Source organism: Brevundimonas sp. Root1423, from assembly GCF_001426805.1.
Genome location: NZ_LMFL01000056.1, coordinates 18,306 through 71,891 on the forward strand (window position 1 = coordinate 18,306; position 53,586 = coordinate 71,891).

A 53,586-nucleotide genomic window follows, 5' to 3' on the forward strand; every position below is an offset into this window, starting at 1 on the left:
CCAACGACCCCGCCACACGTTGTATTGGCGGACGGCCTGATCAGCCGCTCCRCCCGGAGAAGAGACTGTATGAGCGCCCAGACCGAGACGCAGGAAACCGAAGCCCAGAGTGACGGTCCGCTGCTCGACCTCACCGACGCCGGGGTGAAGAAATTCATCAAACAGGCCAAGGCGCGGGGCTATGTGACCATGGAGGACCTGAACAAGGTCCTGCCGTCCGAAGAGGTGACCCCCGACGCGATCGAGGACACGCTGGCGATGCTGTCCGAGATGGGCGTCAACGTCGTGGAGGCCGAGGAAGACGCGGCCGAGACCACCGAGAAGGAGGGCGGCGAGGTCGTCGAGCGCGCCGAGACGAATGTCGCAGAGGCGCCGGCCAAGGCCGCCTATGATCGCACCGACGATCCTGTGCGGATGTATCTGCGCGAGATGGGCTCGGTCGAGCTTCTCAGCCGCGAAGGCGAGATCGCGATCGCGAAGCGGATCGAAGCCGGCCGCGACGCCATGATCTCGGGGCTGTGCGAGAGCGCCCTGACGTTCGAGGCCATCATGGTGTGGCGCGACGAGTTGGCCAACAACCGCATCCTGCTGCGCGAGGTGATCGATCTGGATGCCACGTACGGAGTGCTGAACCCCTCGTCCCTGCCACACAACCAGCCGCCCGCCGGCACGGTGGTCGAGCCCGCCCCCCCCGAGGAAGGCGCTGAGCCGAAGACGGAGGAGGATGAGGAGGACGAGGACTTTGATGATGGCGGCGGGATGTCGATCTCGGCGCTGGAGGCGGAGCTGCGGGACGGGGTGATGGAGGTGCTGGACGCGGTGGCGGGCGACTTCGGGGCGTTCCGCAAGCTGCAGGACAAGCTGGTGGAGAGCCGGCTGAAGGGAGAGACGCTCAGCGCCAAGGACCAGAAGGCCTATGACACGCTGACGGCCGCCATCTCGGGCCGGCTGAAGACGATGAAGCTCAACAACCACCGCATCGAGGCGCTGGTCGAGCAGCTCTACGCCATCAACAAGCGGCTGATGGGCCTCGAGGGCCGGCTGCTGCGCCTGGCCGACAGCTACGGCATCTCGCGCCCGGAATTCCTCAAGTCGTATTTCGGCGCCGAGCTGGACCCGACCTGGGCCGACCGGGTCAAGGAGATGGGCGTCCGCTGGACCAAGTTCAGCGACAACGAACAGGCCCAGATCGCCCAGATCCGCGGCGACGTCGCCGCCGTAGCGACCGAGGCCGGCCTGCCGATCGACGACTACCGCCGCATCGTCCAGACGGTGCAGAAGGGCGAGCGCGAGGCCCGTCAGGCCAAGAAGGAAATGGTCGAGGCCAACCTGCGCCTGGTCATCTCCATCGCCAAGAAATACACCAACCGCGGGCTGCAATTCCTTGATCTCATTCAGGAAGGCAACATCGGCCTGATGAAGGCGGTCGACAAGTTCGAGTACCGCCGCGGCTACAAATTCAGCACCTACGCGACCTGGTGGATCCGTCAGGCCATCACCCGCTCGATCGCCGACCAGGCCCGCACCATCCGCATCCCGGTGCACATGATCGAGACGATCAACAAGATCGTCCGCACCAGCCGCCAGATGCTGCACGAGATCGGCCGCGAACCGACCCCGGAAGAACTGGCCGAAAAACTGGCCATGCCGCTGGAGAAGGTCCGCAAGGTCCTCAAGATCGCCAAGGAGCCCATCTCCCTGGAAACCCCGATCGGCGACGAGGAGGACTCCCACCTGGGCGACTTCATCGAGGACAAGAACGCCATCCTGCCGATCGACGCGGCCATCCAGTCCAACCTGCGCGAGACCACCACCCGCGTGCTGGCGTCGCTGACGCCGCGCGAGGAGCGGGTGCTGCGCATGCGCTTCGGCATCGGCATGAACACCGACCACACCCTGGAAGAGGTCGGCCAGCAGTTCTCGGTCACCCGCGAACGCATCCGCCAGATCGAGGCCAAGGCGCTGCGCAAGCTCAAGCATCCGAGCCGGTCGCGGAAGCTGCGGAGCTTCCTGGACAGCTGATACGAACAAGGGGCGGCTCGAAAGGGCCGCCCTCTTTTCTGGCGCCGGCGAGCGGGTGATGAACCTGCTTTCGCCGGGACCTCGCGGACAGGAATCAGCTAGCGTCCGCGCCATGACCACGCTCCGCCTGCGTCCCCGGGTCTTCGCCACGGTCCTGTTGCTGGCGGTGCTCGCCGGTTGCAGCCCGATGCTGCCCGAGCGGCCCGGCCCGGCGCGCTATCCCGTACCGTCGCGCACCGAGGCGCCGCTGGTGGGGGCGTTGATCGACCAGACGGTCGACGGCGGCACGCGGGCGGCGGTGCTGCGCGAGAGCGCGGATCTGCAGCAATGCATGGCCCAGCTGACGGCCGCGCGCGTGACCTTTCGCCCTGTGCCCGACCGGTCGACGACGCAGACGTGCGGCCTGACCGCCGGCGGTGTTCTGGGCCCCGATCTGGGCACGACGGCGCGGATGTCGCCGGGAGACGTGGAGATGACCTGCCGGACGGCCCTGGCCCTGAGCGTCTGGCGGCGGCAGTCGCTGGAGCCGGCGGCGCGGGAAATCCTGGGATCGGACGTGGTCCAGATCGATCACATGGGCGCCTACGCCTGCCGCAATGTGAACAACGGCGGGGTCAGCGGCCGCATCAGCGCCCATGCCCAGGCGGCGGCGCTGGATTTCGCCGGGGTGCGGCTGCGTGACGGGCGGGGGATCAGCGTGGCGGCCGACTGGGCGGGAGAGGGGCCGGAGGCGCGCTTCCTGCGCCGGATCCGCGACGACGCCTGCCGCATCTTCGGCACCACCCTGAGCCCCGACTACAACGCCGTCCACGCCGACCACCTGCATCTGGAGGCGACGGATACGCGATTCTGCCGGTAGGGCGGGGAGTGGCGGGCGGAGGCGGGCGCGTCAGCGCGCGCAGGTTCATCACCAAGGGCACAAAGGACTCACAAAGGACACGACGGGGCCGGTGCGGACTTCGTGTTCTTCGTGATCCCTTGGTGTCCTTTGTGAAGAACCTCGGCAGGGCGCCGCCAAGGCGCGGTCGGCTGGAATGACGCTTCGCGTCGGCAGGCTTTGGCCGGGTGGGAATTCGACGACGTAAAGAGCGCGACTTCGAAGACGTTCGGCGCGATTTGGAAGATCGCGGATACGCCTGCGTCCGTTTTTGACGCAGGGGCGTGGTCAGCTGCGCCGCATGGACCATTTCCGTCTGAGAAAATATCGCGGCCCCGAGGTGTGGGCGCGGGTGCGCAAGGCCTATGAGGCCGGCGAGAGCGGGCCGTCGGTGGCGTTGCGGTTCGACATCGGCCTGGCCAATCTGAGGAAGAAATGCCGGCTGGAGGGCTGGTCGCGGCGGCATCAGGCCGAGCGGTCCGACCGCGACCTGCCGCCGCCCGCCGCCGGCCCCGTCTCCGGCGCGGACCCGGGCGCGGACACGGGCGCGGTCGATCCGCTCCCCGCCCCCGTCATCCGCCGCCGCGCCCTCGACCGCGCCGCCGCCCTTCTGGCCGACGGCCGGGCGGCCGAGGCCCTGGTCCAGCTCAAGGCGGCGGAGGCCCTGACCCGGCTGGGCGCGGCCGAGGCCTGGGCGACGCCGGAGCCGACGGAAGAGGATTTCGAGGCGGTGCGCTGCAAGATCGGCGTCGTCGTCGAGGCCCGCGCCGTCGAACTGGCCCATCAGATGCTGGCCGAGGGCGTCCGCCCCGGCGTCCGCTGGGGCGGCTTCGCCCTGCGCTGGCGGGCCCAGACCTATGGCACGGAGGCGGCGGAGGCGGACCGGCGGGCCGCGGAGGCGGAGGGCTGGGCGGCGCGGTACTGGGACGAGAGCGGGGCGCTGAAGGAGCGGGGGGAGGGGGAGATGTGAGGGGGAGGGGGCCTTGTCATCCCGGACGCCGCGCAGCGGCGATCCGGGACGGCATGGGCCCGCCGGCCCGGGCCTCCCGGGAAATCGCGGCGCGATTGTCCGGGGGACAGGCGACCGCCGCGCCTGGCCTGCCCGTCTCCCGGACAGCGGCTGCGCCGCTTGCGGGTGGAGGGATTCGGGGAGGGCGAGCGTCCCGGATCGCCGCTGTTGCGGCGTCCGGGAGAAGGGCGGTCAGCCTTCCAGCACCACCTCGAAGCCGGCGAAGATCATGCGCTTGCCGTCGAAGGGGGGCGCGTCGCCGCCCATCATGCGGTCGTCCTGCATCAGCGCCTCCCACGCCTTGTCGCGGGTCGCGCGGTCGGGCCAGGTGATCAGCCGACGGCGACGGTCTCGCCGTCCTGACGGGCCACGGCGCGCTTGAAGTCGGTGACCTTGCCGTCGGGGACGTCCTCGCCCCAGGTCTCGGTGACGCCGAGGGCGCCGGCCTCCCGGAAGAGGGGCGTCATCCTGCGGGAATGCGCCAGATACGCCGCCTTGTCGGCGGTGCGCACGGGGATGACGGTGATGTCGAGGAAGGGCATGGCGGACGCTCCGCTTGAAGGGGGGCGAGGGGCGAGAGACGAGGGGGCAGGGAACACCCGAAGGGGGGCGGCAGGCAACAGGCGACGGCCGTCTCCGGCGTCCTCGTCCCTCGTCCTTCACCGCTCGCCGGCGGCGGAGGCGTGATCAGGCGAGGATGTCGAGCAGGGCGCCGTACATCTCGTCGGCGGTCTTCAGCACGGCGACATTGGCCTTGAAGGCGACGCCGGCGGTCATCCGTTCGACGGTCTCGCCCGCGAGATCGTCCAGCGGGGCGCGGGCGGTGCGGACGGCGCTGGCCTCGAAACGGGCGGCGGCGTCGGCGAGGCCGGCGGCGGCGATGGCGGTGGCCTGCATGGGACGGACTCCGGGGGCGACGGCCGACCCTGGGCCCGGCGGCCTTACCCGATCGCTGACGGGGATGGTGAACGGGGGCGGCTTGACCGTGGGGCGGCGCGGGGAGAGGCTGGCGCCATGAGCAGCCAGCCCGCGCCCGGCGAACGCTATCGGTCGTTCAGCCAGTTCTATCCGTATTATATCCACGAGCACTCCAACCGGACGTGCCGGCGGATCCATGTGGTGGGGACGGCGCTGGTGATCGTGGCGCTGGTGCTGGGGCTGACGGTCAGCGCCTGGTGGTTCGTGGCGGCGCCGCTGGTCGGCTACGGCTTCGCCTGGGTCGGGCATGTCTTCTTCGAGAAGAACCGGCCGGCGACGTTCAAGTACCCGCTGTGGAGCCTGATGGGCGACTGGCGGATGTTCTTCGAGACGGTCAGCGGCCGGCGCAGATTCTGACTACAGCGGCGGCCGGCCGGGGTCCTGGAAGGTGAACAGTATGGCCCCCAGCAGGGCGGCGGCGTCGCGGTCGGGCGAGCCGGCGGGGGGCAGGTAGAAGGTCGGCGCCATGCCGTTCAGGGCCACGCCGCCGATGTCAACGCCGTCGCGGCTGAAGACATAGCCGAGCACGCCGCCGCTGCTCCACGGCAGGCCTTCGACGTAGCGGGTCTCGGCGCGGTAGACCGTCCCGTTCCAGGTCAGCTCGCCCGCCCTCTGCGGCTGTTGCAGCCGGTTCAGCCAGCTGCCGTGGCGGCTGAGGGCCAGGGTGAAGGCGGCGTCCGGCGGGGCGGCGCCGGCGAAGACGCAGTTGTAGGACAGGGGCTCGCGCTCGAAGGTGATCCAGAGGAACTGCGCCCGGGCCTGGCCGCCCTCGCATTCGCCGCGCACCTCTTCGGCGAGCGAGGGGATCGTCAGGCTGAACGAGGTTTTCGCATGGGCGCTGCGCCGGAAGGGCAGGGCCATGCCCGACGACCGGGCGCTGGCCGAGCCGACGTATTCCGCGATGCCGAAGCCGGGGCGGAACAGGCTGGGGCCGCGACGGCCCTGCAGCTGCACCCGCTCGGTGCGGTCCCTGAACGGCGCGCCGGCGTCCTGGGCGGCGGCGGCGGACGCCAGGCACAGGGCGGCGATGGCGACGATGGTCTTCATGGTCCCCTCCAGTGATGCCTGGAGAGACTGCGCCGGCCCGATCAGCTTCGCAATACGCCGGTCGGTGAAACCGTCAGTTCGCCCCGGCGGGGGTCGCGGCCGAGGCCATCATCGCGGCCTGGCTGGGCTGGCGCTCCCACGACGGGGGGCAGCCCTCGAAGCGGCCGGCGTCGACGATGGTCAGGCGGCGCTGGTTGAAGCGCATGGCCGGGGACATCGAGCCGCGGCCGTGGCCGGTGTAGAGGTCGATCTTCTGGCCCTTGATCGCGCCGCCGGTGTCGGAGGCGTACCAGTAGCCGTCGTGGATCGAACCGTCCGACATGCGCATGCCCACCGTCTCGCGGATGAACAGGCGGGTGCGGCGGGGGATGTAGCGGGGGTCGGTGGCGACCGTGCGCATGGCGATCGGACGGCAGCCGAGGCTGTCGTTGCCCGTCGCTCCGCCGCCGCCGGCATGGTAGAGATTGGCGCGGGCGCTCCAGTTGGCGTCGCCCTGCATCAGGTCCTGCTGGTCGGGGGTGAGCTCGCGCTCGACGCCGCTGTCCGTGGAACCTTCCGTGGCCGGGACGGTTGATTCAGCACCCCAGCCCGCGCTCGTCGCAGCCTGGTAGGACACCGGATCGCCTGTCGCCTGAACCTGGGCGGGAAGGGCCATCGCCATCACAATGGCGAACGCAGCGGCTTTGCCGAGCATGTTGCGGACTCACGGAAACGCCGGCCCCATACGCGTCCGGTGGGCGGCTTGTCCTTCCCAAATGTGGCGAAAACCCGACATTCACGCTGCGGTGCGACATCGCGCCCGGTTCTCCGGTGGATAAGTGGAGCTTGTCACGGTCACGTGGAATCTCGTTTGGCCAACCGCGCGAAACCTGTAAGCAGTATTCGCAGATCAACATCACTTTGCTGAGGGCCGATGCTTACTGTCCATGGAGATATTCGGTCCGGCAACTGTTTGAAGGTCAAGTGGTTGCTCGACCGGCTGGGGCTTGATTATCGGTGGATCGAAACCGACGTCATGTCCGGCGTGACGCGCAGCCCGGAATTCCTCGCCCTCAATCCCGCCGGACAGACGCCGACCGTGGTGCTGGAGGATGGCCGGGTCCTGGCCCAGTCCAACGCCATCATCGGCTATTTCGGCGAGGGCACGGCCTTCATCCCGGCCGACGCCTATGATCGCGCCCGGATGTACGAATGGCTGTTCTGGGAGCAGTACAGCCACGAGCCCTATATCGCCGTGGTCCGGTTCCAGCGGCTGCTGGCCGGCAAGCGGCCCGACGAGATCGAGCCCCGGCTGGTCGAGCGCGGCCATGCGGCCCTCGCCCGGATGGAGGCGGCGCTGTCGCAGGCGGACTGGCTGGTCGGAGCGGGCCCGACCCTGGCCGACCTGGCGCTGGTCGCCTATACGCGGGTGGCGCACGAGGGGGATTTCGACCTCTCGGCCTATCCCGCCATCGTCGCATGGATCGCGCGGGTGGAGGACGCCTTCGGGATACGCTAAGGCGGTCCGGTCATTCGTCGGAGCCTGCCATGAAGCGTCTCGCCCTCGCCGCCCTTGTCCTCGTCGCCGCCGGCGGCGTGGCGCTGCAGGCCGACGCCTGGGGCAACACCGGCCACCGGCTGATCGGCGTCGCGGCGGTGCGCGGGCTAACCGACGAGATGCCGGCCTTCCTGCGCACGCCCGGGGCGGCGGCCGAGGTCGGCGAGCTGGCGCGCGAGCCGGATCGGACCAAGGGCGGGGGGCAGCCGCACGACCGCGAGCGCGACACCGCTCACTTCGTCGACATGACCGACGACGGCCGGATCATGAACGCGCAGGGCCTGTCCATCGACGCCTTGCCCCGGCTGAAGTCGGAGTATGACGCGGCGCTTCTGGCGGCGGGGATCGAGGTCGATGACGCCGGCTATCTGCCCTACGCCATCATGGACGGCTATCAGCAGCTGGTGCGCGACTTCGCCACCTGGCGGGTGCTGAACGCCGCCGAGGGGCGCGAGCGCGATCCGGGCAAGCGCGCCTGGTACCGCGAGGACCGGCTGCGCCGCGAGGCCCTGATCCTGCGCGACATGGGCTATCTGGGCCACTATGTCGGCGACGGCTCGCAGCCGCACCACACGACGATCCACTACAATGGCTGGTCGCAGAGCGTGCCCAATCCCGAGGGTTTCACGACCTCGCGCCAGACCCATGGAGCGTTCGAGAACGCCTTCACGGGTCGGGTGGCGCGGCTGGACGCGATCGAGGCGGCCATGGCGGCGCCGGCGCTGGACGGGTTCGACCTGCGCGCGCGGGTGCCGGCCTATCTGAAGACCACGCTGGCCGAGGTGCGGCCCTTCTATGGGCTGGAGAAGGCCGGTGGGTTTGCCGAAAGCGATGCCCGCGGCGCGGCCTTCGTGACGGCGCGGCTTGCGGCGGGGGCGTCGGAGCTGCGCGACCTTTACGTCCTGGCCTGGCGTGACTCGGCCGATGACTCGATCGGCTGGCCGGTGGTCAAGGTGGCCGAGGTCGAGGCCGGGACCGCCGATCCGTGGCTGGCCATGTACGGCGAGGACTGATTGGCCGACGAACCCACACCGCCGGTCGTCATCCTCGACAAGTCCCAGATGGCCGAGAACATCGGCGCGGTGGCGCGGGTGATGGCCAATTTCGGCCTGTCGGAGCTGCGCCTCGTGGCGCCGCGCGACGGCTGGCCGCAGGCGCGGGCCTGGGCCACGGCCTCGGGCGCCGACTGGGTGCTGGAGGGGGTGAAGGTGTTCGACAGCGTGGCCGATGCGGTGGCCGACCTGAACACCGTCTTCGCCGCCACGGCCCGGCCGCGCGAGACGCGCATGGCCGTGCGCACGCCGCGCGAGACCGCCCGCATCCTGTTCGACGACCGCGCCTCGGGCCTGAACATCGGCCTGCTGTTCGGCGGTGAGCGGGCCGGGCTGGAAACCAGCGACATCGCCCTGACCCAGGGCATCGTCACCATTCCGATCGATCCGCGGCACCATTCGCTGAACCTGGCCCAGGCGGTGGCGATCAACGCCTATGAGTGGCGCACCACCGTGCTGGATGCGCCGCCGCCGCGCTTCCGCGAGGGCGATCCGCCGGCGTCGGGGGCGCTGATGCTGGGGATGTACGAGCATCTGGAGCGGGAGCTGGACGACGGCGGCTTCTTCCATCCGCCGGAGAAGCGGCCGTCGATGGTGCAGAACCTGCGGGTGATGCTGGGGCGGTCGGCGTTCTCGGAACAGGAGGTCGCGACCTTCCGGGGGGTGATCACGGCGCTGTCGAAGGGGCGGGGCCGGGTGCTGGCGAAGCTGGCGGCGGAGAAGGCGGCGGGGGAAGGCTAGCCTTTCATCCGCTCATCCCGACTTTCGCCGGGATGAGCGGGTGTGGGATCAGTCCGCCAGCAGACCCTCGACGAAAGCCGGCACAGTTTCGGTGGCCGGACCGTACAGGCCCTCGTCGAACAGGCGGCTGCCCGGCGTGGGTTCGAGATTGATCTCCACGGTGTGGGCGCCCGCGAACCCGGCCTGCCGAACGAAGCCGGCGGCGGGCCAGACCGCGCCGGAGGTGCCGATGGCGACGAACAGGTCGCAGGCGGCGAGCGCCCCGTCGATGCGGTCCATCTCCAGCGGGAATTCGCCAAACCAGACGATGTGCGGGCGAAGGCGGCCTTCGCCGTGGTGCGGCGAGGGCTCGTGGGCCGCGAGATCGCCAGGCCAGTCGCAGACCCGGCCCGTGCGGGTGCAGCGGACCTTGAGCAGTTCGCCGTGCATGTGGACCAGGTCGAAGCCCGGGGCTGGCGGCGTTTCGGCATGGACGCGGTCGTGCAGGTCGTCGACGTTCTGGGTGACCAGCAGGATATCGCCGTCCCAGCGCGCCGCGAGATCGGCCAGGGCGAGGTGGGCGGCGTTGGGCCGGACCTCGGAAAGCTGACGGCGACGACGGTTGTAGAAGTCCTGCACCAGGGCGGGGTCGCGGGCGAAGGCGTCGGGCGTGGCCACGTCCTCGATGCGATGGCCCATCCACAGGCCGTCGTCGGCGCGGAAGGTGGGGACGCCGGACTCGGCGGATATGCCGGCGCCGGTGAGGATGACGAGGTTTCGGATATTGCGCGTCATCGTCCGCGCCCACGCCGCCGTAAGCGTTTACGTTGCGACGTCGCAGTGACGCTTTCGCTTCGGTGATATTCGGGGGACAGGAGGAATTTCCCCCGTTGATCAAACTCCCGATCGCCGATGATCGAGACAGCTCTCAACAGACGCGTGATCCGCCACGCGACGAACGCGGCCCAGCCTGCGCCCAACGGAATGATCTCCACCCGGGCGCTCCCTTCCGCAACGGGTCCGATAAAGTGCGCGCCCGTCATCACGAGGATGATGAAGAAGAGCGGGCCGAAGATGGAGAGCGGTCGCCGTTGAGTGGCGAGGTCGTGGTCCACCCAACGTCGTGTGCGAAGGTAGATGGTCACATTCTTCGCCGCGGGCATGCCGCAACGGTGAGCGATCGAAAACTGGCTGGCAATGGTCAAGGCGGTTTCGGGCCGGCAGCCGGATCGTTAGAACGTGGACGACTCGCGAAAGGACCCGCCCATGAAAACCCGCGCCGCCGTCGCCTTCGAGGCCAAACGTCCGCTCGAGATCGTCGAGGTCGATCTGGAGGGGCCGCGCGCGGGCGAGGTGCTGGTCGAGATCAAGGCGACGGGCATCTGCCACACCGACGCCTATACCCTGGACGGACTGGACAGCGAGGGCGTCTTCCCGTCGATCCTCGGGCATGAGGGGGCGGGGGTGGTGGTCGAGGTGGGGCCGGGGGTGACCTCGGTCGCGGTCGGGGACCATGTCATCCCGCTGTACACGCCCGAGTGCCGGCAATGTAAAAGCTGCCTCAGCCGCAAGACCAATCTGTGCACCGCCATCCGGGCCACCCAGGGCAAGGGCGTCATGCCCGACGGCACCAGCCGGTTCAGCTACAAGGGCCAGGCGATCGCCCACTATATGGGCTGTTCGACCTTCTCGAATTTCACCGTCCTGCCCGAGATCGCCCTCGCCAAGATCCGCAAGGACGCGCCGTTCGCGAGCGCCTGCTACGTCGGCTGCGGCGTGACCACGGGGGTCGGGGCGGTGGTCAATACGGCCAAGGTCGAGCCGGGGGCCAACTGCGTGGTGTTCGGCCTGGGCGGCATCGGGCTGAACGTCATCCAGGGGCTGAAGATGGTCGGGGCCGACATGATCGTCGGCGTCGACATCAACCCCGCCAAGGAAGAGTGGGGCCGCCGGTTCGGGATGACGCATTTCGTCAATCCCAAGGATGTGCCGGATGTCGTCGCGCATCTGGTCGAGCTGACCGGGGGCGGGGCCGACTACACCTTCGACTGCACCGGCAACACCACAGTGATGCGTCAGGCGCTGGAGGCCTGTCACCGCGGCTGGGGCGAGAGCATCGTCATCGGCGTGGCCGAGTCCGGCAAGGAGATCGCCACGCGGCCGTTCCAGCTGGTGACCGGCCGGGTCTGGCGCGGCTCGGCCTTCGGCGGCGCGCGGGGCCGGACCGATACGCCGAAGATCGTCGACTGGTACATGGACGGGAAGATCGAGATCGACCCGATGATTACCCATACGCTGCCGCTGGAGCGGATCAACGAGGCCTTCGACCTGATGCATGCGGGCGAGAGCATCCGCAGCGTGGTGGTGTTCTAGAGGGGCCGTTAGCTTGTCATCCCGGAAGCCGCGCGGCGGCTATCCGGGACGCTCTGCTGAACCGGACCGGGCGCCGAGATCGCGCGGCGGCATGGGCCTGACCCTGCTCCCGGCTCACCCTGCGGGCTTTCCGGGAGAGACGGGTGAGGATCGACGTCGTCCCGGATAGCCGCCGCGCGGCTTCCGGGATGACAAGGCAATCGGATTGAGGTTAGTCTCTAAAAGAAACGTACAAGCTGGAGGGAAGCCATGTTCACCCACATCACCGTCGGCGCGAACGACGTCGAGGCGTCGCGGAAATTCTATGACGCGGCGCTGGGGGCGCTGGGCCTGGATCCGGCCAGCGGGCCGGACCCCAAGGGACGGTACTGGTGGCGGACCCGCATGGGCGCCTTCGCGGTCGGCACGCCGATCGCCGGCGAGCCGGCCTGCCACGCCAACGGCGGCACCATCGGTTTCGCGGCGAAGACGCCGGAGATGGTCCAGGCCTTCCATGACGCCGGCGTCGCCGCCGGCGGCACGGCCATCGAGGACCCGCCGGGCGAGCGCAACGGCCCGTTCGGCACGTTGAACCTGGCCTATCTGCGCGACCCGTCGGGCAACAAGGTGTGCGCCCTGCACCGGCCCGGATAGCCGCTGCGCGGCTTCCGGGATGACACGGAGGGCGTTAGAGGGTCGGGCATGGAAACCCTGAAGACCCACATCGTCCACGGCGGCGTGCTGCGCTATCTGCGCCACGACAGCGCGGCCACCGGCACGCCCATGACGCTGTCGGTGTTCACGCCGCCGGGGGAGGGGCCGTTTCCGGTGCTGATCTGGCTGTCGGGCCTGACCTGCACCGAGGACAATTTCACCACCAAGGCGGGGGCCTATGCGGCGGCGGCGGCGCACGGGGTGATCATCGTGGCGCCGGACACCTCGCCGCGCGGGGAGGGCGTCGCCGACGACCCGGCCTATGACCTCGGGCAGGGGGCGGGCTTCTATGTCGATGCTACCCGGGCGCCGTGGGCGCCGCATTTCCGCATGGAAAGCTATGTCGTCGAGGAGCTGATCGGCCTGGTCGATGCGGAATTCCCGACCACGAAGGCGCGGTCGATCAGCGGCCATTCGATGGGCGGGCACGGGGCGCTGACCCTGGCGCTGCGTCATCCGCATCTGTTCCGCTCGGTCTCGGCGTTCGCCCCGATCGCCTCGCCGACGCGGTGTCCGTGGGGCGAGAAGGCCTTCACCGCCTATCTGGGCCCGGACCGGGCCGTGTGGGAGGCGCACGATGCGGCGCGGCTGATCGAGAGCGGCGTGGGCGAGGGCTGTTACGACGACATCCTGATCGACCAGGGCGACGCCGATCCCTTCCTGGCGGAGCAGTTGAAGCCGGAGCTGCTGGTCGCGGCGGGCGCGGCGGCGGGCCAGACGATCAGCCTGCGGATGCAGCCCGGCTATGACCACTCCTATTTCTTCATGGCCAGTTTCATCGCCGACCATGTGGCGTTTCACGCGGCGCGGCTGAAGGGCTAGACTGGCTCCCAGACCGGAGGATTTCCGATGAGACGTTTCGCCCTGGCGCTCGGCCTGATGGTCCTGGCCGCCGCCGCGCCCGCGCTGGCGCAGCAGCAGATGACCGATCCCGACTTCCGCCCGACGGTCGCCCGTCCTGCCTTCGCGGCGGATGGGCCGGTCGTGACGATCGACGGGGCGCATGACAATTTCCACACCGTCGACGGTCGCTACGCGCCCTTCGTCGCGCTGCTTCGGGCCGATGGCTATCAGGTGCGCGGGGGAACCGCGCCGTTCGATGCGGGCGGGCTGGACGGGACCGACGTGCTGGTGATCGCCAACGCGGGCCTGACGGACGGGGGTTCGGCCTTCACGGCCAGCGAGATCGAGGCCGTCGAGGCCTGGGTGCGGGGCGGCGGGCGACTGCTGCTGATCGCCGACCATGCGCCCTTCGGCGTGGCCGCGGCGGATTTGGCGGCGCGGTTCGGCGTCGGCATGGGCAAGGGCTGGACCTTCGAGCCGGCGGACAACGACGACGGCGTGACCAGCCGGCTGACCTATGCCGGCGAGCGGCTGGGCGACCACGCCATCATGCGCGGGCGCGACGCCGACGAGGCCATCGCCTCGATCACGGCCTTCACCGGCCAGTCGCTGATCGCGCCGGAAGGCGCTTCGGCGCTGATGCGCCTCGGACCGCAGGCGTGGGAGGCCGCGACGCCGCAGGACGCGACCGCCGTGGCGGAGGCCATCCGGAGCGGCGCCTCGGACAATCCGGCGGTGCATTCGGCGGCGGGCCGGGCGCAGGGGATCGCCTTCACCTACGGCGAGGGCCGCGTCGTGGTTCTGGGCGAGGCGGGCATGCTTTCGGCCCAAGTGGTGCGCTGGCCCGACGGGCGACCCGATACGCGCTTCGGCATGAACGTGGCGCCGGGCAATGCGCAGTTCGGGCTCAACATAATGCACTGGCTGACGGGCCTGCTGCCCTGAGACTGTGTTAGGAGCGCGCATGACCGACACGCCCGCCCCCGACTACGCCCCGATGTTCGCCGCCCTGTGCGTCGAGGTCGGCTTCTGCCTGCATCCCAAGGGCGAGGCGAAGGTGCAGGCGGCGCTGGCGAACGGGCTGGACGCGGCGGTGCGGGCCGTGTTCGACGCCGAGGGCGTGGACTTCGCCTCATCCACCGGCGATCTGCGCCGCGCGGTGCGGGACTGCCTGAAGGCGAATCTGCCTGCTTGAGCTGAGGCGGCGCCTCCTCCACCGCTTCGCGGTCCCCCTCCCCGTTGGAGAGGAGACGGAACGAAATGGTGCGGCCCGGCTTGGGTTCGGCGAGCGGGCGCCTAGATACGGGCTCCCCCCGAACCTGTCGCAAGGAGCCTCTCCATGGCCTTCACGCTTCCGCCCCTCCCCTATGCCCATGACGCGCTGGAGCCGGCCATCGACAAGGAGACGATGACCTTCCACCACGACAAGCACCACCAGGCCTATGTCGACAATCTGAACAAGGCGGTGGACGCCGACGCGAGCCTGCAGGGCAAGACGCTCGAGGAACTCTTCGCCTCGATCTCCAGGGCGCCCAAGGCTGTGCGCAACAATGGCGGCGGGCACTGGAACCACAGCCTGTTCTGGGAGCTGCTGGCCCCCGCGGACAAGACCGGCGCACCCTCGGCCGAACTGGCCGCCGCCATCGACCGCGACCTGGGCGGGATGGAGACGTTCAAGGAGGCCTTCAACGCCGCCGGCGCCGGACAGTTCGGCTCGGGCTGGGCCTGGCTGATCGTCCAGGACGGCAAGCTGAAGGTCACCTCGACCCCCAACCAGGACAATCCGCTGATGGACGTGGCCGACGAAAAGGGCGCGGTGGTCCTGGCCGCCGACGTCTGGGAACACGCCTATTATCTGAAATACCAGAACCGCCGGGCCGACTATCTGAAGGCCTTCTGGACGGTGGTGAACTGGAACAAGGCCAACGCACTGTTCGCGGCCGCGCGCTGATCGCCGGAATCCGCCGCGCCGCTCTGGCGCGGCGGATGGGGCGTCCCAATCTCAAGCGCCGCCGTACCCCCAACCGGAGAGCCGACCGATGAACGTGCATGCCCGCCTGGCCGCCGCCGCCCTGATCCTGGCCTCGATCGCCGCCTGTTCTGCCGAGGCGGACAAGGCCGCCGCTCCAGCCGCCGCCCCTGCCACGGCGACCCGCTCCGACGTTTACGCCTTCCGTATCGGCGCGCTGGAAGCCACGGCCTTGAAGGACGGCGAGATCGCCCTGCCGAACGCGGCCAATGAAAGCCCGTGGGCGGACACGGCGGGGGCGCGGACGGCGCTGATGGCGGCTGGCCAGGCCGGGGACGTCATTCACCTGTCGGTGCAGCCGCTGCTGGTGCGGGACGGCGACAGCGTCGTGCTGATCGACACCGGCGCGGGCGGGCGGATGGGAACGCAGAACAAGCTGATGGCCTCGTTGCGGGCCGCCGGGGTCGATCCGGCCCAGGTCACGGACATCCTGATCTCGCACGCCCACGGCGATCACGTTGGCGGGCTGGCGGGCGCGGACGGGCGGCTGGCCTTCCCCAATGCGGTCATCCGCATCAGCGAACCCGAGTGGGAATACATGAAGGCCGGCGCCGCCAAGGCCGGCGAGGCGGCCCTGCTCGCGGCGGTGACGCCCAAGGTCCAGCCGTTCGCGCCAGGGGCGCAGGTCACGCCCTCGATCAAGGCCGTGCCTCTGGCCGGCCATACGCCGGGGCATTCGGGCTATGAGATCGTCTCGGCAACGGACCGGCTGCTGTATCTGGGCGACGCCCTGCACAGCTCGATCATCTCGGTGCAGCGGCCGGAGTGGGTCAACGGCTGGGATACGGACAGCGCGGCAGGCGTCGCCACGCGTCAGGGCCTGTTGTCACGCGGGGCGACCGGAGCGCTGCGGATCTACGGCGGCCACTTCCCCTTCCCGGGCGTGGGGCGGTTCCAGCGCCGGGACGACGGCTTCGTCTGGGTTCCGGAAACGGCCGCCCAGCCTTGACTCAGGAGGGAGTGGCCGTCATAAGCCCGCCCTCACGCATCCGGCCCGCCGGACGCGCGAACCACTACGGACGATGCGTGGACCGCCGTTGAGATCGTCCCTCCAGTTGGGGAGGGACCGGGCCGCATCATGAGAGAGTGACACATGTCCAAGCGCCATAGCGCCAAGTACAAACTCGACCGGGTCATGGGTGAAAACCTGTGGGGTCGCGCCAAGTCCCCCGTCAACAAACGCTCGTACGGNGGCCAGCACGGCCAGCGCCGCAAGTCGAAGGTCTCTGACTTCGGCCTGCAGCTGAAGGCCAAGCAGAAGCTGAAGGGCTACTACGGCAACATCACCGAAAAGCAGTTCGCCGCGACCTACGAGGAAGCCTCGCGCCGCAAGGGCAACAGCTCGGAGAACCTGATCGGCCTGCTGGAGTCCCGTCTGGACGCCCTGGTCTATCGCGCCAAATTCACGCCGACCGTCTGGTCCGCGCGTCAGTTCGTCAGCCACGGCCACGTCACCGTCAACGGCAAGAAGGTCGACATCGCGTCGTACCGTCTGAAGGTCGGCGACGTCGTCGAGGTCAAGGAAAAGTCCCGCAACATGGCGCTGGTGCTCGAAGCCCAGCAGTCGTCGGAACGCGACATCCCCGACTATATCGAGATCGGCGACCGCGGCTTCTCGGTCCGCTTCGTCCGCGTGCCGGAACTGGCCGACGTGCCGTTCCCGGTGAAGATGGAGCCGAACCTGGTCGTGGAATNGACCGCGGCTTCTCGGTCCGCTTCGTCCGCGTGCCGGAACTGGCCGACGTGCCGTTCCCGGTGAAGATGGAGCCGAACCTGGTCGTGGAATACTACTCCTCGTAAGGACGGTTTTCCGCCTCGGCGGGATCCAGAAAAAAGAAGGGCCCCGGAGCGATCCGGGGCCCTTTTTCGTGGTCGATCGGCGAGACGGCCCTTTATTCGGCTGCTTTTTCAGCCGGGACAGGAACGGGTTGCGCGGGCGCCGCTGCGGCGGGCGCTGCGCTTTCCGCCGCCGGATCGGTAGCAGGGGTTTTGGGGCAGTCCACCTCGACGAAGGCCTCGTGGACCCGGCAAGCGTTGACGCTGAGGCCGGGCTCACCGGTCGGGCAACCGTCTCCGGGACACGGGCGAGCCTGCGGGCCGCATTGGAACGTATAGTGGGTCCGCTTGAGCTTGCAGGTCGTGGGTCTCAACGCAACCTCGTCCATGAGGCCGCATCGCCGGTCACCCGGACAGATCACGAACGACCATCCGTCGTCTGGCAATGGCACCAGGTTGTTTTCGGAGTTCTGGCCAGCCTCCTTGCAACTGGCCAGAGCCAACAAGCCAAGGCTCAGGACCGCAATTCTCGACGACACGTTAAGGTAGCCCATCCTCGTTCCTCCAAGAAATCCAGAAACTCCCGTCGGCTCGTGGCGCCCTGCTCGTCAAAGGCGCACAGAATCGTCTTACGCCCGTCAGAGTGAAAGTCCAGTGTTACGCGAAATGACAACTCCGGCGCGCGTCGCAGCTGCTGAAGCGCATCTGTGAAACTCGAGTAGCGATCGCAGGTCGCTGTCTGCCCACGACAGTTGGCGAACGAAAAACCCAGCCAGACCGAATGCGATGACCCGCCGGGCACGCTCAGAAGCTCGGGTCGACGCTCGATCACCATCAGACCCAACCGCCCCGGTCTTGGCGGCGCCAGGCCAGTGGCGGGGACGCAGCGCGCGTCGATCGGGCAGTCGGCCGTGCGGTCGACCTCGACCGGCAGGGCCACCGGGTCCAGCGAGCCGTCATAGGGAAACCGCGCCGCAGCGGCCTCCGTGCCCCCGATGCTTGCATAGGCGTCAACCGCCACATCGCCATAGTCGGCGCGGGCCGTGTTGATCATGCCGGTTTCGACGGCGAGCATCAGGACGTCGGTGGAGGGGGTAGGGGCGTCCCGATAGAGAAGGACGGTCTGCGGCGGCAACAGAACGATCTCGGCGCCCCGAAGCGACTGGAAGGTCCCCAGCAGGAAGATGCTCAGGGAAAGAAGGAAGGCGGCGACCGCGGCGCCGGCTTCGGTGATGCGCCATCTCGCGGTCTTGAGCTCATCCTTGCGGGCTGGCGTTGTCGGCGGCTCGCCGGATTTCGCGTTCCGTCCGGGACGTCGGGTCGGCTGCCTGTCCGCCATCGTCATCGCCGTTTCGTCTGCGCCATCGGGCCGACCAGAGGTAGAGTACCGACTTGTAACAGGGTGGCAAATTTGGCGGAAAACGGTGAATCAACCGCCGCTCCGGTTGAACAAGGCGGCTCAGGCAGGCGGCGGGTTCACATGCGACCCGAACAGGCGCATTTTCCTCGCGTTCAGGGTTCGGCGAGGAGGCTGGCATGAAACGGGTCGCTCTTGTGGCCGCCGTTCTGGTGTTGGTCCCACTGTTGTCGGCCTGCGCCCTGGCTGATCGCTTCGGGGCGTCGGCGCCTGCGCAGGGCGCGGACCTGCCGGGTCATGTCGAACCCGTCCACGCCGCCGTCATCGCCCGGAACCAGGCCGCCTTCTGGGTCAGCTCGAACGGCTGCACGGCCAAGGCCGACATTCAGCCGGTCGTCCGCCAGTCCAGCGACGGACCCATCATCACCCTGCGCCGGATCAAGGAAGACCGGTGCCGCGAGATTCGCCCCGAGGGGGTCGAGATGCGCTGGTCGTTCGAGGAACTGGGGCTGGCCGACGGCTCGCGCCTGTCGGTCGAGAACCCCTACCAGCTGCCGCCGGGCTAGGAGCGGCGCTCAAACGTCGGAAGCATGGTCGGCGGAATGCGGTGCGGCCGCAGGGTCGTCGCGTCGACCAGCACCCATTCGGACACGCCCTGGGCGCACAGTCGGCCCTCTCCGTCCTCGATGTGGACATAACGGTTGAAGCGCGGCCCGTGAGGATCGCCGACCCAGGTCCGGGCCACGACGCCCTGCGCCCCGGGCGGCAGGGGGCGGAAATAGTCGATCTCGTGCCGCACCGCGACCCAGGACCAGCGGGCCCGGGTCTCGCCGTCGAAGCGGGCGTTCCAGTGGGCCGTGCCGGCGTCCTGCAGCCAGCCGACGTAGACCACATTGTTCACATGGCCATTGTCGTCGATGTGTTCGGGCAGGACCGTCAGCGGGACGACGAAGATTTCGCGGTCGTCGCGCGGCTCCAGGACCGCGCGGGCCATCAGGTCCCGGAGTCGTCGGCGCCGTCGCCCAGCGGCACGCCCTTGTCGGCCAGCAGGGTCTGCAGTTCACCGGCGTTGAACATCTCGCGCACGATGTCCGACCCGCCCACGAATTCGCCCTTCACATAGAGCTGGGGGATGGTCGGCCAGTCGCTGAAGGCCTTGATGCCGTCGCGCAGGGCCTCGTCCTGCAGCACATCGACGCCGACGAAGCTGGCTCCGACGTGGTCGAGGATCTGGACCGCCAGCGACGAGAAGCCGCAACGCGGCGCGTCCGGCGTGCCCTTCATGAACAGGACCACGTCATGCTGTTTGACCGTCTCGCCGATGAAGGCCTGGACGGGGTCGGCGCCGGCGGCGGAAGTCACGGCTTGATCGGTCACGGGATACTGGCCTTTCAGTGAAGGCCGTCAGGTATGGACCGCGGAGCGGGGGGTCAAGGGGCCTGCGGCCTCAGGCCGCCTTGGCGCTCGCGACCCGCGCCATCTCGATCTGGGCGGCCAGACCCGGCGGCATGTCGCGGTCGGGCACCTGCGACAGGGTGTTCAGCCGCTCGATGTCGCTGGCCTCGATCATGATGCTGGAGACCGAGGGGTCGGTCAGGGCGTAGGCCAGGCAGATGGCCTCGGCGGTCCAGTTGTTGGTGCGGTGCAGGAAGGCGAAGGTGCCGGCGTGGGCCAGCGGACCCTCCTTGACCTTGGGACCGCCGCCGAAGCCGAACAGGCCCTTCTTCTTTTCGACGTGGGCGCTCGCGGCCTTCTTGGCCGTGTTCAGGCTGTCGGGGAAATAGCCGTAGACGAAGATGGCCATGTCCTGCTCGCGGGCGGCGCGCAGGCGCGACCGGATCTGCCAGCTGGCGTTGACGTGGAACGGCGTGGCCAGCACGTCGAAGGCGCCGGTCGAGACATAGGTGTCCATCACCTCGCCGTCGCCGGACACGCCCAGCAGGCGGACGCGTTCGGTGGCGCGCAGGGCCTTGAGCGCGTTCAGGGTGGACTGGGGCAGTTCGTTGTCGACCGGCTCGTCCAGCAGAGCCATGTCGAACCAGCCAAGGTTCGAAGCGTGCAGGGCCCTGTCGATGGCGGAGGTGATGCCCTCGGCCGAGAAGTCGCGGTCCGAGCCCCGGCGGCCGTCGCCGGCGCCCAGGGTCAGCGACACCTGCACCAGCTTGCGATCGACGTGCTTGAGGGCCTGACCCAGCACCTCGGCGAGGACGGGGTCGGCGGTCTCGAGGCGATAGCTGTTGATGCCGGCTTCCAGGGCCGAATAGACCAGTTCGCGTCCGGCCTCGGGACCGCCGGCGATGTCGCGGGCGCCGAGGCTCAGGGTCAGGCAGGAAACGGCTTGGCCGGTCAGGCCGAAGGGGCGGTAGCGCATGGTTTCAATCTCCCGCCGGCGTGGAGGTTTCGAGGGCCAGGGCGTGCAGCTCGCCGCCCATCTTGCCCTTGAGTGCGGCATAGACCAGCTGGTGCTGGCGCACGCGCGGCAGGCCCGCGAAGGCCGTGGAGACGATGCGCGCGCGATAGTGGTCGCCGTCGCCGGCCAGATCGTCGATGACGATCTCGGCGTCGGGAAAGGCTTCGGTCAGATGGCCGCGAAGCGTTTCGACGGGCATGGGCATGGAAGGCGCGGTCTCCGGATTCGCCGGGATGATGCGGCGTAAACCTTAATGGCTGGCTACGGCGGCCTATTGCGCCAGACGTTCCAGCAGCACCACCGGCGCGCCCTTGTAGGTCGTCTCGACATAGGGGGCGTAGCCCGCGCGCTTCGCCAGGGCGTGGGACGGGGCGTTGTCGGGCGAGATCATGCAGACGGTGCGCGGCGCGTTCAGGGCGTCATCGCACCAGGCCAGGGCGGCGGACAGGGCCTCGAAGGCGAAGCCCCGGCCCTGGAAGCGCGGCGCGACGCCCCAGCCCAGTTCGGGCGCGTCGAAGGCAGGGGTCAGGATTCGGTGGAAATCCAGCACGCCGACGCTGCCGACATAGGCGCCGGTCGAGGTCTCGCGGATGGCCCAGTTGCCGTAGCCGAGAGCCTCCCAGTGACCGATGTCGCGCAGCAGGCGGAACCAGACGTCCTCGGAGTTCAGGGGGGCGGGGAAGATGGCCGTGGCGAAGGCCGGATCGGCCCACAGGGTCACGAGGTCCTCCAGATCGCTCACGGCGACCGGGGTCAGGGTCAGGCGTTCGGTGACGAGGGTGGTCATGCGAACAGGGCTCCGGCGCGTTCGATGCGGGTGCGGCCGGCGGCGTCGGTGACGGCGAAGGTGAAGCCGGGCTGCAGGGCGAAGGCGCCGGCGCGGCCCGCCTTGTCCAGCGCCAGCAGGGCGACCTGGGAGGCGGCGACCTTCGTTCCCCGCAGGCGGGCCAGTCGTTCGATCACCGAGCGGCAGGCGGCGGTCGGGTCGAGGCCGTGGCGCATGGCCTCGACCACGGAATGCGAACCGGCCACGCGAACCACGTCCTCGCCGACCCCGGTGGCCGTCGCGCCGCCGACCTCGTCGTCGACGTAGAGGCCGGCGCCGATGATCGGGCTGTCGCCGACGCGGCCGCGCATCTTGAAGGCCATGCCGGAGGTGGTGCAGGCGCCGGCCATGCGCTGGTCCGCGCCGATGGCCAGCAGGCCGATGGTGTCGTGATCGCCCGGCCCGCCCGGCATTCCAGTACCCCGGCCGCGCCAGTCGGCGTTCTCGCTGTTAGCGCGGGGGGCGTAGTTCGCCGTCTTCAACCACTCGCGCCAGGCCGCCTCGGCGCGGGGGGTCAACAGGTTCTGCGTCTCGAAGCCCTGGTCGACCGCGAACGAGCGCGCGCCGGGGCCGACCAGCATGGTGTGGGGGGTGCGCTCCATGACCCGGCGCGCCACCGAGACGGCGTGGACGACGTCCTCGAGGGCGCAGACCGCGCCGATGTCGCCGGCCCAGGTCATGACGCAGGCGTCCAGCGTCACCCGGCCGTCGCGGTCGGGCAGTCCGCCCAGGCCGACGGAGGAGTTGCTTTCGTCGGCCTCGGCCACGCGGCCGCCGGCCTCGACCATGTCCAGGGCCGAGCCGCCGCCCAGCCGCGCCGCCCAGCCTGCCGCATTGGCCGCCGCGCCGAAATTCCAGGTGGAGACCATGATGTCGGGCGTCCGATCCTGCGCGACCGCCGACCCAGCCATGGCCACGAGGGGCGCGGCGCCCAACAGCGCCCGGCGCGACGGCCCGCTCACATCAGCCCCAGCTGCTTGAAGCTGGCCACGCCGTCGCGGCCGACGATCAGGTGGTCGTGGACGTCGATGCCGAGGGCGCGGGCCGCCTCGATGACCTGACGCGTCATCTCGATGTCGGGCCGCGAGGGCGTCGGGTCGCCCGAGGGGTGGTTGTGGACGATGATCATGGACTTGGCCGACAGCTCCAGCGCCCGCCGCACGACCTCGCGCGGATAGACCGGGGCATGGTCGACGGTGCCGCGATTCTGGATCTCGTCGAGGATCAGCTGGTTGCGGTTGTCGAGGTAGAGGACCCGGAACTGCTCGCGCGGCTCATGCTGCAGGCTCATGCGGACATAGGCGATCAGGGCGGTCCAGGACGAGATGACGGCGCGGCCGGCGGCTTCCTCGCGGGTCACGCGGCGGGCGACTTCGTGCAGGGCGGCGAGGTCGAGGGCGGTTTCGGCGCCGACGCCGCGGGTCCGGCCCTTCGCATCCTCCGCGCGCACGGTCACCAGGTCCTCAATCGAGGCGGCCAGCACCGCCGCAAGCGAGCCGAACCGGGCCAGCAGGGCCTTGGCGACCGGCTTGACGTCGCCCTGCGGCTGGCTGCGGAACAGGAACAGCTCAAGCAGTTCGTAGTCGGGGAGGTGGTGGATCCCGGCGCCACGGGCGCGTTCACGCAGCCGTTCGCGATGCCCGGCGTGGTGGGGCGTCCTGCGCTTGTCGGGCGGTTGGTCGAGCATGCGCCTCCCCTGAAGCGGGAGGCAGGTTAGCCTAGAATTTCGGGCGGAACAGTCCCGCCGGGCTGGCGCTGAAGATCTCGAGCCCGTCCTCGGTCACGCCGATGGTGTGTTCGCACTGCGAGGACAGCGACTTGTCGCGGGTCACGGCGGTCCAGCCGTCGGACAGGACCTTCACGTGCGGCTTGCCGAGATTCACCATCGGCTCGACGGTGAAGAACATGCCGGTCTTGAGCGTCGCGCCCTCGCCGCGGCGGCCGTAGTGGAGGACGTTGGGGCTGTCGTGGAACAGCCGGCCGATGCCGTGGCCGCAGAAATCCCGCACCACCGACATGCGGTTGGCCTCGACCACCTGCTGGATGGCGTAGCCGATGTCGCCGAAGGTGTTTCCCGGCTTAACCTGGGCCAGACCGGCCTCGAGCGAGTCATAGGTGACGTCGATCAGCTTGCGGGCGCGGGCGTTGATGTTTCCGACGGCGTACATGCGGCTGGAATCGCCGTGCCAGCCGTCGACGATGACGGTGTGGTCGATGTTGACGATGTCGCCGTCCTTCAGGACCTTGTCGCCCGGTATGCCGTGACAGACGACGTGGTTGATCGAGGTGCAGACGGTCTTCTCATAGCCCTTGTAGCCAAGGCAGGCGGGCAGGGCGCCGTGGTCGAGGGTGAATTCGCGGATGCGGTCGTCGATCTCGCCGGTGGTGACGCCGGGGACGACGAAGGGCGTGATCATGTCCAGCGCCTCGGCCACCAGGCGGCCGGCCTTGCGCATGCCCTCGAAAGCCTCCGCGTCGTGGACGCGGATTTCGTGGGTGCGGACGAAGGCGTCGTCGTCGAGTTCGGGGGTCTCGTACATCAGGCGGGGCTTTCGGGCGTCGGGTCGCGTCTCAGGTGGGAGACTATAGCACAAACCTCAAGGCCGGGTTGAGGCGCCGCCGCGCACGCGTGTTCCAACTTCGGGACGCCGGAAACATGGGCTAGACATCGGGCATGACCCAAGCCCCGCCCACCGCCGCCGTCCTGATCATCGGCGACGAGGTCCTTTCCGGCCGGACGCAGGACACCAATCTGAACGTCATCGCCCGGTTTCTGGCGGCGCTCGGGATCGACCTGCTGGAGTGCCGGACGGTCGGGGACCGCAAGGCGCAGATCGTCGACGGTTTGAACACCCTGAGGGCCGCCCACGACTATGTCTTCACCACCGGCGGGATCGGACCGACGCACGACGACATCACCGCCGACGCGGTCGCGTCGGCCTTTGGCGTGGCCCTGCCTGAGCATCCGGAGGCGATCGCCGTTCTGCAGCGGCGCTATGGCGACGACTTCAATGCGGCGCGGCGGCGGATGGCGCGGATTCCCGAAGGCGGGACGCTGATCGCCAATCCGGTGACGGACGCGCCGGGGTTCCAGATCGGCAATGTCTTCGTCATGGCCGGGGTGCCGAAGATCATGACCGCCATGCTGGAGGACGTGGCGCCCCGTCTGCGGACCGGGGCGGTCGTTCACGCCCGGACGTTGAAGGTCACGGGCGTGGGCGAGGGGGCGATCGCGGATATCCTGACGGCGGCGGCGCGGGCGGAGCGAGAGATCAGCTTCGGCAGCTATCCGTTCGGGCATGGCTCGACAGGCGAGACCGGGACCAATCTGGTCGTGCGGGGACGCGATGCGGCGAGGCTGGATGCGGCGGTCGAGGCGCTGGCGGCGGATCTGAAGGCGGCGGGCGTGGCGGTCGAACCCGCCTAGAGTCGGCGGAACGCGCCGGCCACGGCCGCATAGGCCGGGTTGGCGCGACCCTTCGAATCCAGCAACAACGGGCTGTCGTCGGTCCAGCCCCTGCCGTCGGGGCGCAGCAACCAGCTGTCGGTGTCGCGCAGGCCCCAGGTGGTGAAGGCGTAACGCTGGCGGGCCGGCAGGGCCATGAAGGACTCGGCCAGCTCGCCGACGCGGGCGACCTGCTGGGCGCGTTTCGTCGCGAGGGAGCGGGTGTCGAGGCGGTTGTCGGAGCGCATCGAGAAGTCCAGCTCGGACACATGGATCGGAAGGCCGAGGGATCCGGCGTCCTTGAAGAAGGTCGTGATCCGGCCGGCGGGGATTTCGATGTCGAGGTGGGACTGGGTCCCGATGCCGCCGATTGGCGCGCCGAGGGTCATCAGCCGCTCGACCAGCCGCAGGAAGGTCGCGCCCTTACGAGGGAGGTTCTCGAGATTGTATTCGTTGAGGAAGAGCACCGCCTCCGGGTCGGCCGCCCGGGCCTGTTCGAAGGCGCGGACGATATAGCCCTCCTGGCCCAGGGCCCGGCTGAAATGGCAGTCGCGCAGGCCGTCGCCGTCTTCGGCCACGGGCTCGTTGACCACGTCCCAGCCGGCCATCTTCCCACTATACCGTCCGGCCACGGTCGAGACGTAGCGGTCGTATTCGGCGGCGAAGCGGGCGCGGGGAAGGTCGTCGGTGAAGGTCTGCCCGCCCTGGGAATACCAGACGAGGGTGTGGCCGTGGACGCGCAGGCCCTGCTCGCGGCCCCAGTCCACGATCCGGTCGGAGGCGGAGAAGTCACAGGTGAAGTCCGGCTGCAGGATGCGTTCGGGCTTCAGCTCCCATTCGGGGGTCAGCTGGCTGACGTGCTTGCGCATCTGGGCGGCCCAGAGCGGGTCCGACAGCTGGCCGGTCATGCCGGTGGCGCCGACGGGGAAGGGGGCGAGGTCCTTCAGCGGCGCGGCCTCCCCACCGGGTGCGGGCTGGGCCGAGGCGAAGCGGTTGCAGGCCACGAGGGCGAGGGGCGTGGCGAGGAGGGAGCGGCGGTCGATCATTCTCCCTCCCCCGAAGTGGGGAGGGACGATCGCGAAGCGACCCGGGTGGGGCTGTATGAAGCATTGCCCGTCGGCGCCGCACTGACGTTCCCGGCCCGGCCGTCGCTGCGCGACGGCCACCCTCCCCACGAAGGGGAGGGAGAAGGCAATCTAGCCCGCACGCCTTCTCAGGCCCAGTTCGTCGAAGGCCGCGGTTTCGCGCTTGCCGGCGGCGATGATGCTGTTCAGCCGGGTCGTTTCGGCGACGTGTTCGAACTTCTTCAGTTCCTCGAAGGCGCCGGTGAGTGCGTCGCGGGCCCCTTCTTCCTCGGCGTCGAGGACCACCACATCGGCCTCGGCCGCGCCCTTGCGGAGCTTCCAGCCGCTCAGATAGGCCTGAAGCAACATGGCGGCGTCGGCGTCGGAGCGGGCGCGTTCCTGTTCGATCTCGGCCTCGGCCTGCAGTACGGCGATGCGCATCTCGGCGGAGGCGCGGCGGGCAGTGATCTCGGCGAGACGCTTCTGCAGCGTCTCGACCTCGTAGTTGGAAATACGGATCAGAGACTGGGCCCAGGCGGTCATGTGCGTGTACTCGTCCTCACTGGATCATTCCCTGGTTCAGGATTGCTTCCAGCTGGGTAAAGGAATCGGAAAGAGGCGTGTGATCGTCCTTGTCCTGGCCGAGGAAAGCCTCGAGCGCGGGGTTCAGGGCGATGGCGCGGTCGACGATCGGGTCGGCCCCGGTGCGGTAGGCGCCGATGCGGATCAGCTCTTCCATGTTGGCGTAGGCGCTGAGACACTGGCGGGCGCGCTTGTTCAGCTCGCGCTCGGGGGGCGTCTGACAGGCGGGCAGGGTGCGGCTGACGGACTTCAGCACGTCGATGGCCGGGAAGCGGCCGCGTTCGGCGATCTTGCGGTCCATGACGATGTGGCCGTCGAGGATGCCTCGCACGGCGTCGGCGATGGGCTCGTCATGGTCGCCGCCGTCAACGAGCACCGTGAACAGGGCGGTGATCGGACCGGCGGTCGTGCCGTCGGGACGGACGGGGCCGGGGCCCGCCCGTTCCAGCAGCTTGGGCAGTTCGGTGAAGACGGTCGGGGTGTAGCCCTTGGTGGTCGGGGGCTCGCCGGCGGCGAGGCCGATCTCGCGCTGGGCCATGGCGAAGCGGGTGACCGAGTCCATCAGGCACAGGACCTCAAGGTCCTGGTCGCGCAGATATTCGCTGATCGCCATGGTCATATAGGCGGCCTGGCGGCGCTTCAGGGCCGGTTCGTCGGAGGTGGCGACGACGACGATGGCGCGGCGCAGGCCTTCCTCGCCCAGCGTCTCCTCGATGAATTCGCGGACCTCCCGGCCCCGTTCGCCGATCAGGCCGACCACGACGACGTCGCACGTCGCCTGACGGGCCAGCATGGACAGCAGCACCGACTTGCCGACGCCGGAACCGGCGAAGATGCCGAGGCGCTGGCCCCGACAGGTGGTGGTGAAGACGTCCATCGAGCGGACCCCGAGGTCCAGCCGCTCGCCGACCCGGCCGCGCGAATGCGCCGGGGGCGGAGGCGCGCGCAGGGGATAGGCGGCGGGCCCGACCGGCAAGGGGCCCTTGCCGTCGATGGGCTGGCCGAAGGCGTCGATGATGCGGCCCAGCCACGCGATGGTCGGGCGCACACTGGCGGCGGAGGAGACGATGCGGATGTCGGCGCCCGGGGCCACGCCCTCGACCGGCCCGAACGGCATCAGCAAAGCCTTGGCGTCGCGGAAGCCGACGACCTCGGCGGGCAGGGGGCTCAGGTGGCGACGCTCGATCTCGGCCCGCGCGCCGACGGCGAGGCGCGACAGCCCGCCGCGTGATTCAATCAGCAGCCCGTTCACGCCCGCGACCTTGCCGGTCACGACCAGCGGGTCGATCGCTTCGACGGCGGCGGCGAGATTGCGCAATGGAAAGCCCCGGAACAGGCCTTCAGGGATGCGTCATCGTGGTTAACGGGGGGTGAAGGCGGCGGCGGCGGCCCTCGTCGGGGAACTTTCCCCGCTCTCCGCCCTTGCGGTTCCGTCTCAAGGCTTATCTCTTGGCGACCCTGTTCCGGAGACCGCCAATGGCCGACACGCCCTATGACCCCTCCCGCCATCTGAAAGCCGGACGCGGCAAGGTCTTCGCCTCGATCCTCGACACCATAGGCGACACGCCGCTGGTCGGTCTGCCGCGACTGTCGGCCGAGTACCAGCCTAAGGCGACCGTGCTGGCCAAGCTGGAGTTCTTCAACCCGATGGCTTCGGTCAAGGACCGCATCGGCGTGGCCATGATCGAGGCGATGGAGCAGGCGGGGCAGATCGGTCCCGACACCGTGCTGATCGAGCCCACCAGCGGCAATACCGGCATCGCCCTTGCCTTCGTCGCGGCGGCCAAGGGCTATCGGCTGATCCTGGTGATGCCCGAGAGCATGTCGATGGAGCGGCGCAAGATGCTGGCCCTGCTGGGAGCGGAACTGGTGCTGACCCCCGCCGAGAAGGGGATGAAGGGGGCCATCGCCATGGCCATGGAGCTGAAGGCGCGGACCCCCGACGCCGTCATCCCGGCCCAGTTCGATAACCCCGCCAACCCCGCCATCCACCGCGTCACCACGGCCGAGGAAATCTGGAACGACACGGCCGGTGCGGTCGACATCGTCGTCGCCGGAGTCGGCACCGGCGGGACCATCACCGGCGTCGGCCAGGTGCTCAAGGCCCGCAAGCCTTCGGTGCGGATGATCGCCGTGGAGCCGACCGCCTCGCCGGTGCTGTCGGGCGGCGAGCCCGGACCGCACAAGATCCAGGGCATCGGGGCGGGCTTCATTCCGTCGATCGTCGACCGCTCCGTGATCGACGGGGTCGAGCAGGTCTCCAACGAGGACAGTTTCGACATGGCCCGCAAGGCCGCGCGGCTGGAGGGGATTCCGGTTGGAATATCGTCGGGCGCGGCGCTGACGGCGGCCTTCCGACTGGCCTCGCAGGACGAAAACGCGGGCAGGACCATCGTCGCCATCATCCCCAGCTTCGCCGAGCGTTATCTGTCGACGGCGCTGTTCGAGGGTCTTTGACCGTCACAGCCGGTTAACCGGCGCGGCCTTACCGTCGGCCCGACATGTCCGAGCTCGCGCCCATTCACGAGGATGCCGCCCCGGAAGGCGGCTTCCGCGCGCGTCATGCGCTGCTGAAGCGCCTGGCCGACGTGGTGTCCTTGCCGGCCAGCCGGATCAACGCCTTCGAGCGCGCCGTGACCGGCGACCTGCTGGTGGAGATGCTGCGCCTGGCCAGCGCGGAGGACCGCCGCCGGGTGGCCCAGCGGCTGGCGCCCCTCGCCGAACTGCCCAATGCCCTGGCGCGTATGCTGCTGCGCGACGATCCGGCGATCGCGGGCCTGCTGATCGAACAGTGCGCCTCGCTGTCCGACGCCGATCTGGTCGCCTGCGCCCGCGACACCGGCCCGGACCACCGCTTCCTGATGGCCAGTCGCAGGTCCCTGTCCGAGGTGGTGACGGAGACGCTGCTGAGCTTCGGCGAAAGCCACGTCATCGAGGCCGTGCTGCGCAACAACACCGCCCGCCTGTGCCAGACCGCGATCGAGGGCGTGGTCAGTCTGAGCCGGCAGGAGCCGCAGCTGTGCGGCCCGGTGCTGAAGCGGCCCGAGCTTCGCCCCTCCGGGGCCTATGTCATGTTCTGGTGGTGCGGGCCCGACGACCGCCGGACCATCCTGCAGCGTTTCGCCGTGTCCCGGGAAGTCATGCAGGAGGTCGCCGAGGACGTCTTCGCCATGGCCGCAGAAGAGAACTGGCAGGACCCGGTGTCGCGCAAGGCGCTGCAGTTCATCGAGCGCCGCCAGCGCAACCGTGCGGCCATCGCCAAGAGTCCCTATGGCGGCCTGGAACAGGCCGTCGCGGCGGCGGCCGTGGGCGGGCTGAACCGGGAGGTGGCGACCGAGATCGCCTATCTGTCGGGGGTCAAGCCGATCACGGGAGCCAAGATCCTGGGCGACCCGGGGGGCGAGCCGCTGGCGATCCTGTGCAAGGCCACGGGTCTGGGCAAGAACGACCTGCGGAACCTCTGGCGGTCGATGCGCCGGCCCGAGACGGCCGCGGACGGCTCGGTCGATCCGACGTGGGAGCGGGTCCAGATCACCTATGACATGCTGGCCGTCGATCGGGCCCAGACCGTGCTGCGATACTGGAACTGGTCGCTGTCCTCGGCTTTGACGCCGGCCTTGCTCAGGGCCATTCGCGACGGGGAGGAAGAGGGGCTGGACGACTACTCCGCCCCCGAACGCGCGGCCATGCTGGCCCTGGCGGAAAATTTCGGACGCTGAATACCAAAGAGCAGCCGGGCCGGCGCCCGGTTTTACGCGGGTCGGTGGCGGCTATAGTAAACTTCCCGTATCCATTGAGAGGTCGTTGCGGTGATCCGGCGTCCGGTTGCTTTCCGCACGGAACAAATCTATTCACCGCATCACCGACTGATTCAGTCCAGAACCGATTTCAACAAGACGGGGCCTGCACGTGGAAGACAACGCTCAACTGCTCGAAATGACGGCGGACATCGTGTCGGCCTATGTCGGCAACAACAACGTTCAGGCGATTGAAGTGCCGGGTCTGATTTCCAGCATTCACGCGGCCCTGACCCAGGTTTCCAGCGGCGCCGTCGAACCCGAGCCCGAGGTCAAGGACCCGGCGGTTCCGGTGCGCAAGTCGATCACGCCCGACTTCCTGATCTGCCTCGAGGACGGCCGCAAGTTCAAGTCGCTGAAGCGCCACCTGCGCACCAAATACAATATGAGCCCCGAGGAATACCGGGCCAAATGGGGTCTGGCGAAAGACTATCCGATGGTCGCCCCGAACTACGCCAAGGCCCGTTCGGATCTGGCCAAGTCGATGGGCCTGGGCCAGGGCGGCCGCAAGCCGGCCCGCGCCGCCGCCCCCGGCCGCGCCAAGAAGTAACGCCGCCTTACCGGTGATCCGAGACGCCCGCTTCCGGCGACGGAGGCGGGCGTTTCCGCGTCCGGTCGTGGTTCAGGCCGCCTGGGCGCCGCGGCGCATGCGCCAGAAGCGCAGGGTGCGGAGGGCGGCGTCGCGGCTGAGCTCGGCGTACATGCGGGCGTAGGCGTGGGCCTTGGCCATGGCGTCGCCGTCGTCGTTCAGCAGCACCACCGCATAGGTCAGGAACAGGGCGCGATCCAGGTCCGCCGATTTGCAGACCACGGCCAGGGCGTCGAGTTCGCGGCGCTCGACGATCTGGCGGGCGGTGTGGAAATCGATCTCCGACAACTGCGCCAGGGCGATCAGGAAGGATGTGGTTCCCCCCGAACGCAGGAAGCGCGCCAGCATCCGGGGCGACAGTTGCCCGGCGGCCTTGAGCTCTTCGACATAGGCCAGGCATTCGGCGTAGTCGGCCGGCAGGGCGCCGTCGTCGGTGGCGATGCGGGTGCGACCGGCCGCGATGGCGCTTTCCAGCAGGGCCGGATCCAGACGCGCGTTCTGCTCCAGGATCCGGGTGCGCAGCCGGGCCTCGACCACGAAATACATCTCGTTCAGCAGGTCTGGCGGCAGGCTGGCCCGTTCGACCGCCGCCTCGTGCAGGGCCGGATTGGCCTTGGCGCGCTCGATCGCCGTTTCCGAGGCCCGACGTGACAGCCGGGCGCCGTCGTTGCGCAGCAGCGTGCCCAGGGTCTCGTCGTCGCCGCGCTCGACGATGACGTCCGAGACCGCTTCGGAAACCGTGGACCGGGCCGAGACGGCCCTCAGGTGGTCCTGACCGTGCTTGCGCACGACGCCCAGCAGATCGTCTTCGGTGAGCACCGGCGAGGCCGCCAGCACGGCGCCGGCCACGGCGGCCTCATCATGGGCCAGCTTGCGGATCAGGTTGTGCGGAGCGTCGGGCGCAGAGGCGAAGCGGGCCGACAGCTCGGCGCGGACGGCGCCCTCCATGTCGGCCGCCAACCGGGCCAGGACCGCGCCGTACAGGGTGTCCTCGGTGGTCGTACGGGCCGAACCGCCGAAGAAATGGTCGGTCAGTTCACGCAGGAGGGCGCGCCGTTTCTCGCTGGAACCCTCCTCGGCCAGGGCGATCAGGTCGGGAAGGCGCGAAGGCGCGAAGGTCTGGGCCGCGGTCTCGCTCACTGATGGTCCCCGTCGGACGCGGCGGGAGCGGGACGCATGCGGCCCTGGTTGTCGCGGATCAGGGTCGGACCCTGGTCCGGCTGGGCGAGGTCCTGCGACGCGGGGGTCGCGGTCATGGTGATGGCCAGGGCGTCGACATAGGTCGGCTCGGGCATTTGCAGCACGTCGGGCTGTCGGCCGTTCTGGCGATGGACGGAGTAGTAGCGCGCGCCCTGTTGCGGCGGACGCTCGCCGGTATTGGTCACCTCGGCCACGCGACGAACCGTCGGCGCGGCGGCTTCCGCGCGGGGCGCGGGGGCCGGGGGTTCGGCGGCGGGCCCAGGCGCGGGCGCCCCCCGCTGGAGGCGGAAGATCGGCGCGTCCCGGCGCGGGGCCAGGGGATCGGCCGGGTCACCCTGGGCCGGCGCGACCACGCCCGAGGGGGCGGGTTCGGCGGCGGGCGCATAGGCGACGTCGGCGGGAACGGGCTGGCCGCGACCGCCCTGATCCGGGAGGTATTCCGGCGTCGCAGCGTCGCGCGGCGCCGACGGAGCGACGCGAACCGGCGCGGGCGCTTCGGCATAGGCCGGCGCCGACGCCGGGACCGCGGCGGCGACCGGGGCGGGAGGCGGCGAAGGCGGCCGTATCCAGGCGTTGGCGGGCGTCAGGGTTCGGCGCGGCGCGGGCGCCGGGGCGGCGGGTGAAACCGGGGACGCAGTCGCGCTGAAGCCGCCATGGGGGATGACGAGGTTGGGACGGCGCAGATCGCCGCGCGCCGGGACGGGCGCGTCAGTCGGCGTCGCAGTCAGGGTCCGGCCAGACCAGGAAAGCTGGCGCAGGTCCGGGCGGGCGGCCGGCCCCGGTGTCTGGGCGGCGGCGGCGCCGGCCAGGGTCGTGGCGGCGAGGAATGCGATCGGGAGGCTGTGGGCGCGACGCAAGGTGCGGCTCCGGACGCAGGGGACTGGGGCTTCAGCCTAGTCGTCAGGGCCTTAAGGCGGGCCTAACGCGGCCTACCCGGGCGCACACGCCCAGGGTGAATATTTACAGGGTTCGCCGCCGTACGGCTCGTTCCAGCGCTCCCACCAGCGCATTGAGAGTCAGGCCCATGGCCATCAGGAGGACCAGCGCCGCGAGCATGTCGGCGGTGCGCAGGCGGTTGCCGGACTCCAGCAGGCGCCAGGCCAGCCCCTGGGTCGCGCCGGAGCCCGAGACAAACTCGGCCACCACGGCGCCGATCACCGCCAGGCCGGAGGCGACGCGAAGCCCCTCCAGCATGAAGGGCAGGGCGGCCGGCAGACGGAGGCGAACCAGGCGCTGGACGGGCGAGGCGCCGTAGAGGTCGAACAACCGCTCAAGGTCGGGATCGGCCGCCTTCAACCCGGTCAGAACCCCGGAAAACAAGGGAAAGAAGGCGACCGCGGCGGCCAGGGCGACGACGGCCCGGTCGGCGTGGTCCAGTCCGGTCCAGATGAGCACCAGCGGCGCGATGGCGACGACCGGCGTGACCTGCAGGGCGACGGCCAGGGGGCGCACGGCCTGTTCGGCGGACCGGCTCAGCGACACGGCCAGGGCGAGGCCGCCGCCGAGCACGGCGGCGGCGATCAGGGCCTGCATCGCCATCCGGAAGGTCGCCGCGGCGGATGCAGCGAGAACCGGCGCCCGGTCCACCAGGGCGACGGCGACTGCGCTGGGCGGAGGCAGGAACCACGGCGGGACATGCAGCGCCCGGCAGGCGATTTCCCATGCCGCCAGCAGCAGGGCGGTCAGCAGGAGGGGCGGGAGGAGACGCGTCATGCGACCTCGCGCGGCGCGGGCGCCATGGCGGCGGCGAGGGCCTCGGCCAGAGCTTCCACCGCCGCGCGATAGCCCGCGTCCATGCGCCAGCCCTCGGGGCGCGGCAGGGCGCCGGGTGAGGCCTGTTGCGTCGCGATGCGTCCGCTCGCCGCGTCCAGCACCAGGGCGCGTTCCGCGAGATAGACGGCTTCCTCCACATCATGGGTGACGAAGACGATGGCGGGCCGGGGCGACCGGGCGGCCCACAGCCGGTGCAGGTCCTCGATGAGGCGACGGCGGGTGACGCTGTCGAGCGCCGCGAAGGGCTCGTCGAGCAAGAGCAGGTCGGGTTCTTTGACCAGGGCGCGGGCCAGCGACACCCGCATGGCCATGCCGCCTGACAACTGGCGAGGGCGGGCGGTCAGGCGGTCGCCCAGACCCACGGCGGCCAGCGCCTCGTCCGCCCGACGACGCGCTTCGGAGGCGGTGACGCCGGCCAGTTCGAGCGGCAGGGCGACATTGGTCCGGGCGTCGGCCCAGGGCATCAGGGTGGCGGTCTGGAACACGAAGCCGGTGCGGCCAGGGGCGGCGCCGCGATCGACCCGGCCTTCCGAAGGTCGTTCCAGTCCGGCCAGCACCCGCAGGATGGTGGACTTTCCCGCGCCCGACGCGCCGACGATGGCGACGATCTCGCCCGGGGCGATGGCCAGATCGACGGGCCCGAGCGGCGGGCGGCCCTGATAGAGAACGACGGCGCCCGAGAGCGTGACTGTCGCCTCAGCCACGACCGGGCAGGTACTGGGTGGTGAAGGCCTTGCGCCAGTCCAGGCCAGCCGGATAGACGCCGGCGCCCGAGGTGACGTCGAAGAAGGCCTGCCAGCGTTCGGCGGTCATGGCCCCGAGGCCGTAGAGGGCCGCGTCACCGCCGTCGACGATACCGTTCGACTTCAGCTTGGCCCGGGCCTGATCCAGGACGGCCTGGGTCATCTCGGGGTTGTCCTTGCGGATCAGGGCGTCAGCCGCCTTGCCGTCGCCCTGGATGTAGTCGCGCCAGCCCTCGGCCGAGCCGGCGATGAAGCTGCGCAGGGCGGCGGCGTTGTCGCGGGCGAAGGCGTCGGGCGCCAGGACCATGGTGGCGTAGGAGGGATAGCCCTCGTCGGCCAGCAGGAAGACCTTGGGGGTGAAGCCCGCCGTCTGCTCGATCGTGTAGGGCTCGGAGGTCAGATACCCCTGCTGCACGGCCCGCTCGTCGGCGAGGAAGGGCGCGAGGTTGAAGGTGTATTTGCGGACCTGATCGTCGGTGAAGCCGTATTTCGCCTTCAGCCAGACCCAGAAGGCGGTGATCGAGGCGTCGGCCAGAAGGAAGGGCCGGCCCTGAAGGTCGGCGATGGATTTCAGAGCCGGGTCGGGGTGGGCGATCAGGACCTGGGGGTCCTTCTGGAAGAAGGCGGCGACGGCCTTCACCGGCGCCCCCTCGGCGACGAGGTTCAGGGGGATGAAGCTGTTGGAGCCCATGCCCAGTTCGACCGCGCCCGAAGCGAGCAGCTGGGGCACGTTCACGCCGGGCCCGCCCTGGATGATCTGGACGTTGAGTCCGCGGCGGGCGTAGGCCCCCGAAGCCAGGGCCTGATAGAAGCCGCCGTGCTCGGCCTGGGCGCGCCAGTCGGTGGCGAAGCGCAGACGGACGCGGCCCTCTTCGTCGACGGGGGCCTCGGACCGCTGGCAAGCCGATACGGCCGCCGCAGCCGCCAGCGCGCCGGCGCCCGCGATCACGGCGCGGCGGTGGAGCGAGGCTGGCCGATTCCCGCGCAAGGTCATGGCCTTGGTTTACGGCTCAGCCGGGAGAAGGGGAAGGGGCGCTCTGTGGCCGTCCGGCCGCTGCGAGGGGCGGGATGCAGGCGGCCAGCGAAATGTAACTGATGTCGCGACTTGTCTCGTATGTCACGCCGGCGTGTAGCGGTTGTCTCGCCCTGAATGTCCTGGTCCGCGATGGCGCAGACCTTGGGCTCAGGCGTCATGATTTCGGAAACATCAGACCCGGAATTGAGCGAGGGGACGAAGGTCCCCGGCGAACCGGCTTCCCTCGTCCCCTCGCCAAGTCCGGGTTGGACTTGGCCATTGAGGTTCAGGACCCTGGCCTTGCATCAGCGGGGCGAACCCTGATGATGGTCGACTGTATCCTGTCGCGCTCCTGGTCTCCGGCGTTCCACGAGGTCGAGCCCCGCGCCGTCCATCGATCCCGATCCGGTTCCCTCGGGGTCTTCTCCGGCCGAAGCCTTCGAAAAGTCCCTTGGGCCTTGATCCTGTCTCCCGTCCGTTAAGGTCGAAACCCCCCGGTGCGTTCGATCAGAGAGCCGGGCCGGTCCGCTTTGAGCCCCGGGTCTCCCCGGTTTTCCGCGCCGCCGTGTCCCTCGGCCTGATCAAGCTCGCTCCGATCCGCGGATCNGCGTTCGATCAGAGAGCCGGGCCGGTCCGCTTTGAGCCCCGGGTCTCCCCGGTTTTCCGCGCCGCCGTGTCCCTCGGCCTGATCAAGCTCGCTCCGATCCGCGGATGTGGCAAGCGGTCTGGAACGGGCTGTTGTGGATGAGTCTGGGGACAAATCGTGCGAATACGATCGGCGCTTGTGATGAAAGAGCAATTTCCTTCGACGGGTGAAGGATTTGCAGGTTCTGCACAGTCGCAGGAAGACGCCCTGAAATTCGTCCGAAACGCGCCCTTTTCGGGCGTCAGACGCCGAGCGCCTCGCGTTTGGCCTCGAGCTCCAGCCACTCCTCCTCGGCGGCGGCCAGCAGGGCGCGGGCGCGGTCGGCGTTGGCGGTGGCGCGGTCGAAGGCCTTGCGGTCTCGGGCGTAGAGACCGGGGTCGGCCAGGGTCGCCTCGTGGCGGGCGATGTCGGCCGGGAGGGTGGCGAGCAGACCTTCCAGCTCCTTCAGGCGGTGCGCGTCCTTGAAAGTCAGCTTGCCGGGCTTCTTCGGCGCGGCGGAGACCGAGGCGGGCGCGGGGGCGGCCTCGGCGCGGCGGGCGGCGTCCTTGTCCTGCGGCCGGGGGTTGGCGCCGGGCTGGAGGAAGCCGGGGTTCTGGCGGATGAAGTCGGTCCAGCCGCCGGGCGTCTCGACGATGTCGCCACGGCCGTTCATGGCGATGGTCGAGGTCGCCAGCCGGTCAACGAAGTCGCGGTCGTGGCTGACCAGGATCAGGGTGCCGTCGTAGGACTCCAGCAGCTCTTCCAGCTTGTCGAGCGTGTCCATGTCGAGGTCGTTGGTCGGTTCGTCGAGGACCAGCATGTTGGCGGGCTTGGCGAGGGCGCGGGCCAGCAGCAGGCGGTTGCGCTCGCCGCCGGACAGGGTGGAGATCGGCTGGCGCAACTGGCCTTCCTGGAACAGGAAGTCCTTGGCGTAGGCGGCGACGTGTTTGGATATGCCGCGCACCAGCACGCTGTCGCCGCCGCCGGGAGTCAGGGCGTCCCACAGGGTCATGTCGCTGCGCAGGCCCTCGCGCGACTGGTCGAGGTAGACGGGCTCGAGATTGGCGCCGAGGCGGACCGTGCCCTCGTCAGGCTTGAGCTGGCCGAGCAGGATCTTGACCAGGGTGGTCTTGCCCGCGCCGTTGGGGCCGACGATGGCCAGCCGGTCGCCGCGGATGACCCGTGTGGTGAACGGCTTGATGACGGTGCGGTCGCCGAAGGTCTTGGTCACACCCTTGAGCTCGGCCACCAGCTTGCCGGACGTGGCGCCGGAATCGACGCCGAGGTTGAGCTCGCGGGGGACGTCCTTGAGCCGTTCGCTGCGATCGGCGCGCAGGGCTTCGAGCGAGCGCGCGCGACCTTCATTGCGGGTACGGCGGGCGGTGATGGAGCGGTAGAAGGTCTCGGTCTCGCGCTCGATGGTCTTGGTCAGCCGCTGCAGGGACTGGGCTTCTTCATCCTGGACCTTGGTGGACCATTCGTCGAAGGCGGCGAAGCCCTTGTTGAGCGTGCGGACGCGGCGGCCCTCCAGCCAGTGGCAGGACTGGGTGACGCGGTTGAGGAAGGCGCGGTCGTGGCTGACGACCAGGACCGAGAATCGGGCCTGGAGCAGTTCCTCCTCGAGCAATTCGATGGCCAGGATGTCGAGGTGGTTGGTCGGCTCGTCGAGCAGCAGCAGGTCAGGCTCTTCGGCGAAGGCCTTGGCCAGGGCGGCGCGGCGGATCTCGCCGCCGGACAGGTTGACCGCGGGCTTTTCGGGATCGAGGCCGAAGGTGGCCAGCCAGGCCTCGGCGGTCCAGCGCTCGGCGCCTTCCGAGGCGGCGTAGTCAAGCAGGGTCTCGCCGGTGATGACGGGCTCCTGGGGCACATAGGCGAAGCGGACGCCGGCCTGGACGGAGCGATCGCCGGCGTCGGGCTCGATCAGGCCCATGACCATCTTCATCAGGGTCGACTTGCCGGCCCCGTTGCGGCCGACCAGGGCGGCGCGGGTGCGCGGCTCGACGGCGATGTCGACGCCGTCAAACAGCGGGCGCTGGCCGTCCTGGAGGCGGACGTTCTTGAGGGCGACGAGAGGAGGACGGGGAGCCATGGAAACCCTGGACACGCGCGGGGAGTTTGGGGGCGACGGGGAGGCCGCGCGGTCGAAGGCGGCCATATAGGGTGTACGGGGCTTCATGACCACCGGCAGGCGCAGGCGACTTGTGCGAGACAGGGCGGCGCGGAGGGTTTAACAGGCCGCCGATGGAACGGCCCTTCTGGCAAGCCAAACGCCTCGAACAGATGACCCGCGAAGAGTGGGAAAGCCTGTGTGACGGCTGTGGTCTGTGCTGCCTCGTCCGGTTCGAGGACGAAGACACCGGCGAAGTGGTTCCGACGCGGGTGCACTGCAAGCTGTTCGACGCCGCGCGCTGCACCTGCACCGACTACGCCAACCGGCGCGAGCATGTGCCCGATTGCATCAAGCTGACGCCGTGGAACATCGAGGCGCTGAAGTGGATGCCGAAGTCTTGCGGATACCGCCGCATCAATGAGGGCCGGGGATTGGCGGACTGGCATCCGCTGGTGTCTGGCGATCCCGAGAGCGTGCACAGGGCTGGCGTGTCGGTGCGGGGCCAGACGGTCTCGGAACGCGCGCTGAAGCGGTCCGAAGACGCCCTGGACTTCGAGGCGCCGGAGTGGATGGTCGAAAGAGGCGGCGACCAGGGCCGCTAACCGAAACTTCGTTGTTCGCCCCGCAAACTGAAGGCATGGGAGCGAAGAGTTCGAAAACGCTGCGGAAAGCGGCGGCGAGCCAACTGGACCTTGAGAGCCCGTTCGACCGGCTGACAGCGCTCGCCTGCGCCATCTTCGACATGCCTCATGCCATGATTGGAGTGTGCGACGGCGACCGGACCGTGTTCCGCGCCAACGTCGGCCTCGGTCAGAGCCAGATGCCGCGGAATCTGTCGGCGACCAATATGGTGGCCAGCCAGGGGCCCGGCGCTGTGCTGGTGATCGAGGACGCCCTGGCGGACGAAAGGGTCCGCAACCATCCGATGGTGACTGGAAAACCCCATCTCCGGTTCTTCGCCGGCGTCGGCGTCGTCAACGCGGTCGGCGAAAGCGTGGGCGCCATCGGCGTGATGGACATCCGGGCGCGTCCTCGGCCGAGCCATGCGGAGATCGAGAACCTGAAGCTGCTGGCCCGCATGGCCGGCGAGATTCTCGACCGGGCTGAGGCTGCCCGCGAACGAGAGGAACAGCTGGAACTGCTGCGCCTCACCGAGGAGATGGCCGGCGTCGGGCATTGGCGAATGGACGCCGAGACGTTCAAGTCGACATGGTCGGACCGCGTCTACGCCATCTACGGCGTGACGAGGGAGACCTACGATCCCGGGCTGGACGATGCGATCGCGTTTTTCCACCCCGACGATCGGGCGAGGGTCCGGGAAGCGGTCATGCATGGCTTGACGGCTGGCGAAGCCTTCCGAATCCGGGCGCGTCTGATCCGGGCCGATGGCGAGGAACGGCTGGTCGAGACGCGGGCGCAAACCGAGCGGAACGCGGACGGACGCGTGACGGCGATGTTCGGCGTGTTCCAGGATGTGACCGAAGCCGAAGAAGCGGCACAACGGATCGCCGAAAGCGAGCGTCGTTACCGGCTGCTGGCTGATCGCGCGACCGACATCATCATCGCATACGGCGTGGACGGCGTGGTGACCTATGTGTCGCCATCCATCGAGACGGTCAGCGGATACGCCCCCAAGGACGTGATCGGACGACCCGTGACGGATATGATCCATCCCGACGATGTGCCGGCCCTGGCCGAGAGTTTCCGGGAATTCGTCAATTCCCCGCCCGAGTGGGCGCATCGCGGCGTGACGTATCGGGGCCTGACAAGATCGGGAGTCCGCTGGTTCGAAGCCCGGACATCGATCATCCGCGACGACGACGGGCGGGTTGTCGAGTTCCAGGATGTCGTGCGCGACGTGACCGACACAAAGCATCTGGAGGAGGCGTTGACAGAGGCGCGCGACCGGGCCGAGGCCGGGGCGCGCGCCAAGTCGGAGTTCCTGGCCAATATGAGTCACGAGTTGCGGACGCCTCTGACCAGCGTGATCGGCTTCTCGGGCCTGCTGGCAGGCAGCTCGAACCTGCCTCCGGCCGAGCGGACCTGGGCCAACCGGATCGCCACGGCGAGCGAGGCGCTGCTGGCCGTGATCAACGACATTCTGGACTACTCCAAGCTGGAGGCTGACGCGGTCGATCTGGATCCGCAGCCGTTCGATCCCCGCGCCCTGGCGGCGGCCGCGGCGGCGATCGTGGAGTCGCAATGCCTGGCCCGGGGCCTGACCCTGACCGTTGATGTCGCGGCCGGGCTGCCGGCGGCGCTGATGGGAGACGAGGGCCGGCTGCGGCAGGTAACCCTTAACTTCCTCTCCAATGCGGTGAAATTCACCTCGGAGGGCGAGATCAGACTGACGGTCGCGGAGGATCGCGGGCAGTTGAGGGTGGCCGTGAGCGACAGCGGGATCGGCATCGCCCCGGACAAGATCAGACAGTTGTTCGACCGGTTCACCCAGGCCGACGCCTCGACCACACGAGTCTACGGCGGGACCGGACTGGGACTGGCCATCTCGCACCGCCTGATCACGATGATGGGGGGGAAGATCGGCGCGGAGAGCAGGCCTGCGGAGGGGTCGACCTTCTGGTTCACGATCCCCCTGCGCTGCGCGAAGACGGCGGCGGTACCGGTCGGTCCGGTTGCTCTGGCCGTTCCAGCCGGACTGCGGGTGTTGATGGCCGACGACGCCCCGGCGAACCGGGAACTGGTCAGCGCGATAATGGACGGGTTTGGCGTGGCTCTCGACACCGTCCGCGATGGGGCCGAGGCGGTGGAAGCCGCCCGGTCCGGCGGATACGACCTGATCCTGATGGACGTGCATATGCCGGTAATGGACGGACTGGCGGCGACGCGCGCGATCCGCGCCATGGGCGGGGCGGTGGCGCGGACCCCGATCGTCGCCCTGACAGCCAACGTCCAGCCGGAGCACGTGGAGCGTTGCATCGCAGCCGGGATGGACGGTCACGTCGGCAAGCCGATCCAGGTCGCGGAGTTGCTGGCGGTCATGACCCGCGCCTCGCAATCCGCCGCGAAAGCGACAAAGCCCGGCGCGGATGAGGCGGCGGCCTGACCGCGAGGCGACCTTGCGGCGCCTGACATGGCGTGACGCTGTGCTGACCTTTCGGGAATCTATAGTCGGGTTCAAGAGATAAAGTCTTTTCCGAACAACAGGATGGTCTTTTCCCGATCTGATCTGCCCGCCTTGGTGCGCTGGTCCGGTACTGTTTGGGCATGACGGGAAATCGGGACCGGGTCGCAGCCCGGGCCTGGCGGTCGCCCTCGTCCAGACGTTGACGGACCTGCTCCGCGCGCGGCGGGCCAGGCGGAGCCTGGGCGCGTTGTGCGGTGGTTCCGGCACCGGGCGGTCCGGGACGGATATTCGGGAAGGAACAGGATGCAGAAGCTGCGCTGGCCGATCGGTCGCCGCGGGCGTGAAACCGCGCCCGAAATCAAGGACAGCCGGGCCGGGGCGCTGATCGCCCTGACCAGCGGCGGGCGGGCGCGGTGGACGCCGCGCGACTACGCCCATCTGGCGGTCGAGGGGTTCGGGAAGAACGCGGTGGCCTATCGCTGCGTGCGGATGATCGCGGAGGCGGCGGCGTCGACCCCGTTGGTCCTGTTCGCCGATGGGGTGAGAACAGAGAACCACCCGCTGGCCCGGCTGCTGGCGCGACCCAATCCCGAGCAGTCGGGGGCGGAGTGGCTGGAGACGCTGTACGGGGCGCTGCAGACGGCGGGCAACGCCTATGCCGAGGCGGTGGGCGAGGCCGAGCCCGAGGAGCTTTGGACCCTGCGACCGGACCGGGTGAAGGTGGTCCCGGGACGCGCCGGCTGGGCCGAGGCGTATGACTATTCCGTCGATGGACGATCGGTGCGGATCGGCCGCGCGGCCGACGGCTGGATGCCGGTGATGCAGTTGAAGCTGTTTCATCCGACGGACGATCATTACGGGTTTTCGCCGCTGGAGGCGGCGGCTTCGGCCATTGATGTGCACAACGCGTCGGGGGCCTGGAACAAGGCGCTTCTGGACAATGCTGCGCGGCCCTCCGGGGCGCTGGTCTATGCGGCGAAGGATGGGGAGCGGCTGACGGCCGAGCAGTTCGAGGGACTACGGGCGCAGGTCAACGAGAGCCACGCCGGGACGGTGAACGCCGGGCGGCCGCTGATCCTGGAAGGCGGGCTGGACTGGAAGCCGATGAGCTGGACTCCCGCCGATATGGATTTCATCGCCGGCAAGCATGCCGCGGCGCGCGAGATCGCGCTGGCGTTCGGGGTGCCGCCGCAACTGCTGGGGATTCCCGGGGATGCGACCTACGCCAACTATCGCGAGGCCAATGCGGCTTTCTGGCGGGGGACGGTGGTTCCGCTGGCGCGGAAGACGGCTGCGGCGCTGGGCGGGTGGCTCGGCGGACGGTTCCCGGGGATCAGGATCGAGGCGGATCTGGAGGCGCTGCCCGCGTTGCAGCCCGAGCGGGACGCGCTGTGGGCGCGACTGAATGCGGCGGCCTTCCTGACCGATGACGAGCGGCGGCGAATGGCGGGGCTGGGTGACTGATGGAAAGCCTGAAGAAGGTTCCGGTGGCGCTGATCGGGGCGCTGGCGCTGCAGACGATCGGCGGACTGGTCTGGGCCGGCGGGGCGGCGGCCCGGATCGCGACGCTTGAGGAACGGGTCGCCGAGCAGCGGCTGGTGGCCGAAAGGCTGGCGCGGCTGGAGGAGCAGAGCGTGGCGACGCGGGCGGCCGTGGAGCGGGTCGAGCGCCGGTTGGAACGCCGCGGATGACGGCGCTCGCCGGGGCCGATGCAGGCCTGAGGATCGAAGGCTACGCTTCGTTGTGGGGTGTGGCCGATCTGAACGGGGACGTCGTCGCCAAGGGCGCCTTCTCCGCCAGCCTGGCCAGGACGGGCGCGCGGGGCGTGCGGATGCTGCACCAGCATGAGAACCGGGCGGTGGTCGGAGTCTGGGACCGGATGGTCGAGGACGAACGCGGCCTGTGGGTTCAGGGCCGGATCATGGACTGGTCGGCCGAGGCGCGGTTCGCGGGGGCCCTGTCCGGGGCAGGGGCGCTGGACGGGTTGTCGATCGGGTTTCGGAGCAGCCGGGCGCGTCGCGAGGGGCGGCTGCGGGTGCTGGTCGAGGTGGATCTGTGGGAGGTGTCTCTGGTGACGTTCCCGATGCTGCCAGGCGCGCGGTTCGGGGTGGCGCGCGCCGCGACGATGACATCGGGAAGCCGCCGCAACCGGTGAACCGCCGGCGCGCCGGATAGCGGCTCGGCGAGAGGGTCCCGCTCAGCGGGATCCGGACCCGGTCGTGCGGGGAGGACCGCGCATTCAAGGGTTCGTGAAGTCCAAAGACGCCTCCGGGTGTCAGCGGCCTGTCCGGGACGCCCGGACGATGACGGTTGGCCTATGCCCGCCGTCCCTTCAACTGGAGCAAAAATGAAAGAGACCAAACAGGCCCCGGCCACGCCGGAGGCGCGCGCCGCCATGCACGAGATGATGGCGGCGTTCGAGGCGTTCAAAGGGGCGAACGACGCCCGGCTGGATGAGATCGAGAAGAAGGCCTCGGCCGACACCCTGCTGGAACAGAAGGTGGCGCGGATCGACCAGGCGGTGGCTTCGGCGCAGGCGCGGCTTGACCGCGTGGTGAGCGAAGGGCGGCGACCGGAGCTGGGGCAAACCTCCGTCCCGTCATTCTCCCCGAACGGCGGAGGACTGGAGGAGAAGGCGGCTTTCGACGGCTATCTGAAGACGGGCGCTTCGTTCGGGCTGGAGCTGAAGACGGGACTGAGCACGGCGTCGAACTCGGCCGGCTATGTCGTGCCCGAACAGACCGAGCGGGCCATCGAGCGGCGGCTGATGGCCGGATCGCCGATGCGTGAGATCGCCACGGTGCGCACGGTCGGCGCCGGGGTGTTCCGCAAGCCGGTGTCGACGGCGGGCGTGGCCTCGGGCTGGGTGGCCGAGACGGCGGCGAGACCGGAGACGGACCCCGCCACCCTGGCGCTGCTGGAATTCCCCTCGGCCGATCTGTACGCCAACCCGGCGGCGACCCAGTCCCTGCTGGACGACGCCCTGATCGACCTGGACGAATGGCTGGCGGCCGAGGTCGAGGACGCCTTCGCGGCCCAGGAGACCGCGGCCTTCGTCACCGGGGACGGCGTCAACAAGCCGAAGGGCTTTCTGAGCTATCCGATCGTGGCGGACGCCAGCGCCGTCTGGGGCGAGATCGGCCATGTGGCGTCGGGCGCGGCAGGGGCGTTCGCCCCGAACAGTCCGACCGACCGGCTGATCGACCTGGTCTATGCGCCCAAGGCCCAGTACCGGCCAAACGGGCGGTTTGTGATGAACCGCAAGACAGTGTCGGCGGTGCGCAAATTCAAGGACGCCGACGGCAACTACATCTGGCAGCCGGCGCAGCGGGCGGGCGAGACGGCGAGCCTGCTGGGCTATCGCGTGACCGAGATCGAGACCATGCCGGACATCGCCGCCAACAGCGCGGCGATCGCTTTCGGCGACTTCCAGCGCGGCTATCTGATCGTCGACCGGGCCGGGGTGCGGGTGCTGAGGGACCCCTATTCGGCCAAGCCCTATGTGCTGTTCTACACGACCAAGCGCGTCGGCGGCGGGGTGCAGAATTTCGACGCCATCAAGGTGATGAAGTTCGCGGCGAGCTGAGGCTAGCCGAGGCAGCAGACGACAGGCCGCAGGCAACAGTGGGCGGGCGGGGGACCGAACCGTGTCGCCTGTTCACTGATGCCTGCCGCCTCCCTTCCAACATCGGAGACATCCCATGACCGCACCCGTCACCCTGGCGGAGGCGAAGCTGTTCCTGCGCGTCGAGCATGACGCCGAGGATGGTCTGATCCAGACGCTGATCGATGCGGCCCGGGCGCGGGTCGCGGAGGATGTCGGGCTGGCCCTGACCTCGACGTCGCCGGCGCCGCTGAGGCTGGCAATTCTGATGCTGGTGTTGCGCGCCTACGAGCGGGGTGATCGGGAGATGCCCATCGCGCCCGTCGAGGCGTGGATCGCGCCGTCTCGCGTGGTGCGGCTGTGAGGGCGCTGGCGGGTCTGTTCGAAGGCGTCGAGGCCGAGACGCCCTACGGCGGACGGGCGGTCAACTGGGAACCGCTGGGGTCTGCCTGGCTCAAGCTGGGGAGTCGGCGGCGGCGAGAAAAGACGGAGGCCGGCGGGCGGCGCGTCGTGGAGACGGTGACCGCCGAGACGCGGGCCGATGTGCGGCTGACGCCGGGCCGGATGCTGAGATTTGGGGGTGGCGACTGGCGGATCGTCTCGGGCGAGACCGTCGGCGGGCAGGCGATACTGAACCTGGAGCGGACGCGATGAGCGCGCATGAACTGGCGCTGCAGAAGGCGCTCGTCGCACATCTGAAGGGCGATGCCGCGGTGCAGGCGCTGCTGGGCGCGCCGGCGCGGATCTGGGATGCTCCGCCGGAGGGGCCGGGGTTTCCCCACCTTCTGATCGGGCGCAGCGAAAGCCGGCCGGTGCGGGCGGACGGGGGCGGGGTCGAGCATGCCCTGACGCTGACGGTCGTGTCCCGGTTCCGGGGGACGGAGGAGGCCAAGGCGGTGCTGGCGGCGGTGCGGTTGCGGCTGGCGGACGCCGTGGTGGAGGCCGACGGGGTGCGGACGGCCGCCTTGCGGGTCGCGTTCGCGGACGTGTTTCCGGGCGCCGACGGGGCGCGGACATTTGCGGTGCTGCGCGTGCGCGCCGTCACGGAGGAGATCTGAACATGGCGGCGCAACGGGGCAAGGACATCCTGCTCAAGATCGAGGACACGCCGGGCGCGTTCACGACCGTGGCGGGTTTGCGGGCGCGGACGATCAGCCTGAACGCCCGGACCGTGGACGCCACCGACGGCGACAGCGCCGGGCGCTGGCGCGAGCTGCTGGGTGGGGCGGGCGTCAGGTCGGCGGCCGTGGCGGGCCAGGGGATTTTTCGCGATGCGACGTCGGACGCCCTGATCCGCGAAGCCTTCTTCAACCAGGCGCCGCGGACGTGGCGCCTGGTCGTGCCCGACTTCGGCGTGCTGGAGGGGCCTTTCCTCGTCGCCGCGCTGGAGTATGCAGGCGAGTATGAGGGCGAAGCGACGTTCGCCATCAGCCTGGCCAGCGCCGGTGAAGTGACATTCGGCGCCCTGTGATGGGACTCAACGGTGCGCGGGGCGAGACGGCGGCGATGCTGGCGGGGGCCGAGCGGCGGCTGTGCCTGACGCTGGGAGCGCTGGCGGAGATTGAGACGGCGTTGGGGCTGGAGTCGGTCGGGGCGCTGGCGGAGCGGATGCGGGCGCTGTCCGGACGGGACCTGATGGCGGTGCTGGCCGCACTGCTGCGCGGCGGCGGAGAGCGGGAACTCGCGGCGGGCCTGGAGCGGGCCGAGATCGACCCGCGCGCGGCGGCGGAGGCGGTGGCCCGGGCCTTCGCCGCGTCGGCATGAAGACGCCGTGGAGCGGCATGGCGCGGACCGCGGCGATGCTGGGCGTCGGGCCCGAGGCGTTCTGGCGGTTGTCGCTGAAGGAATGGCGGATGCTGACCGAGGCGCCCGCAAACCCGGCGCCGATCGGGCGCGCCGATCTGATGCGGATGGCGGAGACTTGGCCGGATGACTGACAGTTTCGAACCGTCCGCTCTGGACGTGGTGCCGATGAAGGCGGCCGAGGCGGCGGCGGCGCTGGAGGGATTGCGGGAGCCGGCGGAACGGGCCGCGGCCTCGATCGAGGATGCCTTCGGCCGGGCCGGGGAGAGCCTGACACGGTCGCTGGCGCAAGCGGCGGCGGATGGCGAGGTGACGCTGGCCGAACTGGCGCGGGCGATGCTGGCGGCGGTGAACGCCGCGGCGGGATCGGGCGGCGTAGGAGGGCTATCGGACGCCATCGCCGCAGCCGTGCGGACGATTTTTTCAGGGTCGCGAGCGGACGGGGGATCTGTCGCGGGCGGCGGCGCCTACCTGGTCGGCGAGCGCGGTCCGGAGGTGTTCCGGCCCGCGGGCGCGGGGACGATAGAACCCGCCGGCAGCGCCGGCGTGACCGTCAATGTCCGCGTCGATGGGGGAGCGCCGGGCCTGTTGCGGTCGGAAGCCCAGATCGCCCAGGTGCTGGCGCGCGCCGTATCACTGGGCGCGCGCAGGCTGTGACAAGGAATCGGCCGGGAGTCAGACCTCCTTGGGACTGGGACCGAAGCGGTTGTCGCCGGGCTGGCTGTCGGTGACGCCGATCCAGAGCAGGAAGCCCAGGTTCACAAGGAGCAGGAGCACGACGATGCCGAAGGCCGGGCCGAGCAGGGCCATGATGGCGGCCGGATCCTCACGGTCCAGGGCGGCCTGGTTCATGATGGCGGAGACCCCCAGAATGGCCACCCCGACGCAGACGCCGACGATGTTCGCGACCCAGGGAATGGCGACCAGCCAGCCGGTCTTGCCCATGTCGTGAAGACGTTTTACCGCGATGGCCAACTGGGGCCAGATCAGGGCCAGGGAGATCAGGCCGCCGAGGATGGGAATCCACCCGGCGACGACGCCGACGCCCAGACAGATCAGCCACCCGATCCAGAAATGCGAGCGCCGGGTGCGGCCCTCGAACGAAAACAGCAGCTTTTGCCAGTCAAAGCTTTGAATCCGGGATGAACTCTCGAGGCTCATGACGCCCTCCCCGCGCGATCCGGACCCGCGGTCCGGCATGGGAGGATGGCGTAACGGTGCTCGCTCGACAAGCGAAAGCGACCGCTGGAAATCCGGACAGGAGAGAGTGAATGGCCTTTCACGAGGTGAGGCTGCCCGCGCGGCTGGCGTTCGGGTCGACGGGCGGCGTGGAGCGACGCACCGAGATCGTGACCCTGGGGTCCGGGTTCGAGCGGCGTTCGACGCCCTGGGCGCAGGGGCGCCGCCGCTATCTGATCGGGGCCAATCTGAGATCGCTGGACGACATGGCGACCCTGACCAGCTTCTTCGAGGCGCGCCGGGGACGCCTGTACGGGTTCCGGTTCCGGGACTTCGCGGACTGCAAGTCCTGCACGCCGGGCGCGGCCGTGAGCGCGGTGGATCAGATGCTGGCCCAGGGCGACGGGGCGCGGACCGTGTTCCCGCTGTCGAAACGCTACGGCGACGACCAGACCGCGGCGGAACGGCGGATCGCCAAACCCGTCGAAGGCACGGTGCGGCTGGCGGTGGGCGGGGTCGAACAGGCGAGCGGGACGTTCGCGGTCGATCACGCGACAGGGCTGGTCACGCTGGACGCGGCGCCGGCCGCCGGTGTGGCCGTCACAGCAGGTTTCGAGTTCGACACGCCGGTGCGGTTCGACACGGATCGGATCGAGGTGACGCTGGAGAGTTTCGATGCCGGACGGATGGCGGCCGCGCCGCTGATCGAGGTGCGGGTCTAGCCATGCGCGATATGCCGGAGGAGATGGCCGCCCGCATCGAGAGCGGTGCGGCGACGCTGTGCCACGCCTGGGTGCTGCGACGGACGGACGGAGTCGAAACGGGCTTCACCGACCATGACCGCGACCTGACCGTCGAGGGGGTGACCTGCCAGGCAGCGAGCGGCTGGACAGCCGGGGCCGCAGACAGCGCGGTCGGCCTGGCGGCGGGATCGGGGGCGATCGCCGGAGCCCTGGATGACGCGGCGATCACGGATGCGGACGTCGAGGCGGGACTGTACGACGGGGCGGCGGTCGCGCTGTGGCGGGTGGACTGGGAGCGGCCGGAGCTGCGGATGCGTCTTTGGACGGCGACGCTGGCGCGGATCCGGCGCGAGGGTGGAGGCTTCGTCGCCGAACTGGAGGGGCCGCTCGCCCGGCTGGAGCGGGTGGTTGGTCGCACCTACGGACGGGGATGCGACGCCCTGCTGGGCGACGGGCGGTGCCGGATCGATCGGGCCGCCTTTCCTGGCGCCGAGTGCGACAAGCGTTGGGAAACCTGCGTGGGGACATTCGCTAACGGGACCAATTTTCAGGGCTTTCCGGACATTCCCGGCGACGACTTCCTGACTGCCGCTCCGGTCGAAGGTGGACGCAATGACGGCGGGAGCCGCCGATGAACGCGCGGGCGGCCGCGGTCGCCAGGACCTGGCTGGGAACGCCGTACCGGCATCAGGCCAGCGTGCGGGGCGAGGGGGCGGACTGTCTGGGACTGGTCCGCGGCGTCTGGCGCGACCTGGTGGGACGCGAGCCGGAATCCCCGCCGGCCTATCAGGCCGACTGGGCCGAGGTCGGGGGCGAGGAGACCTTGCTGGCCGCGGCGCGGCGCTGGCTGACGGAGAAGCCGGTCGCGGATGCGGCGCCGGGGGATGTGCTGATGTTCCGCATGGCGGCCGGATGTCCGGTCAAACACTGCGCGATCCTGAGCGATACGGCGGGCGCCGAGCCGCGGATGATCCACGCCTACTGGGGCCGGGCCGTGGTGGAGAGCTGGATGGGGGCCTGGTGGCGGCGCCGGCTGGTCGCGGTGTTCGGTTGGCCGGCCGGAAGCAGGGGAAACGACTGAATGGCGCAGGTCATCCTGAGCAGCGTGGGGCAGGCGGTCGGCGGGCCCATCGGGGCGGTGATCGGGTCGACCCTCGGGCGGACGATCGACCAGAGGGTCATCTCGGGGCTGGAACCGGCGCGACAGAAGGGGCCACGGCTCGAGACGCTGAAGGTGCAGGGTTCGGCCGAGGGCGCGCCGATGGCGGCCGTGTTCGGGCGGGCCCGGGTCACGGGGCAGGTGATCTGGGCGGCCCGGTTCCTTGAGGGACGAAACACGATCTCGGGCGGCAAGGGCGGGCCGAGAGCGGTCGAGTACGACTATTCCCTGAGCTTCGCTGTCGCCCTGTGCGAGGGCGAGATCGACGGGATCGGCCGGGTGTGGGCCGATGGGCGGCCCATGGACCTGTCAGGCGTGACGATGCGGGTGCATCGCGGCGGCGCCGATCAGATACCGGATCCGCTGATCGAAGCGGTCGAGGGAACCGCGCCGTCGTATCGGGGAACGGCCTACGCGGTGTTCGAGGACCTGTCTCTGGGCGCCTATGGGAACCGGCCCCCGCAGCTGGCCTTCGAGGTTTTCCGAAGGGCGGGAGCCGGCGGGACGGCGCTCGAGGACCGGCTGGAGGGCGTGTGCCTGATCCCCGGCGCCGGGGAGTTCGTGCTGGCGACCGATGTCGTCACGCGCCGTGAAGGGCTGACGCGGACAACGGCGGAGAATGTCCATGGCGGGGACGGGCGGACGGACCTCATCGTATCGCTGGATCAACTGATGGCCCAGGCCCCGGGTCTGAAGCGGGTCAGCCTGGTCATCGGCTGGTTCGGGACCGACCTGCGCGCGGCGCAGTGCACGATCCGGCCCGGCGTGGAGCGGGTCGGGAAGGCGACAGAGCCGTTGAGCTGGTCGGTCGCGGGGCTGGCGCGTGCGGAAGCGCACGTGATCTCGGAGAGCGGCGGCGCCCCGGCCTATGGCGGCACCCCATCGGACGAGAGCGTGCGGCAGGCCGTCGCCGAACTGAAGGCGCGGGGGCTGGAGGTGACGCTGTACCCCTTCGTGTTCATGGACGTGCCGGCGAGGAACAGCCTGCCAGACCCTTACGGCGGAACGGAACAGGCGGCCTATCCGTGGCGGGGACGGGTCAGGGGACGTGACGGCGGTCAGGCGGCGGCGGACGTCGAGGCCATGTTCGGGACGGCGGCGGGCCGGGGCCTGCGGCGGCTGGCGCTTCACTATGCGGCGCTGGCGGCGGAGACCGGCGCGGACGGGCTGCTGATTGGCTCCGAGATGCGTGGGCTGACCTGGACCCGCGACGACGTCGGCGGCTTTCCGGCGGTGGATCAGTTGAGGACGCTGGCGGCCGAGTGTCGGGCGGTGGTCGGACCGGACGTGGCGATCAGCTACGCGGCCGACTGGTCCGAATATTTCGGGCGGCATGAGGGGGCCGACGCGCTCTTCCATCTGGATCCGCTGTGGGCCGACGCCAACATCGATTATGTGGGCGTCGACTGGTATCCGCCGTTGGGCGACTGGCGGGCCGGCGACGGCGGCGTGGACGGCATGCTTTTCGCCGGGCCCGACGACCCCGCCTATCTGACGGCGCAAGTGGCGGGCGGAGAGGGGTTCGACTGGTTCTACGCCTCGGAGGCCGACCGGGTCATCCAGACCCGCACGGCGATCGCCGACACGGCGCATGGCGAGGACTGGATGTTCCGGCCCAAGGACCTGAAGGGCTGGTGGAGTAACGCGCATCATGACCGGCCGGGCGGCGTACGGAATTCGGCCCCGACGGCCTGGGTTGCCGGAATGAAACCGATCCGGCTGACGGAGTTCGGCTGCGCGGCCGTGGACCGGGGCGGCAATGCGCCCAACCTGTTCCAGGATCCGAAGAGCGCCGAGAGCGGTCTGCCGCCCTTCTCAAACGGGGTGCGCGACGACCGGATGCAGCGACGCGCGCTGGAGGCGGTCCTGCGGCACTACGCGGTCCCGGACAACAATCCGGTGTCGGCGGTCTATGGCGGACCGATGCTGAACGGGGCGGACGCCTGGTGCTGGGACGCGCGGCCCTGGCCCGCGTTTCCGGGTCGCGGAGACGTGTGGGCGGATGCGGGGGCGTGGCGGACCGGGCATTGGCTGAATGGCCGGCTGGGGGGCGAGACGCGGGATCTGATCGCGGCGGTTCTGGAGCGTGGTGGGCTGACCGCGCAAGATTTCGAGGTGGGGGCCGTGAGCGGGGCGGTGCAGGGCTATGTCATCGACAGGCCGATGCGGACGCGGGACGCGCTGGAGCCGCTTCTGGCCGCGCTGGGGCTCGTCGCGGCCGAGCGGGGCGGCAAGGTCGCGGTGGTTGGGGAAGGTCTGGCGGAGGCGGCGCTGACGACGGAGGCTCTGGGGCTGCCGGAGGACGGCGCGAGCATCCGGGCGGATCGGACGCTGGAGGGGTCGCCAGGGACGGCGCGGGTAAGGTTCATCGACGGCGACGCGGACTATCGGACGGGGTCGGCGATCATGCGGTCAGCGGGCGAGGGCGGCGGGGTCGACCTGGATTTGCCGGCGGTGTGTTCGGCCTCGCTGGCGCGGGCGGCTGCGGAACGGGCCCTCGAACGACTCGCGGACGAACGGCTGACAGCGGCGCTCGGGCCGCTGGCGGCCATGCGGCTGGAACCGGGGGACCGGGTCTCGGTCGAAGGTCGGGAAGGCGACTGGCGCGTCATGCGGCTGGACATGGACGAGACGCCGTCCGCGATGCTGGAGCGGATATCGTCGGTGGACGCCGGGGCGGACGAGGGCGGGCCCAGGGCCGACAGGACGAGCACGATGGTGGGTGCGCCCTTCTTTCGGATGATGGAACTGCCGCCCCTGGCCGGGGCCGAGATCGACGGACGACCGATCCCGGTCGCCGCCGGGGAGCCATGGCGGCCGATGCAGGTGTTCGCGGGACCGTCGACGGATGCCCTGGCGGCGCGAGGCGAGATCCCGCGACCTGCGACCGTGGGCGTGCTGACGGAACCGCTGGCTCCAGGCCCCAGACATCGCTGGGATGCGGTGAACACCTTGGCTGTCCGGGTCGAGGGACGAACTCCGGAAAGCCGTCCCGCCATCGCGGTGCTCGCGGGCGGCAATGCGGCGGCCGTCGAGACGGAGGACGGCTGGGAGATGGTGCAATTCCGGACGGCTGAGTTGTTGGGCGACGGCGTCTGGCGATTGGGCGGATTGTTGCGTGCGCAGCAGGGGACAGACAACGCCATGGCGGCCGGCGCAGCGGCGGGGGCCCTGGTGGTTCTGCTGGACTCTACGCCGGCGCGGGCGGAGTCGCCGCGGACCGAGCGGGGGCTGCCGCTGATCTGGCGCGCCGGTCCGACGGGGGGACCTCCCGGCGGGGCGGCGGTCAGCGAGGTGGTCCATACGGCCACGGGCGTCCACGACCGGCCCTGGTCGCCTTCGCATCTGAGGGCGGGCGCCCGGGCTGACGGGGGGTTCGACCTGGGCTGGGTCGCGCGGTCCCGTATCGACGGGGACCGCTGGGAGGGCGAACCGGCGTCCGCCGATCCGCTGCGGTTCCGGGTCAGGATCCTGGCGGAAGCGACGGTGCTCCGGACGTTCGAGGCCGAGGGCGTGGCGGC

62 protein-coding genes and 2 pseudogenes (1 of these 64 cut by a window edge) are annotated in these 53,586 nt (G+C 69.7%); 38 read left to right on the forward strand and 26 right to left on the reverse strand.

Translation table 11 applies throughout. The features are described 5' to 3' along the window. The first annotated feature begins 69 nt into the window (after positions 1-69). The 3 genes from rpoD to ASD25_RS25505 all read left to right on the forward strand — a co-directional run bounded on the left by rpoD (position 70) and on the right by ASD25_RS25505 (position 3,869). On the forward strand, positions 70-2,022 hold the full coding sequence (rpoD, locus tag ASD25_RS25495) for an RNA polymerase sigma factor RpoD (protein ID WP_055828114.1): 1,953 nt from the start codon (positions 70-72) through the stop codon (positions 2,020-2,022). A gap of 112 nt (positions 2,023-2,134) precedes the next feature. Continuing rightward, positions 2,135-2,881, forward strand: coding sequence for an extensin family protein (locus ASD25_RS25500; protein WP_055828117.1), 747 nt, complete (start codon positions 2,135-2,137; stop codon positions 2,879-2,881). 319 nt (positions 2,882-3,200) lie between these two features. Continuing rightward, a complete protein-coding gene (locus ASD25_RS25505) occupies positions 3,201-3,869 on the forward strand; it encodes a hypothetical protein (protein ID WP_055828120.1) in 669 nt (222 codons plus the stop codon). Between the two features lie 231 nt (positions 3,870-4,100). Here the strand turns inward: ASD25_RS25505 and ASD25_RS33430 are convergent, their stop codons facing one another. The 3 genes from ASD25_RS33430 to ASD25_RS25515 all read right to left on the reverse strand — a co-directional run bounded on the left by ASD25_RS33430 (position 4,101) and on the right by ASD25_RS25515 (position 4,805). Further along, positions 4,101-4,328 (reverse strand): DUF1428 family protein, encoded by a 228-nt coding sequence (locus ASD25_RS33430; RefSeq protein ID WP_369816695.1) that lies wholly within the window; start codon positions 4,326-4,328, stop codon positions 4,101-4,103. Further along, positions 4,241-4,450: a DUF1428 family protein gene (locus tag ASD25_RS32485; protein WP_255356197.1), complete on the reverse strand. Its 210-nt coding sequence runs from the start codon at positions 4,448-4,450 to the stop codon at positions 4,241-4,243. Before ASD25_RS32485 ends, ASD25_RS33430 begins: the two co-directional genes overlap by 88 nt. 145 nt (positions 4,451-4,595) lie before the next feature. Then, positions 4,596-4,805 carry a hypothetical protein gene (locus ASD25_RS25515; protein WP_055828123.1) on the reverse strand — a complete coding sequence of 70 codons (210 nt, stop codon included), beginning with the start codon at positions 4,803-4,805 and terminating at the stop codon, positions 4,596-4,598. Between the two features lie 117 nt (positions 4,806-4,922). Between ASD25_RS25515 and ASD25_RS25520 the strand changes: the two genes are divergently transcribed. After that, positions 4,923-5,243 carry an Mpo1-like protein gene (locus tag ASD25_RS25520; RefSeq protein ID WP_055828125.1) on the forward strand — a complete coding sequence of 107 codons (321 nt, stop codon included), beginning with the start codon at positions 4,923-4,925 and terminating at the stop codon, positions 5,241-5,243. Here ASD25_RS25520 and ASD25_RS25525 read toward each other — a convergent pair whose 3' ends face one another. Together ASD25_RS25525 and ASD25_RS25530 are read right to left on the reverse strand one after the other, a co-directional pair. After that, positions 5,244-5,933, reverse strand: coding sequence for a hypothetical protein (locus ASD25_RS25525; RefSeq protein ID WP_055828128.1), 690 nt, complete (start codon positions 5,931-5,933; stop codon positions 5,244-5,246). 73 nt (positions 5,934-6,006) lie between these two features. Then, positions 6,007-6,627 (reverse strand): 3D domain-containing protein, encoded by a 621-nt coding sequence (locus ASD25_RS25530; RefSeq protein WP_055828132.1) that lies wholly within the window; start codon positions 6,625-6,627, stop codon positions 6,007-6,009. 219 nt (positions 6,628-6,846) lie between these two features. Between ASD25_RS25530 and ASD25_RS25535 the strand changes: the two genes are divergently transcribed. The 3 genes from ASD25_RS25535 to ASD25_RS25545 are packed head-to-tail and all read left to right on the forward strand — an operon-like array spanning position 6,847 to position 9,263. After that, positions 6,847-7,431 carry a glutathione S-transferase family protein gene (locus ASD25_RS25535; protein WP_055828135.1) on the forward strand — a complete coding sequence of 195 codons (585 nt, stop codon included), beginning with the start codon at positions 6,847-6,849 and terminating at the stop codon, positions 7,429-7,431. A 29-nt stretch (positions 7,432-7,460) separates the two neighbouring features. Continuing rightward, entirely contained in the window at positions 7,461-8,483 is a 1,023-nt protein-coding gene (locus tag ASD25_RS25540) for a hypothetical protein (protein WP_055828138.1), read from the forward strand. After that, positions 8,484-9,263, forward strand: a complete 780-nt coding sequence (locus tag ASD25_RS25545) for an RNA methyltransferase (protein ID WP_055828141.1) — start codon at positions 8,484-8,486, stop codon at positions 9,261-9,263. Positions 9,264-9,311: 48 nt separating this feature from the next. Here the strand turns inward: ASD25_RS25545 and ASD25_RS25550 are convergent, their stop codons facing one another. Both ASD25_RS25550 and ASD25_RS25555 read right to left on the reverse strand, forming a co-directional pair. Continuing rightward, positions 9,312-10,037, reverse strand: a complete 726-nt coding sequence (locus ASD25_RS25550) for an NAD-dependent deacylase (protein WP_055828146.1) — start codon at positions 10,035-10,037, stop codon at positions 9,312-9,314. Then, positions 10,034-10,447 carry a hypothetical protein gene (locus ASD25_RS25555; protein WP_055828149.1) on the reverse strand — a complete coding sequence of 138 codons (414 nt, stop codon included), beginning with the start codon at positions 10,445-10,447 and terminating at the stop codon, positions 10,034-10,036. Before ASD25_RS25555 ends, ASD25_RS25550 begins: the two co-directional genes overlap by 4 nt. Positions 10,448-10,508: 61 nt before the next feature. On the opposite strand from ASD25_RS25555, the gene ASD25_RS25560 reads away from it, so the two are divergent. The 9 genes and pseudogenes from ASD25_RS25560 to rpsD form a co-directional block, all read left to right on the forward strand. After that, positions 10,509-11,615: an S-(hydroxymethyl)glutathione dehydrogenase/class III alcohol dehydrogenase gene (locus ASD25_RS25560; RefSeq protein ID WP_055828152.1), complete on the forward strand. Its 1,107-nt coding sequence runs from the start codon at positions 10,509-10,511 to the stop codon at positions 11,613-11,615. A 249-nt stretch (positions 11,616-11,864) separates the two neighbouring features. Beyond that, the gene (locus tag ASD25_RS25565; protein WP_056621468.1) at positions 11,865-12,248 is read left to right on the forward strand and encodes a VOC family protein; all 384 of its coding nucleotides are present in this window, start codon (positions 11,865-11,867) and stop codon (positions 12,246-12,248) included. 48 nt (positions 12,249-12,296) lie between these two features. Continuing rightward, entirely contained in the window at positions 12,297-13,130 is an 834-nt protein-coding gene (fghA, locus tag ASD25_RS25570) for an S-formylglutathione hydrolase (RefSeq protein ID WP_055828160.1), read from the forward strand. 27 nt (positions 13,131-13,157) lie between these two features. Continuing rightward, entirely contained in the window at positions 13,158-14,096 is a 939-nt protein-coding gene (locus tag ASD25_RS25575; protein ID WP_055828163.1) for a DUF4350 domain-containing protein, read from the forward strand. Between the two features lie 19 nt (positions 14,097-14,115). Next, positions 14,116-14,346: a hypothetical protein gene (locus ASD25_RS25580; protein ID WP_055828166.1), complete on the forward strand. Its 231-nt coding sequence runs from the start codon at positions 14,116-14,118 to the stop codon at positions 14,344-14,346. Positions 14,347-14,490: 144 nt separating this feature from the next. Then, positions 14,491-15,102, forward strand: a complete 612-nt coding sequence (locus tag ASD25_RS25585) for a superoxide dismutase (protein ID WP_055828169.1) — start codon at positions 14,491-14,493, stop codon at positions 15,100-15,102. 88 nt (positions 15,103-15,190) lie between these two features. Beyond that, complete coding sequence (locus tag ASD25_RS25590) at positions 15,191-16,129, forward strand: MBL fold metallo-hydrolase (RefSeq protein ID WP_055828172.1); 939 nt, start codon at positions 15,191-15,193, stop codon at positions 16,127-16,129. 144 nt (positions 16,130-16,273) lie between these two features. Continuing rightward, positions 16,274-16,371: pseudogene (locus ASD25_RS32490) on the forward strand (30S ribosomal protein S4); the annotation flags it as partial. Position 16,372: 1 nt separating this feature from the next. Then, a pseudogene (gene rpsD, locus ASD25_RS25595) lies at positions 16,373-16,874 on the forward strand (30S ribosomal protein S4); the annotation flags it as partial. 596 nt (positions 16,875-17,470) lie between these two features. Here the strand turns inward: rpsD and ASD25_RS25600 are convergent. After that, positions 17,471-18,301 (reverse strand): hypothetical protein, encoded by an 831-nt coding sequence (locus tag ASD25_RS25600; RefSeq protein WP_055828178.1) that lies wholly within the window; start codon positions 18,299-18,301, stop codon positions 17,471-17,473. Between the two features lie 191 nt (positions 18,302-18,492). Between ASD25_RS25600 and ASD25_RS25605 the strand changes: the two genes are divergently transcribed. Continuing rightward, positions 18,493-18,879, forward strand: coding sequence for a hypothetical protein (locus tag ASD25_RS25605; protein WP_055828182.1), 387 nt, complete (start codon positions 18,493-18,495; stop codon positions 18,877-18,879). Here ASD25_RS25605 and ASD25_RS25610 read toward each other — a convergent pair. From ASD25_RS25610 to map, 8 genes are all read right to left on the reverse strand, one after another. After that, positions 18,876-19,307 (reverse strand): thioesterase family protein, encoded by a 432-nt coding sequence (locus ASD25_RS25610; RefSeq protein ID WP_055828185.1) that lies wholly within the window; start codon positions 19,305-19,307, stop codon positions 18,876-18,878. The two genes, ASD25_RS25605 and ASD25_RS25610, sit on opposite strands and share 4 nt — an antisense overlap. Next, positions 19,307-19,690 carry a Grx4 family monothiol glutaredoxin gene (grxD, locus tag ASD25_RS25615; protein WP_235561706.1) on the reverse strand — a complete coding sequence of 128 codons (384 nt, stop codon included), beginning with the start codon at positions 19,688-19,690 and terminating at the stop codon, positions 19,307-19,309. Before grxD ends, ASD25_RS25610 begins: the two co-directional genes overlap by 1 nt. A gap of 70 nt (positions 19,691-19,760) precedes the next feature. After that, positions 19,761-20,684: an aldo/keto reductase gene (locus tag ASD25_RS25620; protein WP_055828188.1), complete on the reverse strand. Its 924-nt coding sequence runs from the start codon at positions 20,682-20,684 to the stop codon at positions 19,761-19,763. A 4-nt stretch (positions 20,685-20,688) separates the two neighbouring features. After that, a complete protein-coding gene (locus ASD25_RS25625; protein ID WP_055828191.1) occupies positions 20,689-20,928 on the reverse strand; it encodes a BolA family protein in 240 nt (79 codons plus the stop codon). Between the two features lie 66 nt (positions 20,929-20,994). Further along, positions 20,995-21,510: a GNAT family N-acetyltransferase gene (locus ASD25_RS25630; RefSeq protein ID WP_055828195.1), complete on the reverse strand. Its 516-nt coding sequence runs from the start codon at positions 21,508-21,510 to the stop codon at positions 20,995-20,997. Then, entirely contained in the window at positions 21,507-22,511 is a 1,005-nt protein-coding gene (locus ASD25_RS25635; RefSeq protein ID WP_235561707.1) for a N(4)-(beta-N-acetylglucosaminyl)-L-asparaginase, read from the reverse strand. Before ASD25_RS25635 ends, ASD25_RS25630 begins: the two co-directional genes overlap by 4 nt. Continuing rightward, positions 22,508-23,236, reverse strand: a complete 729-nt coding sequence (gene radC, locus ASD25_RS25640; RefSeq protein WP_055828199.1) for a DNA repair protein RadC — start codon at positions 23,234-23,236, stop codon at positions 22,508-22,510. Before radC ends, ASD25_RS25635 begins: the two co-directional genes overlap by 4 nt. A 31-nt stretch (positions 23,237-23,267) precedes the next feature. Further along, complete coding sequence (gene map, locus ASD25_RS25645; protein ID WP_055828202.1) at positions 23,268-24,089, reverse strand: type I methionyl aminopeptidase; 822 nt, start codon at positions 24,087-24,089, stop codon at positions 23,268-23,270. Positions 24,090-24,223: 134 nt separating this feature from the next. Here map and ASD25_RS25650 point away from each other — a divergent pair, with 134 nt between their 5' ends. Then, entirely contained in the window at positions 24,224-24,976 is a 753-nt protein-coding gene (locus tag ASD25_RS25650; RefSeq protein ID WP_055828205.1) for a competence/damage-inducible protein A, read from the forward strand. Here the strand turns inward: ASD25_RS25650 and ASD25_RS25655 are convergent. From ASD25_RS25655 to fliI, 3 genes are all read right to left on the reverse strand, one after another. Further along, positions 24,973-26,040 (reverse strand): endo-1,4-beta-xylanase, encoded by a 1,068-nt coding sequence (locus ASD25_RS25655; protein ID WP_055828207.1) that lies wholly within the window; start codon positions 26,038-26,040, stop codon positions 24,973-24,975. The two genes, ASD25_RS25650 and ASD25_RS25655, sit on opposite strands and share 4 nt — an antisense overlap. Before the next feature lie 150 nt (positions 26,041-26,190). Further along, a complete protein-coding gene (locus tag ASD25_RS25660) occupies positions 26,191-26,601 on the reverse strand; it encodes a flagellar export protein FliJ (RefSeq protein WP_055828209.1) in 411 nt (136 codons plus the stop codon). A gap of 16 nt (positions 26,602-26,617) precedes the next feature. Next, positions 26,618-27,958, reverse strand: a complete 1,341-nt coding sequence (fliI, locus tag ASD25_RS25665) for a flagellar protein export ATPase FliI (RefSeq protein ID WP_055828211.1) — start codon at positions 27,956-27,958, stop codon at positions 26,618-26,620. A 158-nt stretch (positions 27,959-28,116) separates the two neighbouring features. Here fliI and cysK point away from each other — a divergent pair, with 158 nt between their 5' ends. The 3 genes from cysK to ASD25_RS25680 all read left to right on the forward strand — a co-directional run bounded on the left by cysK (position 28,117) and on the right by ASD25_RS25680 (position 30,987). Continuing rightward, positions 28,117-29,097, forward strand: a complete 981-nt coding sequence (gene cysK, locus ASD25_RS25670; RefSeq protein WP_055828213.1) for a cysteine synthase A — start codon at positions 28,117-28,119, stop codon at positions 29,095-29,097. 44 nt (positions 29,098-29,141) lie between these two features. After that, positions 29,142-30,359: a DUF2336 domain-containing protein gene (locus ASD25_RS25675; RefSeq protein WP_055828216.1), complete on the forward strand. Its 1,218-nt coding sequence runs from the start codon at positions 29,142-29,144 to the stop codon at positions 30,357-30,359. A 190-nt stretch (positions 30,360-30,549) separates the two neighbouring features. Then, the gene (locus tag ASD25_RS25680) at positions 30,550-30,987 is read left to right on the forward strand and encodes a MucR family transcriptional regulator (RefSeq protein WP_055828219.1); all 438 of its coding nucleotides are present in this window, start codon (positions 30,550-30,552) and stop codon (positions 30,985-30,987) included. Positions 30,988-31,059: 72 nt separating this feature from the next. Here the strand turns inward: ASD25_RS25680 and ASD25_RS25685 are convergent, their stop codons facing one another. From ASD25_RS25685 to ASD25_RS25710, 6 genes are all read right to left on the reverse strand, one after another. Then, positions 31,060-32,166: a DUF2336 domain-containing protein gene (locus ASD25_RS25685; RefSeq protein WP_055828221.1), complete on the reverse strand. Its 1,107-nt coding sequence runs from the start codon at positions 32,164-32,166 to the stop codon at positions 31,060-31,062. After that, positions 32,163-33,083 (reverse strand): hypothetical protein, encoded by a 921-nt coding sequence (locus tag ASD25_RS25690; RefSeq protein WP_055828223.1) that lies wholly within the window; start codon positions 33,081-33,083, stop codon positions 32,163-32,165. The genes ASD25_RS25685 and ASD25_RS25690 overlap by 4 nt, the downstream gene beginning before the upstream one ends. 103 nt (positions 33,084-33,186) lie before the next feature. Next, positions 33,187-33,939, reverse strand: coding sequence for an ABC transporter permease (locus tag ASD25_RS25695; protein WP_055828225.1), 753 nt, complete (start codon positions 33,937-33,939; stop codon positions 33,187-33,189). Beyond that, positions 33,936-34,703, reverse strand: coding sequence for an ABC transporter ATP-binding protein (locus tag ASD25_RS25700; protein WP_055828227.1), 768 nt, complete (start codon positions 34,701-34,703; stop codon positions 33,936-33,938). The genes ASD25_RS25695 and ASD25_RS25700 overlap by 4 nt, the downstream gene beginning before the upstream one ends. Then, a complete protein-coding gene (locus ASD25_RS25705; RefSeq protein WP_055828232.1) occupies positions 34,696-35,736 on the reverse strand; it encodes an ABC transporter substrate-binding protein in 1,041 nt (346 codons plus the stop codon). The genes ASD25_RS25700 and ASD25_RS25705 overlap by 8 nt, the downstream gene beginning before the upstream one ends. Before the next feature lie 908 nt (positions 35,737-36,644). Continuing rightward, entirely contained in the window at positions 36,645-38,471 is a 1,827-nt protein-coding gene (locus tag ASD25_RS25710) for an ABC-F family ATP-binding cassette domain-containing protein (protein ID WP_055829668.1), read from the reverse strand. Between the two features lie 152 nt (positions 38,472-38,623). Between ASD25_RS25710 and ASD25_RS25715 the strand changes: the two genes are divergently transcribed. The 13 genes from ASD25_RS25715 to ASD25_RS25770 all read left to right on the forward strand — a co-directional run bounded on the left by ASD25_RS25715 (position 38,624) and on the right by ASD25_RS25770 (position 47,641). Then, a complete protein-coding gene (locus ASD25_RS25715) occupies positions 38,624-39,094 on the forward strand; it encodes a YcgN family cysteine cluster protein (RefSeq protein WP_055828235.1) in 471 nt (156 codons plus the stop codon). A gap of 35 nt (positions 39,095-39,129) precedes the next feature. Next, complete coding sequence (locus ASD25_RS25720) at positions 39,130-41,556, forward strand: PAS domain S-box protein (protein ID WP_055828237.1); 2,427 nt, start codon at positions 39,130-39,132, stop codon at positions 41,554-41,556. Between the two features lie 324 nt (positions 41,557-41,880). Beyond that, positions 41,881-43,041 (forward strand): phage portal protein, encoded by a 1,161-nt coding sequence (locus tag ASD25_RS25725; RefSeq protein ID WP_055828240.1) that lies wholly within the window; start codon positions 41,881-41,883, stop codon positions 43,039-43,041. Then, positions 43,041-43,268 carry a hypothetical protein gene (locus tag ASD25_RS25730; RefSeq protein ID WP_055828243.1) on the forward strand — a complete coding sequence of 76 codons (228 nt, stop codon included), beginning with the start codon at positions 43,041-43,043 and terminating at the stop codon, positions 43,266-43,268. Before ASD25_RS25725 ends, ASD25_RS25730 begins: the two co-directional genes overlap by 1 nt. Beyond that, on the forward strand, positions 43,265-43,732 hold the full coding sequence (locus ASD25_RS25735; protein WP_055828246.1) for an HK97 family phage prohead protease: 468 nt from the start codon (positions 43,265-43,267) through the stop codon (positions 43,730-43,732). Before ASD25_RS25730 ends, ASD25_RS25735 begins: the two co-directional genes overlap by 4 nt. Positions 43,733-43,924: 192 nt before the next feature. After that, positions 43,925-45,163, forward strand: coding sequence for a phage major capsid protein (locus ASD25_RS25740; RefSeq protein ID WP_055828250.1), 1,239 nt, complete (start codon positions 43,925-43,927; stop codon positions 45,161-45,163). Between the two features lie 115 nt (positions 45,164-45,278). After that, on the forward strand, positions 45,279-45,545 hold the full coding sequence (locus tag ASD25_RS25745; protein WP_055828254.1) for a head-tail connector protein: 267 nt from the start codon (positions 45,279-45,281) through the stop codon (positions 45,543-45,545). After that, positions 45,512-45,835 (forward strand): head-tail adaptor protein, encoded by a 324-nt coding sequence (locus ASD25_RS25750; protein ID WP_235562884.1) that lies wholly within the window; start codon positions 45,512-45,514, stop codon positions 45,833-45,835. The genes ASD25_RS25745 and ASD25_RS25750 overlap by 34 nt, the downstream gene beginning before the upstream one ends. Continuing rightward, a complete protein-coding gene (locus ASD25_RS25755) occupies positions 45,832-46,239 on the forward strand; it encodes a DUF3168 domain-containing protein (protein WP_055828257.1) in 408 nt (135 codons plus the stop codon). The genes ASD25_RS25750 and ASD25_RS25755 overlap by 4 nt, the downstream gene beginning before the upstream one ends. Positions 46,240-46,241: 2 nt before the next feature. After that, positions 46,242-46,652 carry a phage major tail protein, TP901-1 family gene (locus ASD25_RS25760; protein WP_055828260.1) on the forward strand — a complete coding sequence of 137 codons (411 nt, stop codon included), beginning with the start codon at positions 46,242-46,244 and terminating at the stop codon, positions 46,650-46,652. Then, positions 46,652-46,945, forward strand: a complete 294-nt coding sequence (locus ASD25_RS25765; protein ID WP_055828262.1) for a GTA-gp10 family protein — start codon at positions 46,652-46,654, stop codon at positions 46,943-46,945. Before ASD25_RS25760 ends, ASD25_RS25765 begins: the two co-directional genes overlap by 1 nt. Continuing rightward, a complete protein-coding gene (locus ASD25_RS29845; protein WP_235562885.1) occupies positions 46,942-47,118 on the forward strand; it encodes a phage tail assembly chaperone in 177 nt (58 codons plus the stop codon). The genes ASD25_RS25765 and ASD25_RS29845 overlap by 4 nt, the downstream gene beginning before the upstream one ends. Continuing rightward, entirely contained in the window at positions 47,111-47,641 is a 531-nt protein-coding gene (locus ASD25_RS25770; protein WP_055828267.1) for a phage tail tape measure protein, read from the forward strand. The genes ASD25_RS29845 and ASD25_RS25770 overlap by 8 nt, the downstream gene beginning before the upstream one ends. A gap of 18 nt (positions 47,642-47,659) precedes the next feature. On the opposite strand, the gene ASD25_RS25775 is transcribed toward ASD25_RS25770, so the two are convergent. Further along, positions 47,660-48,145: a DUF805 domain-containing protein gene (locus tag ASD25_RS25775; protein WP_055828270.1), complete on the reverse strand. Its 486-nt coding sequence runs from the start codon at positions 48,143-48,145 to the stop codon at positions 47,660-47,662. A 110-nt stretch (positions 48,146-48,255) separates the two neighbouring features. On the opposite strand from ASD25_RS25775, the gene ASD25_RS25780 reads away from it, so the two are divergent. The 4 genes in view from ASD25_RS25780 to ASD25_RS25795 are tightly spaced (at most 2 nt apart) and all read left to right on the forward strand, a layout consistent with a single transcriptional unit that may run on beyond the window. Next, a complete protein-coding gene (locus ASD25_RS25780; RefSeq protein ID WP_055828273.1) occupies positions 48,256-48,885 on the forward strand; it encodes a DUF2460 domain-containing protein in 630 nt (209 codons plus the stop codon). 2 nt (positions 48,886-48,887) lie between these two features. Next, on the forward strand, positions 48,888-49,541 hold the full coding sequence (locus tag ASD25_RS25785; RefSeq protein WP_055828276.1) for a DUF2163 domain-containing protein: 654 nt from the start codon (positions 48,888-48,890) through the stop codon (positions 49,539-49,541). Beyond that, positions 49,538-49,987, forward strand: coding sequence for an NlpC/P60 family protein (locus ASD25_RS25790; protein ID WP_055828280.1), 450 nt, complete (start codon positions 49,538-49,540; stop codon positions 49,985-49,987). The genes ASD25_RS25785 and ASD25_RS25790 overlap by 4 nt, the downstream gene beginning before the upstream one ends. Further along, positions 49,988-53,586, forward strand: the 5' portion of a protein-coding gene (locus ASD25_RS25795) for a glycoside hydrolase/phage tail family protein (RefSeq protein WP_055828283.1). Its footprint extends 127 nt past the window's final position; the window shows 3,599 of its 3,726 coding nt (coding positions 1-3,599); the start codon lies at positions 49,988-49,990; its stop codon lies off the right edge, out of view.

What these genes read in the sequence shown, in the direction of transcription:
- ASD25_RS25765 (WP_055828262.1), top strand. Translation starts at nt 46,652, where the DNA reads ATGGGACTCAACGGTGCGCGGGGCGAGACGGCGGCGATGCTGGCGGGG.
- fghA (WP_055828160.1), top strand. Translation starts at nt 12,297, where the DNA reads ATGGAAACCCTGAAGACCCACATCGTCCACGGCGGCGTGCTGCGCTAT.
- rpoD (WP_055828114.1), top strand. Translation starts at nt 70, where the DNA reads ATGAGCGCCCAGACCGAGACGCAGGAAACCGAAGCCCAGAGTGACGGT.
- ASD25_RS25775 (WP_055828270.1), bottom strand. Translation starts at nt 48,145, where the DNA reads ATGAGCCTCGAGAGTTCATCCCGGATTCAAAGCTTTGACTGGCAAAAG.
- ASD25_RS25630 (WP_055828195.1), bottom strand. Translation starts at nt 21,510, where the DNA reads ATGACCACCCTCGTCACCGAACGCCTGACCCTGACCCCGGTCGCCGTG.
- ASD25_RS25605 (WP_055828182.1), top strand. Translation starts at nt 18,493, where the DNA reads ATGAAACGGGTCGCTCTTGTGGCCGCCGTTCTGGTGTTGGTCCCACTG.
- ASD25_RS25525 (WP_055828128.1), bottom strand. Translation starts at nt 5,933, where the DNA reads ATGAAGACCATCGTCGCCATCGCCGCCCTGTGCCTGGCGTCCGCCGCC.
- ASD25_RS29845 (WP_235562885.1), top strand. Translation starts at nt 46,942, where the DNA reads ATGAAGACGCCGTGGAGCGGCATGGCGCGGACCGCGGCGATGCTGGGC.
- radC (WP_055828199.1), bottom strand. Translation starts at nt 23,236, where the DNA reads ATGCTCGACCAACCGCCCGACAAGCGCAGGACGCCCCACCACGCCGGG.
- ASD25_RS25575 (WP_055828163.1), top strand. Translation starts at nt 13,158, where the DNA reads ATGAGACGTTTCGCCCTGGCGCTCGGCCTGATGGTCCTGGCCGCCGCC.
- ASD25_RS25515 (WP_055828123.1), bottom strand. Translation starts at nt 4,805, where the DNA reads ATGCAGGCCACCGCCATCGCCGCCGCCGGCCTCGCCGACGCCGCCGCC.
- ASD25_RS25755 (WP_055828257.1), top strand. Translation starts at nt 45,832, where the DNA reads ATGAGCGCGCATGAACTGGCGCTGCAGAAGGCGCTCGTCGCACATCTG.
- ASD25_RS25790 (WP_055828280.1), top strand. Translation starts at nt 49,538, where the DNA reads ATGAACGCGCGGGCGGCCGCGGTCGCCAGGACCTGGCTGGGAACGCCG.
- ASD25_RS25740 (WP_055828250.1), top strand. Translation starts at nt 43,925, where the DNA reads ATGAAAGAGACCAAACAGGCCCCGGCCACGCCGGAGGCGCGCGCCGCC.
- ASD25_RS25710 (WP_055829668.1), bottom strand. Translation starts at nt 38,471, where the DNA reads ATGGCTCCCCGTCCTCCTCTCGTCGCCCTCAAGAACGTCCGCCTCCAG.
- ASD25_RS25675 (WP_055828216.1), top strand. Translation starts at nt 29,142, where the DNA reads ATGTCCGAGCTCGCGCCCATTCACGAGGATGCCGCCCCGGAAGGCGGC.
- ASD25_RS25780 (WP_055828273.1), top strand. Translation starts at nt 48,256, where the DNA reads ATGGCCTTTCACGAGGTGAGGCTGCCCGCGCGGCTGGCGTTCGGGTCG.
- ASD25_RS25540 (WP_055828138.1), top strand. Translation starts at nt 7,461, where the DNA reads ATGAAGCGTCTCGCCCTCGCCGCCCTTGTCCTCGTCGCCGCCGGCGGC.
- ASD25_RS25705 (WP_055828232.1), bottom strand. Translation starts at nt 35,736, where the DNA reads ATGACCTTGCGCGGGAATCGGCCAGCCTCGCTCCACCGCCGCGCCGTG.
- ASD25_RS25505 (WP_055828120.1), top strand. Translation starts at nt 3,201, where the DNA reads ATGGACCATTTCCGTCTGAGAAAATATCGCGGCCCCGAGGTGTGGGCG.
- ASD25_RS25650 (WP_055828205.1), top strand. Translation starts at nt 24,224, where the DNA reads ATGACCCAAGCCCCGCCCACCGCCGCCGTCCTGATCATCGGCGACGAG.
- ASD25_RS25725 (WP_055828240.1), top strand. Translation starts at nt 41,881, where the DNA reads ATGCAGAAGCTGCGCTGGCCGATCGGTCGCCGCGGGCGTGAAACCGCG.
- ASD25_RS25550 (WP_055828146.1), bottom strand. Translation starts at nt 10,037, where the DNA reads ATGACGCGCAATATCCGAAACCTCGTCATCCTCACCGGCGCCGGCATA.
- ASD25_RS25730 (WP_055828243.1), top strand. Translation starts at nt 43,041, where the DNA reads ATGGAAAGCCTGAAGAAGGTTCCGGTGGCGCTGATCGGGGCGCTGGCG.
- ASD25_RS25655 (WP_055828207.1), bottom strand. Translation starts at nt 26,040, where the DNA reads ATGATCGACCGCCGCTCCCTCCTCGCCACGCCCCTCGCCCTCGTGGCC.
- ASD25_RS25520 (WP_055828125.1), top strand. Translation starts at nt 4,923, where the DNA reads ATGAGCAGCCAGCCCGCGCCCGGCGAACGCTATCGGTCGTTCAGCCAG.
- ASD25_RS25620 (WP_055828188.1), bottom strand. Translation starts at nt 20,684, where the DNA reads ATGCGCTACCGCCCCTTCGGCCTGACCGGCCAAGCCGTTTCCTGCCTG.
- ASD25_RS25735 (WP_055828246.1), top strand. Translation starts at nt 43,265, where the DNA reads ATGACGGCGCTCGCCGGGGCCGATGCAGGCCTGAGGATCGAAGGCTAC.
- ASD25_RS25585 (WP_055828169.1), top strand. Translation starts at nt 14,491, where the DNA reads ATGGCCTTCACGCTTCCGCCCCTCCCCTATGCCCATGACGCGCTGGAG.
- ASD25_RS25535 (WP_055828135.1), top strand. Translation starts at nt 6,847, where the DNA reads ATGCTTACTGTCCATGGAGATATTCGGTCCGGCAACTGTTTGAAGGTC.
- ASD25_RS25610 (WP_055828185.1), bottom strand. Translation starts at nt 19,307, where the DNA reads ATGGCCCGCGCGGTCCTGGAGCCGCGCGACGACCGCGAAATCTTCGTC.
- ASD25_RS32485 (WP_255356197.1), bottom strand. Translation starts at nt 4,450, where the DNA reads ATGCCCTTCCTCGACATCACCGTCATCCCCGTGCGCACCGCCGACAAG.
- ASD25_RS25760 (WP_055828260.1), top strand. Translation starts at nt 46,242, where the DNA reads ATGGCGGCGCAACGGGGCAAGGACATCCTGCTCAAGATCGAGGACACG.
- ASD25_RS25625 (WP_055828191.1), bottom strand. Translation starts at nt 20,928, where the DNA reads ATGCCCATGCCCGTCGAAACGCTTCGCGGCCATCTGACCGAAGCCTTT.
- ASD25_RS25565 (WP_056621468.1), top strand. Translation starts at nt 11,865, where the DNA reads ATGTTCACCCACATCACCGTCGGCGCGAACGACGTCGAGGCGTCGCGG.
- ASD25_RS25715 (WP_055828235.1), top strand. Translation starts at nt 38,624, where the DNA reads ATGGAACGGCCCTTCTGGCAAGCCAAACGCCTCGAACAGATGACCCGC.
- ASD25_RS25590 (WP_055828172.1), top strand. Translation starts at nt 15,191, where the DNA reads ATGAACGTGCATGCCCGCCTGGCCGCCGCCGCCCTGATCCTGGCCTCG.
- ASD25_RS25660 (WP_055828209.1), bottom strand. Translation starts at nt 26,601, where the DNA reads ATGACCGCCTGGGCCCAGTCTCTGATCCGTATTTCCAACTACGAGGTC.
- cysK (WP_055828213.1), top strand. Translation starts at nt 28,117, where the DNA reads ATGGCCGACACGCCCTATGACCCCTCCCGCCATCTGAAAGCCGGACGC.
- ASD25_RS25500 (WP_055828117.1), top strand. Translation starts at nt 2,135, where the DNA reads ATGACCACGCTCCGCCTGCGTCCCCGGGTCTTCGCCACGGTCCTGTTG.
- ASD25_RS25580 (WP_055828166.1), top strand. Translation starts at nt 14,116, where the DNA reads ATGACCGACACGCCCGCCCCCGACTACGCCCCGATGTTCGCCGCCCTG.
- ASD25_RS25745 (WP_055828254.1), top strand. Translation starts at nt 45,279, where the DNA reads ATGACCGCACCCGTCACCCTGGCGGAGGCGAAGCTGTTCCTGCGCGTC.
- map (WP_055828202.1), bottom strand. Translation starts at nt 24,089, where the DNA reads ATGTACGAGACCCCCGAACTCGACGACGACGCCTTCGTCCGCACCCAC.
- ASD25_RS25770 (WP_055828267.1), top strand. Translation starts at nt 47,111, where the DNA reads ATGACTGACAGTTTCGAACCGTCCGCTCTGGACGTGGTGCCGATGAAG.
- ASD25_RS25720 (WP_055828237.1), top strand. Translation starts at nt 39,130, where the DNA reads ATGGGAGCGAAGAGTTCGAAAACGCTGCGGAAAGCGGCGGCGAGCCAA.
- ASD25_RS25695 (WP_055828225.1), bottom strand. Translation starts at nt 33,939, where the DNA reads ATGACGCGTCTCCTCCCGCCCCTCCTGCTGACCGCCCTGCTGCTGGCG.
- ASD25_RS25560 (WP_055828152.1), top strand. Translation starts at nt 10,509, where the DNA reads ATGAAAACCCGCGCCGCCGTCGCCTTCGAGGCCAAACGTCCGCTCGAG.
- ASD25_RS25530 (WP_055828132.1), bottom strand. Translation starts at nt 6,627, where the DNA reads ATGCTCGGCAAAGCCGCTGCGTTCGCCATTGTGATGGCGATGGCCCTT.
- ASD25_RS25785 (WP_055828276.1), top strand. Translation starts at nt 48,888, where the DNA reads ATGCGCGATATGCCGGAGGAGATGGCCGCCCGCATCGAGAGCGGTGCG.
- ASD25_RS25600 (WP_055828178.1), bottom strand. Translation starts at nt 18,301, where the DNA reads ATGACGATGGCGGACAGGCAGCCGACCCGACGTCCCGGACGGAACGCG.